The sequence below is a fragment of the Amycolatopsis vastitatis genome, from assembly GCF_002234595.1.
GTDB classification, from domain to species: domain Bacteria; phylum Actinomycetota; class Actinomycetes; order Mycobacteriales; family Pseudonocardiaceae; genus Amycolatopsis; species Amycolatopsis vastitatis.
Window position 1 is genome coordinate 451041 of sequence record NZ_NMUL01000012.1, and the last position, 57068, is coordinate 508108.

The window sequence follows — 57068 nt, forward strand, 5'->3', positions numbered from 1 at the left end:
CGTCATGAAAGAGTCGTTCATGACGTCCGGGCGAGCCTGAGTCAGTCCTCCTCGTGGCCTTCGCGCTCGGCGCGGCGGCCGGCGAGGCCGCCGCGTTCGGCGGCCTCCGTCTCGGTTTCGCCTTCGCGCAGGTCCAGCGCCCAGGCCCGCGACGGGCGGCGGAACAGCAGCACCAGCGCCGCGATCCCGAACAACGCGACCGGCACGCCCCACGCCGGCAGGCCCGACGGGCCGAGCAGGTACCAGCCGAGCCCGATCACGATCAGCGCGATCACCACACCGGGCGAGCGCGCCCAGGTCTGGCCCAGGACCAGCCCGGCCGACGCGGCCAGGAACGCCAGCGCCACCACGATGAACGTGCCCGACTCGGCGAAGACGTTGTTGCCCGGCTGAGCCGGCGAACGCAGGCCGTTCACCAGCACGATCACCCCGAACACCAGCAGCGCGAGCGACGGCACCGCGGTGACGGCGCCGGCCAGCCGGACCTCACGGGGAGCGGGCGAGAGCTTCACTGCGGCGGCCTTCCGGAGAGCGGGTCGAGGTGCTTTGCCAGTGCACAGCGGCCCCGACGGTGTATCCGACCTGGGCGAGTCACCGTGCGTGAGCCAAATCGATCGTATGCCACCCGGTCGGCCGTTTTCCCGGGACCGCCCGGGCGACGAAAATTTCAGTGTCGTCGATGAGCGGGCGGTCGGCCCGGGTGCACTTGTCACGACGAGCGGACACTCGCGCGTGAAGGAGGCCGCCCGGCACAGGGTCTCGAAGGTGCTGTTCCCAGGGTTGCGCCCGTCACCATGCGACGCCGGGAGGTTCTCGGGTCGCCGGAAGTCACTTACTCTGCGGTAATGCGCGCAATCCTCGTCGTGAACCCCCAGGCCACGTCGACCACCGCCGGTGGCAGGGACGTGCTGGCGCACGCGCTCGCCAGCCAGGTCAAGCTCGACGTGGTCGAGACGGACTACCGCGGCCACGCGATGGCCGTCGCGCGCTCGGCCGCGCGGGACGGGATCGACCTGGTCGTGGCGCACGGCGGCGACGGCACGGTCAACGAGGTCGTCAACGGCCTGCTGGCCGACGCCGACGGCGATCCCTCCGAGATCGGGCAGGTCCCCGCGCTGGGCGTTGTGCCCGGAGGCTCGGCCAACGTGTTCGCGCGCGCCCTCGGCATCTCCGCGGACTCCTTCGAGGCCACCCACCAGCTGCTCAACGCGCTGGAGAACGACCGCTCGCGCCGGGTGGGGCTCGGCCTGGCCGACGGGCACTGGTTCACCTTCAACTCCGGCCTCGGCTGGGACGCCGACGTCGTCGGCCGGGTCGCCAAGCGCCGCGGCAAGCAGACCACCGCCGGCCTTTACATGAGGGCCGCCGTCCGCTCCTACTTCCGGCCGCCGCTGGGCAGGCCGGCCCTGACGATCCGCATCCCGGGCGAGGACCCGATCGAGGCGTTGACCGCTTTCGTGTCGAACACCGATCCGTGGAGCTACCTGGGCGAGCGTGCCATCCACCTCAACCCGGGTTGCTCGTTCGAGACGGGATTGGGTTTGTTCGCGCTGAGCGGTCTGCGGTTGCCGACCGTGTTCAAGCATGTACGCCAAGCTTTGGCTACGAAGAGCAACCAGCGCGGGCGGCGTCTCGTTCGTCACGACGACCTGCCGGTGATCCGCATTGACGCAGCTGAACCGGTAAACTTCCAGGTGGACGGCGACCTCGTCGGCCAGCGGACCAGGGTGGAATTCTTCAGCGTCCCGGATGCACTCACGGTGATCGTGTGACGGCGAGACCGCTGATCGCCTGCGGCAAAGTAGCAGGTGCCGTTCGTCGACGGAGAAGCTCCGCTCAGCGCATCAACCTTCCCTTCGGCCGGTTGTTTCGGAGAGAAACCGCAGGTCAGAGGGGTCGCTCGGCCGGGTGACCTGACTCACCGATCTTCCGGAAACCCTTGTCGAAAGCGGTGCTTCGTGAAAGCATTCACAAGCACCCAAGAACACGACCGCCATTGACGACTGTGGCGCGGCCCTCCCGCGCCATATGAAGGAGCTCACGAACATGGACTGGCGCCACGACGCGGCCTGCCGAGACGAGGACCCCGAGCTGTTCTTCCCGGTGGGAACCAGCGGTCCGGCTCTGTCGCAGGTTGCTCAGGCGAAGGCCGTGTGCCACCGCTGCCCCTCCGCTTCCGACTGCTTGGCCTGGGCTCTGGCCAGCGGCCAGGACGCGGGCGTGTGGGGCGGTATGAGCGAGGACGAGCGACGCGCTCTCAAGCGCCGCCGTACGCACATCGGCACGCGTACCAACGCCTGAGTTTCTCGAGAACCACCCGAGCCGAGCAGGAATTTCACCCGGCGGGCATTTGTCGTGCCCACGCCGTCTGGGGTGATACCTACCCGGCTCAAGCTTAACAACCGAGGCGAAACCACCTGGCGACGGGTGCGGCGAAACCTCACCGGGACTTCAAGTCCCCCGCGAAGCGTTGAACGGCCCGGCACCACGCACCTGGTGCCGGGCCTTCATCGTGTCGTCCCCCCAATCACGTGTGTCGACCTCCCAATCACGCGAGTCGACCCCTCAATCACACCGTTGAAGCGCACCAGCGTGATTGAGCAGCCAACTCGCGTGATCAGGGAGACGACACGCGTGATTGAAGGGGCGACACGAGTCAGAGCCGACGAGACAGCGGGATGCGCAGCGCGGCTTCCGTCCCCGTCACGCGGGTCGACGACGTTTCCGACTGCACCTTCCGGAGCGACAGCGAGCCCCGCAGCTCGGACTCCACGAGCGTCCGCACGATCTGCAGCCCCAGCCCGTCCGAACGCTCCAGCGAGAACCCCGACGGCAGGCCACGCCCGTTGTCGCGGACGACGATGTCCAGCCAGCGGGCCGACCGCTCCACGATCAGCTCGACCTTGCCCGACCGGCCCCCGGGGAACGCGTGCTCGATGGCGTTCTGCACCAGCTCGGCCAGCACCATCACCAGCGGTGTCGCGATCTCCGCGACCACGACCCCGAACGAGCCCTTGCGCGACATCCCGACCTGCGACTCCGCCGTGGCGACCTCGCCGACCATCGGCAGCACGTTGTCGAGCAGCTTGTCGAGGTCGACGCGCTCGTCCACCGAGATCGACAGCGCTTCGTGCACCAGCGCGATCGACGTCACGCGGCGCACCGACTCGGCGAGCGCGAGCCGAGCCTCCTCCGACGACGTCCGGCGGGACTGCAGCCGCAGCAGCGCCGCCACCGTCTGCAAGTTGTTCTTCACCCGGTGGTGGATCTCACGGATCGTCGCGTCCTTTGACAGCAACGCGCGGTCCCGCCGCTTCACCTCGGTGACGTCGCGCACCAGCACCAGCGCGCCCGCCGCCTGCCCCGCCGGCCGCAGCGGCAACGCCCGGAACAGCACGACCGCGCCGCGCCGCGAGTCGGCCTCCGTGCGGCTCGACGGCTTCCCGTCGAGGGCCTCGATGATCCGGTGGGACACCTCGGTCGCGTCGAACGGGTCGCGGATCAGCGACCGCGTGAGCGGCGCCAACCGCGTCCCGACCAGGTCGGACTCGTGCCCCATCCGGTGGTAGGCGGAAAGGCCGTTCGGGCTGGCGAACACGACCGTGCCGCTCGAGTCGAGGCGGATCAGCCCGTCCCCGACCCGGGGCGATGTGTGCGTGTCGGTCGCGTTGGTGCCGTTCGGCGGGAACGTGCCGTCGACGATCATCTGGCACAGGTCGCCGGCACTGCCCAGGTACGCGATCTCCAATGGCGAAGGCACCCGCGGCGCGGCCAGGTTCGTTTCGCGGCTCATCACCGCGATGACGTCGTCGTGGAACCGCACCGGGATCGCCTCCCGCCGCATCGGCAGGTCGCGGTACCAGTGCGGGTCCTCCTCGCGGCAGATCCGCACCTCGCGCATGGCCTTCGCCAGCTGCGGGTGCTCCTCCACCGTGAACCGCGTCCCGACGACGTCCTCGGGGTGCGCGGTGGGCGCCGTCGTCGGCCGCGCGTGCGCGACGCAGACGAAGTCGCCGCCGTCCGGTTGCAGGTCCTCGGTCACCGGAACCCAGAGCAGGAAGTCCGCGAAGGACAGGTCGGCCAGCAGCTGCCACTCGGCGACGACGGTCTGGAGGTGGTCGGCCGCCTCCCCGGGGAGGCCGGTGTTGTCGGCGAGCAGTTCGGCGAGCGTGGACACGCACCCCATCCAACCAGAGCGGGCCGTCATGACACACTTGACCAGGAACCTTTGACGACGAGGAGTGAACATGTCGAAGCGCGCCCGCAAGCGTCGCGACCGGAAGAAGAACGGCGCGAACCACGGCAAGAAGCCCAACGCCTGATTCCGGCGTCGGCATGTCGAAGGCCCCCACACACGGTGCGGGGGCCTTCGTCGTGCCAGGGCGCTATTCGGAGCGCTGCTCGAGGGTGATCTCGGTGCGTTCCACGGTGACGCCGCCGCGGGAAGCGACGGTCTGGCGGATCGACGCGCGCAGCCGGCTCTTGAGCTCGGCCGGGGCGTGGTCACCACCGCACTTGCGGGCCAGCAGCTGCTTGAGGTGCTCGTCGATGCCGTACTCCTCGAGGCACGGCGGGCAGTCCTCGATGTGGGAGCGCAACGCGGCGTCGCGCTCCGGGCTGCACTCGCGGTCGAGCAGCAGGTAGATGTCAGCGAGCGCCTCTTCGCAGCGGACCTTGTCGGACGAGCCCTCGCACATGTCGCTCATCGCCCGGCCACCTCTTCCTTGGCACCCCGGATGAAGCCGCGCTCACGCGCGACGTCGGCGAGCAGGTCGCGCAGCTGGGCGCGGCCGCGGTGCAGACGGGACATCACGGTGCCGATGGGCGTGTCCATGATCTCGGCGATCTCCTTGTACGCGAAGCCCTCGACGTCGGCCAGGTAGACGGCCAGCCGGAACTCCTCGGGAAGCTTCTGCAGGGCGGCCTTGACGTCGGTGTCGGGCAGGTTGTCCATCGCCTCGACCTCGGCCGACCGCAGCCCGCTGGAGGTGTGGTTCTCCGCCTTGGCGATCTGCCAGTCGGTGATCTCGTCGGTCGGCGCCTGCACCGGCTGCCGCTGCCGCTTGCGGTAGCCGTTGATGTAGGTGTTGGTCAGGATGCGGTACATCCACGCCTTGAGGTTCGTACCGGCCTTGAAGGACGCGAAGGCGGCGTACGCCTTCAGATAGGTCTCCTGGACCAGGTCCTCGGCATCGGCGGGGTTGCGGGTCATCCGCATCGCGGCCGAGTACAGCTGGTCGAGCAGCGGCATCGCGTCCCGCTCGAAGCGCTCGGCGCGCTCGGCCTCGGTCGCTTCTTCCGGCGCTGAGTTCTCCGTGCTCGGCAAACCGTTCCCTTCCCGCTCGGCGTCGATGCGCGTGCGCGCATACGGCGGACCCGAGTTTACGCGGGGACCGGGCACGCCGCGGTTCGCCGGTGCCTGGGAACTGCGGCGGCTGCGTGAGCGTGTGGTGGCGAGCGTTGTTGTCACGCCCCGTACAACCGATCAGGGGGATCGCGCATTCCCTAGACTTCCGCCATGGCTGGCAAGGGCACCCCCGCGACCGCGGCTCTGACGAAGCAGAAAGTAGCGCACACGCTGCACGCCTACGACCACGACCCGCGGGCCGAGTCGTACGGGCTGGAGGCCGTGGAGGCGCTGGGCCTGGACCGGGCGCGGGTGTTCAAGACGCTGGTGGCGGAGGTGGACGGCCGCCTCACGGTCGGCGTGGTGCCGGTCACGGGCCAGCTGGACCTGAAGGCCCTGGCGGCCGCGGCGGGCGGCAAGAAGGCGAAGATGGCGGACCCGGCGGCGGCCCAGCGGGCGACGGGGTACGTGCTGGGCGGGATTTCGCCGCTGGGCCACCGGAGCCGGCTGCCGGTGGTGATCGACGCGTCCGCGGAGAAGTTCGAGACGGTGTTCTGCTCGGCCGGGCGCCGGGGTCTGGAAGTGGAGCTGGCGCCGGCGGACCTGATCCGGCTGACCGGCGCCGTGGTGGCGCCGATCGCGGCCTGAGCTGCACTCAGGCGAGCGGCCGCAGTACCCGCGACAGCCACTCCGTCGCCGCCCGGGAAACGCTCTCCAGGTCCGCCGACAGCGTGTGGTCCCCGTCGACCATGACGATCTCGTGGTGCGGGCCCGCCGCGGGCCGCCCGAACGGGTCACGCTCCCCCTGCACCACCAGCACCGGGACCTCGACCGCGTCCAGCTCCGGCTGGCGCGTCTTCTCCGGCTTGCCCGGCGGGTGCTCCGGGAACGCCAGGCACAGCACCGCCACCGCCTGCCCGGCCGAGGCCGTCCGGCAGGCCACCCGCGCGCCCGAAGAACGGCCGCCGAACACGAAGGGCAACGAGTCGAAGCGGGCCGACAGGTCCTCCGCCACCGTCAGCCATGCCGCGTCCAGCTGGTTCGCCGGGGCCGGCGCGCGGCGCCCCGCCACCCGGTACGGCTGCTCGACCAGCGCCACGTGCACACCGGCCGCCTGCGCCGCGCGCGTCACCTCCACCAGGTCCTTCGCCCCGAGGCCGCCGCCCGCGCCGTGGCCGAGCATCAGCACCGCGACGCCCTCCTCGGCGCAGTGCAGGTAGACCCGCGCGGGGCCGTACTCCGTGTCGATCGGGATGGCGGTCATGACTTCGGCGCGTCGAACAGCGCGCCCTCCTGCGCCGGGTCGACCCGCTTCAGCAGCTCGGGCCCGTTGTTGCGGACGTTGTTCACCAGGCTCGAAATCGGCCGCAGCTCGAGCGACGCGACGATGTCGTCCGGCGTGGGCACCAGCAGGTCGGTGACGTCCTCGCGGTCCGGGTCCAGCCAGCCGTCCCAGTGCGAGCGGGGCACGATCAGCGGCATCCGGTGGTGGACGTCGGTGAGCTGCCCGGCGGCGTCGGTCGTGATGATCGAAAACGTGATCAGCGGCGCCGCGTTGTCGTCGTCCTTCGGGCGCCAGCTTTCCCAGATCCCGCCGAACGCGATCGACGAATCGTCGGGAGCCGTCATGTAGAACGGCTCCTTCTCCTTGCCCGTGCGGCGCCACTCGAACCAGCCGTCGGCGGGCACCAGGCAGCGTCGGGACGTCAGCGCGCGGCGGAAAGCCGGCTTCTCGGCGGCGGTCTCCGCCCGCGTGTTGATCATCCTCGAGCCGACCGACGGGTCCTTGGCCCAGAACGGCACCAGGCCCCACTTCATCATCCGCAGCGAGCGCTCGGCGGGCTCGTCCTCGAGGACCTGGCCTTCTTCGTCACGCGGGTGCCGCTGCACGACCGTCACGACGTTCTTCGTCGGCGCGACGTTGTGGTCGGCGCGCGCGTGGCCTTCGGTGAGGTCGATCGCGTCGAACTCCTCGATCAGCTTCGCCGGGTCCTTGGTGGCGGCGTAGCGGCCGCACATGGCCAACCTCCTCTGCCCGAATGGTCCGGGACGCCATCGTTACACGCAGGCCAGGGCCGTGGCGAGCGGCGTGGGATCATTCGGGTGGGCACCGGTGCACGAGAGGACGAGGGTTTGGCGCGCAACGACTGGAGCAAGCTGGACGAGTCCGACGTCCGCGTGCGTCCGGGCAAGGGCACCAGGCCTCGCAGCAAGCGCCGTCCCGAGCACGCCGACGCCGTCACCGCCATGGTCATCGGCAAGGACCGCGGCCGCTGGACCTGCGCGGTCGACGCCGATCCGGCCCAGGTGATCACCGCGATGCGGGCCCGCGAAATGGGCCGGACGCCGGTGGTCGTCGGCGACCGGGTCGGCATCGTCGGGGACGTCTCCGGCAAGCCGGACACGCTCGCGCGGATCGTCCGGGTCGACGAGCGCACCAGCTCCCTCCTGCGCACGGCCGACGACACCGACCCGTACGAGCGGCTGGTCGTCGCCAACGCCGAGCGCCTGCTGATCGTCACCGCGCTGGCCGACCCGCCGCCGCGCACCGGCTTCATCGACCGCTGCCTGGTCGCCTGCTACGCGGGCGGCGTCGAGCCGGTGCTGTGCCTGACGAAGGCCGACCTGTCCAGCCCGGACGAGCTCCTGGCCGGGTACGCGGGTCTCGACATCCCGGTGATCGTCAGCCGGTACGACGAACAGCCCGAAGGCCTCGACGAGTTGCTGAAAGACCGCCTGACCGCGCTGGTCGGCCACTCCGGTGTCGGCAAGTCGACATTGGTCAACCGCCTGGTCCCGGACGCCGACCTGGCCGTCGGCGTGGTGAGCGGGGTCGGCAAGGGGCGCCACACGTCCGTCGCGGCGGTGGCACTGCCGCTGCCGGACGGCGGCTGGGTGATCGACACGCCCGGCGTGCGGTCGTTCGGCCTGGCCCACGTCACCGCGGACGACATCGTCGACGCCTTCGAGGAGTTCGCCGCGGCCGCCGAGGAGTGCCCGTCCGGCTGCGGGCACCTGGGGCCGCCGGAAGACCCGGACTGCGCGCTCGACGACGTCGTCACCGAAGGCAAGGCGAGCCCCGAGCGGCTGGCGTCACTGCGGCGGCTGCTGGCTTCTCGCGGGGGCCACGATGTGACTCGCGTCACAGAGACCTGAGACAACCGGGAACCGATCGCCGATCGTCACCGTCACAGCGGTAACCAATCACCCGATAAGGCGATATGCCGAGCGGAAGATCCGACTCTGAGGGGAACTCAATGCGCAAGACCACCCTGGTCGCGGCGGGCGCCGCGCTGGTGCTCACGCTGACCGCGTGCAGCGGCAATTCCGCCACCGGCACCGCACAGCCGGCGGCCGCGGGCGGGCAGTCCCAGGACGGCGGCAGCCGCGGGCTCGCTTCGCCGTTCACCGACGCGATCCAGCTGGCGTCGGCGTCGAAGAAGGGCACCGAGCAGTCCAAGTCGGTCAAGTTCACCATGACGGGCTCCGCCGCCGGCCAGACCCTCAAGGCGAACGGCGCGATGGCCTTCGACGGCGCGCAGACCAGGTTCTCGATGACGGCCACCGCGGCCGGGCAGACCACCGAAATGCGCCTGGTCGACCAGGTCATGTACATCAAGCTGCCCGCCGAAGAGCGGAAGCAGATGGGCACGGACAAGGCGTGGGCCAAGGTCTCGGCCGACGGCTCCGACCCGCTGTCGCAGGCGCTGGGCGGCGCGCTGTCGCAGTCGGCGGAGCAGAGCGACCCGAGCAAGATGCTCGACCAGATCTCCAAGGCGGGCCGGATCGTCTCGTCCGACCAGACCGAGCTGAACGGCCAGAAGGTCAACCACTACAAGGTGGTGATCGACCTCGCCAAGGCCGTCGACCAGATCGCCGCCCAGGTCCCGGCCGCCGCGCGCGAGCAGGTCACCGAGAAGCTCAAGGGCAAGGACATCAAGATTCCGGCCGAGGTGTGGCTGGACGAGGAGAACCTGCCCGTGCAGATGACCATGGACCAGGGCCCGATGATGCAGGCGCTGGGCGCGCCGGCCGGTGACGCGAAGTTCACGATGAAGTACACCGACTGGGGCACCCAGGTCGACGTGGCGGCCCCGCCGGCCGACCAGGTCGTCGACCTCGGCGAGCTGATGAAGAAGGCCGGTCGCTGACCGGGCGACACTGAGTAGCGGCGCCTCCCCCGAACGAGTTCGGGGGAGGCGCTGTGTTTTTGTTGCACCATGCGCAAAGCCGCCGTCGTGCTGCTGCTCGCCCTGCTGGCGGGCGGGTGTTCCGACCCGCCACCACCCCCCGCGTTCGGCGACGCGCGAGAGCTGGCCGACGCCGCCACGGCGGCCACCACGAGCGGCGGCTCGGCGAAGTTCGGCACGGACGTCGCCGTCGGCTCGGTCCGTTCGAAGGGCCAGGGCCAGGCGCGGTTCGGCGCGGGCGGGACCGCCCAGGTGATGACGACCGACTTCATCGGCGAGCCGATGGAGGTGCGGCTGGTGGGCGGGAAGCTGTACGCGAAGGTGCCGGAAGGTTCGCGCGACGAGGTCGGCGCGGGCAAGCCGTGGGTGGTGGTCGCGACGGACGGAAGCGACCCGTTTTCCCAGGTGCTCGGCGGCAGCCTGGCGCAGCTGACCGCACAGAACGACCCGGCGCACACGCTGGGCGAAATCCGGACGGCGGGCACGATCGTCTCGGCGGAGCGCACCGATCTCGGCGGAGTGGCCGCGGAGCACTACCGCGTCGAACTCGACCTGGCTCGCCTGGGCACGGACCTGCCCGCGGGCCTGTCGGCGGAGGAGGCGGGCCGGCTGGGCGGCAAGTTCCCGGTCCAGCTCTGGCTCGACGACGCCCACCGTCCACTGCAGATCGTGCTGGACCTCTCGCCGATCCTGCAGGGCGCCGAAGCCCGGATCACAACCCACTACACGGACTGGGGCGCACCGGTCGACGTCCAGCCACCGCCGCCGGGTGAGGTGGGCTGATCCGGCGGCCTGCGGGCCTCAACGGCCGACGCCCCCACCCTTCCCGGGCAGGGTTCCGGCAAAGTCGCCAAGCGTGACGCCCGCCGTAGTCTCGACCCCGGGGTCGAGACATTTTCACCCCCGGCCTCCGCAGAGCCGGTCCGCCTGTTCGGCTAGGCAGGGGCAGACACTCGGCGGGGCTGCGGCACGTGCGGCGGGCTGGTGCTCGGCTCCGCGGTGCTCGGATGTCGTGAACGACTCGTTCATGACCTCTGACGACAGGAAAGAGTCGTTCATGACGTCGCGGATCCGTCCATAGGCGGACTTTGCCGGAACCCCCGCCCCGGAAACTTCCCCCGCCCTCCCTGGGGGGCGTCCCCAAGTCCAGTCTACCGGCCACCCCCGACGGAAACTCCGGCTCAGCCGCAGTTGTCCACAAGCGCGCTCGCCTGTGGACAACTCAGAGAAGCTCCAGCAGGAACGGCAGTTCCTGAGGCGCGTACCAGGCCAGCTCGTGGTCCTCGGCGTCGCCCAAAGTGAACTCCGCGTCCGGATCGCCGAGGTCCGCCGCGTCGATCACCGCGGCCGCCGCCGCCACCGCGTCCGCCGCCTCGGGGGCGTCCACGTGGATCGCCGCCACCGCCGACAGGGGGATCGGGCCGCCAATGCGGACCACCGGGGCGTCCAGGTCCGGGCGCAATGTCACGCCCGCGACGTCCGCCGAGACCACCACCCGGCGTGGCTCGCCCTTCTCCTCCGCCGCGATCAGGCGCAACGACGCCCGGGCCGCGTCGAGCAGCGCCGCGTACTCCAGCTCCTCGTCCGAACCGCTCACGTACGCCTCGCGCAACGCGGGCGTCAGCGCGAACGCCGTCCCGCTGCGGGCGCGGAACTCCCCCGAAGACTCGAGGTCGCGAAGCATCGCGATGGTCGCAGGCAGATAGACCCTCACCAGTGCGCACCCTTCAGCTCTTCCAGGGACTCTTCGATCATCCCGGCCAGGAGGTCGACGTCAAAAGCGGCCTTGCGGTCGCCGTTGAGTCCGAAGTAGACGCCGCCGTGGTAGGACGTCACCCCGATCGCCAGCGCCTGGGTGCGCATCAGCGGCATCACCGGGAACATCTCGACCAGTCTGGCCTCTCCCGCGTACATCGGCACCTGGGGGCCCGGTGAATTGGTCACCATGACGTTGAAGATGCGCCCGGACAGCGACCCCGCCGCTCGCGCGCCGAGGGAGTGCAGGGTAGCCGGGGCGAACCCGCCGACCTTGAGCAGCCCGCGCGCGGCGACCGGGCGGCCCGAGTCGAGGTGCTCGGCCATCGCGTGCCCGACGTGCTGCAGCCGCAGCACCGGGTTCGGCTCGCCGACCGGCAGGTCCACCAAGTACGCCGCCACCTGGTTGCCGATCAGGGCGGGCGTCGAGTACTCCGCCGTCTCGGCGTCGCGCACCGCCAGCGGCACCAGCGCGCGGACCGTCGTGTTCGGCGTCAGCTGCTCCTCGCGCGAAAGCAGCCATTCGCGCAACGCGCCCGTGACGGCGGCGAGCACGACGTCGTTGACCGTGCCGCCGTGTGCCGCGCGGATCTTCCGGAAGTCCTCCAGCCGCGTGCGCACCACGGAGAACACGCGGCCGCTCGACACCCGGACGTTCAGCGGTCCGGGCGGCGCCGGGCTCACCAGTGTGCGCAGCGCCGACGCGACCCCGCCGACGGTCTCGGCGAACTTCCCCGCCGACGCGACCGCGTCGTTCGCCGCCGACCGGACGTTCTCCACGACCTCGCCCGGCCGCTGCACGCCTTCGCTGATCGCGTCCAGCACCAGCTGGGTGCGGCTCGGCTCGCGGCGCGGCGTCCAGATGTCCTCGAACGGCTCCGGCTCGGCCGGTGTCGGATCGAGGATGAGCTGCCCCAGCTCGATCGTCCCGACACCGTCCACAACGGACTGGTGGGTCTTCGTCACCAGCGCCACGCGGTCGCCCGCCAGTCCCTCGATGAAGTACGCCTCCCAGAGCGGCCGCTCCGGCGACAACCGCCGCGACATCAGCCGCGCGACCAGGTCGAACAGCTGCTCGTCGCTGCCCGGCTGGGGCAGCGCCGAGCGCCGGACGTGGTAGTTCAGGTCGAAGTCGACGTCGTCCACCCACACCGGGCGCGCCAGGTGGCCCGGCACCTCCAGCACGCGCTGCCGGTACCGCGGCAGGAACGCCAGCCGCGCGCCGATCAGGTCGAGCAGCTGCGCGTAGCCGAACCCGGACCGCGGGCGCTCGAAGATCGCCACCCCGCCGACGTGCATCGGCGTCGCGTGGTCCTCGAGGTAGAGGAACGAGGCGTCCAGCGCGGAGAGGCGGTCGGGCATAGGGCGATCCTTACACAGTGAAAGACTGCCCGGTGTGGGTGATGAGTCGACAATCTCGCCGAAGGACCGCTTCCTGACCGTGTACGGCCGGAAGCCGGTGCTGGAGGCGCTGGCGGACGACGGCCTGCGGGTGGACAAGGTGATCCTCGCCGACACCGCCCGCGGCCCCGGCGCGACGGAAATCCAGCGTGCGGCGAAGGCGGCGGGCGTGCCGGTGCAGCGCGCCAGCGCCCACCGCGTCAAGGTCCTCGCCGGCAACGGCAAGCAGGACCAGGGTGTGCTCGCCGACGTCGTCGCACCGCGGATGCGCGCCCTCGAAGCGGCGCTGTCGGATCGTCGGCCGCCGTCGCGCGTGCTGCTGCTGGACGGCATCACCACGCCGGCGAACGTCGGCATGATCCTGCGGACGGCGACCGCCGCGGGACTGGACGGCGTGATCGTGCCACGCCGCGGCGTCGCGGCACTGGACCCGCTGGTGGTCAAGGCCTCGGCCGGGGTGGCGTTCCGCGCCCCGGTGCTGCGCTGCGGCTCGGCGCGGGAGGCCGCCGAGATGCTCGCCGAAGCGGGCTACGGGCTCTACGCGCTGAGCGCGTCGGCGAAGACCACGGTGTTCGACGTCGACCTGCCGCAGCGCGCCGCGTTCGTCCTCGGCGGCGAGACGGCCGGGGTCGGCGGGGAGGTCGGCGAGCTCGTCACCGAGTGGCTGTCGATCCCGATGCCGGGTGAGGTCGAGTCGCTGAACGTCTCGGCCGCCGCCGCGGTGCTGGCGTTCGAGCTGGTCCGCCGCGCGCGCTGACCCCTACTCGGCCGGGAACAGCGCGGCGAGTTCGGTCAAGGTCTCTTCGACCGACTGGTGCCGCACCCCGACCATGCCCGCCTGGACCGCGCCGCGGACGTTCGTCACGGAGTCGTCGACGAACGCGCAGCGCGCGGCGGGCAGGCCGAGGCGGTCGGCCGCGAGCAGGTAGACCGCCGGGTCCGGTTTGGCCACGCCGACCTCGCCGGAGAACACCAGAGCGTCGAAATAGTCGAACATCGTGTTCTTGACCTCGTTCGACGCACCGGGGGCGTTGGACAGCAGCGCGGTGCGGATGCCCCGTTCGCGGGCGGCTGCCAGGTAGTCGTACAACCGGCCGGCGTCGGGATCGGTGAGAACTCCGGCGAAATCGACCAATAGTCCTTTCAGCACCCCGCACACCATAGCCGGGGCGGTGGCGCGGCGTCTCGCACAGCGGAACGACGTCACAGCGGCTTAGCGCATCAGCTTCCGGGAATCCACGGCTTCGGCGGTTCTTCCCCGGATCGTGCGATTCCTGTCTCCTTTTCGGCCGCTTCGCCCCTCTAAGCGGTTGGAGGCGGCGAAATGCCGGGTCCGGGAGGGGAGGAAATGATCGAGGAACACCGCTTGAGAACGCTGTTGCACTACGAGGTGCCTCGCCGGGCGGACCGGCCGGAGACGGTGACATCACGGGAGCACCGCCGCGGCGGGTCACGGTGCCCGGCGCCGAGGCAGCTCGAAGCGAGTGAGGTGGGCCGGCTGCTGAACATGCTGCTGGAGGCGTACGACGGCCGCCGCCCGGCGGCGCAGGTCCGCGCCTTGGTGGCCCCGGAGGTCTACGCGGGCCTCAGCGGGCCACGGCAGGCACGGCCACGGCACCGGACGCAGACGATCCACACGTGCACCCCGGTGCCGGACGTGGTCGAAGCCTGCGCCCGCGTGGAGGCGGACGGCCGGTCGTTCGCGCTGGCGGCCCGCTTCACCCGCACGCCGACGGGCTGGCGGTGCGTGCGCTTCGCGCTGCTGAAGCCGCAACGTCCCGGCCAGCCGAGCCGGCGAGCGGCATGAGGCGCCGCGGCGGGGCCCGGGCTCCGCCTCCGGGCCAGGGTGAATCCGTGGCGCTTCGCTCGGCATCACTGGTGAAGCGGTGCGACGCACCTGACTGAGGCCCGGCGATCCCGCGGCCGAGGAGAACCGCGGTCCCCACCGCGCTCGACAACCCGGGCGACGACTGCGCTCAATTCGCCAAGGCGCCGCGGACCCGCGACTCGAAATGAGTCCGCGCGGTCTCGGCTTCGCGAACCAGCGCGGCACCACCCGTCAAGTCCGCGAACTCGCGGCCCAAGCCTGGCCCGCGTGAACGATCGTTTACCCGCCGATCGGCGGGCCCGTTAACGGTCGCTCACCGCCACCGGCAGGGTCGACAAGCCGCGCAATGTCGTTGTCGGGTTCCACTCCGGGGTGCCCGCCAACGTCAGCCGTGGGCGGCGGCGGGCCAGTTCGCGGAACGCGATCCGGCCCTCCAGCCTCGCCAGCGGGGCGCCCAGACAGAAGTGGATGCCCTGGCCGAACGCCAGGTGGCGGCCCGGTGCCCTGGCCGGGTCGAACAACTCCGGGGCCGGGCCCGTCGCCGGGTCGCGGTTGGCCGCTCCGATCAGGACGATCACCTGGCTGCCCGCCGGGACCGCCACCGAGCCGACAGCCGTGTCGCGCAGGGCCGTGCGTGCCGTCAGCTGGACCGGTGAGTCGTAGCGCAGCACCTCTTCCACCACCTGGGCCGCGTGTTCGCCGTCCGCGCCCAGCGGCTTCAGGCCGTCCGGGTGGCGCGACAGCGCCAGGACACCGTTGCCGATCAGGTTCGTCGTCGTCTCGTGGCCCGCGATCAGCAGCAGCGTGAGCGTCACCAGCAGCTCGCCCTCGCTGAGCACGTCGCCGGCGTCGGACACCGCGACCAGCGCGGACAGCAGGTCCTCCCCCGGTTCGCGCCGTCGGCGCTCCGCCAGTTCGTGGAAGTAGCCGATGAACGACTGCCGCGCCCGGACCGCCGGTTCCACCGTGTCCGGGTGCTGCAAGAACGGTGGATCCAGTGCCCGCGCCATCGCGTGCGACCACTCCGCGAACCGCTCGCGGTCGTCCAGCGGCACGCCCAGCAGCTCGGCGATCACCTCGACCGGCAACGGTTTCGCGAGCGCCGTCATCACGTCGAACTCGGCAGGCGCGCGGTCGATGAGCGATGCGGCGATCTCTTCGATCCGCGGCGCGAGCTGCTCCACCATCCGCGGGGTGAACGCCTTCGCCACCAGCCGCCGCAGCCGCGTGTGGTCGGGCGGGTTCAGCGACAGGAACGCCCGGACCACGCGTCCCGACTCGTCGACCGGCTGGTCCGGGAGCCGGTCCGCCGGATCCAGGTACTCGGGTTCCGGGTGCCCGAAGGCCGGGTCGCGCAGCACCTGCGTGGCCTCGGCGAGGCCGCTGACCGCGAACATCCCCTCGGCCAGTGCCGCGACCGGCAGGCGCTCACGCCACCGCCGGTAGTGCGGGTACGGGTCCGGCCGCCGCTCGGCGCCGAACAGCGCGAAGAACTCCTGTGGATCCGCCGGCGCCGTCATGGCGCCACCCCCATTCACGACACCGGGGCGCGCGAACCAGCCGCGCGCCCCGGATCACGTCCACACGTCAGCGACGCGGGCCCTTCTTGCCCTTCTTGGCGGCGTCACGCTGCGCGGCGCGACGCTCCCGGCGCGACGCCGCACCACCGCCGCCCGAGGCCTGCGCCCCGTCTTCCGAGTGGGACTCGACCTCGCCGTCCTCGCCCGGGCCGGACAGCATCATGCCCGACTGCGGGGCACCGCCGCCGAGGCCCTTGCCGCGCAGCGCGGCCGGGACGGACTCGGTGTCGGTCGCCGGCGGCTGCGGCGGCGCGGGCCGCGCGTGGCGGCCTTCGGCCGCCTGGCCGTTGCCGGACGAGACACCCGTCGGCAGCGCGGCGGCGTCCTCGGCGGGCGGCGCCTCGGCGCGTTCGACCTGCAGGTTGAACAGGAAGCCGACGGCCTCTTCCTTCAGCGAGTCGAGCATCGCGCGGAACATGTCGAAGCCCTCGCGCTGGTACTCGATCAGCGGGTCGCGCTGCGCCAGCGCCCGCATGCCGATGCCCTGCTTGAGGTAGTCCATCTCGTAGAGGTGCTCGCGCCACTTGCGGTCGAGGACCGTCAGCATCACCTGGTGCTCCAGGGTCCGCATGCCCTCCGGGCCGACGAGCGCGTTGATCTCCGCTTCGCGCTTGTCGTAGGCGTTGCGGGCGTCCTGGACCAGCGCCTCGCGCAGGGTGCTCTCGTCGAGGTCGCCGTCCTCCAGGAGGTCGTCCCACTCGATGCTGACCGGGTAGAGCTGCTTCAGCGCCGTCCACAGCTTCTCGTGGTCCCAGTCTTCGGCGTAGCCGTTGGCGGTCGCACCGTCCACATAGGCGTTGACGACGTCGACGAGCATGCCCTCGATCTGGTCGCGCAGGTTCTCGCCGGCCAGCACGCGGTGGCGCTCGGCGTAGATCACCTTGCGCTGCTCGTTCATGACCTCGTCGTACTTGAGGACGTCCTTGCGCTGCTCCATGTTGATCTGCTCGACCTGGGTCTGCGCGCTCTTGATGGCCTTGGAGACCATCTTGTGCTCGATCGGCACGTCGTCGGGCAGCCGCATGGTCGTCATGACGCGCTCGACCATCGTCGCGTTGAAGCGGCGCATGAGCTCGTCACCGAGCGACAGGTAGAAGCGGGACTCGCCCGGGTCGCCCTGACGGCCGGACCGGCCGCGGAGCTGGTTGTCGATGCGGCGCGACTCGTGCCGCTCGGTGCCCAGCACGTAGAGCCCGCCCGCCTCGCGGACCTCTTCGGCCTCGGCCTTCGACTCCGCCTTGACCTGCTCGAGGACCTCGGGCCACGCGGCCTCGTACTCCTCGGAGTGCTCGACCGGGTCCAGGCCCCGCTCGCGCAGCACGTGGTCGGCGATGAGGTCGGGGTTGCCGCCCAGCACGATGTCGGTACCACGGCCGGCCATGTTCGTGGCGACCGTGACGGCGCCCTTCTGGCCGGCGCGCGCGACGATCAGCGCCTCCCGGTCGTGGTGCTTCGCGTTCAGCACCTCGTGCGGCACGCTCAGCTTCACCAGCAGCTTCGACAGCCGCTCGGACTTCTCGACGCTCGTCGTGCCGACCAGGACCGGCTGGCCCTTCTCGTGCCGCTCGGCGATGTCCTCGGCGACCGCCTCGTACTTCGCGTCTTCGGTCTTGTAGATCAGGTCCGGCTGGTCGGCGCGGACCATCGGCCGGTTCGTCGGGATCGGCACCACACCCAGCTTGTAGGTCTGGTGGAACTCGGCGGCCTCGGTCTCGGCGGTACCGGTCATGCCGGACAGCTTGCCGTAGAGGCGGAAGTAGTTCTGGAGCGTGATCGTCGCCAGGGTCTGGTTCTCGGCCTTGATCTCGACCTTTTCCTTGGCCTCGATCGCCTGGTGCATGCCCTCGTTGTAGCGGCGGCCGACCAGGATGCGGCCGGTGAACTCGTCGACGATCATGACTTCGCCGTTGCGGACGATGTAGTCCTTGTCGCGGTGGAAGAGCTCCTGCACCTTCAGCGCGTTGTTCAGGTAGCCGACCAGCGGCGTGTTCGCGGCCTCGTACAGGTTGTCGATGCCGAGCTGGTCCTCGACGAACCGGACGCCCTTCTCGGTGACGGCCACCGTGCGCTTCCGTACGTCGACCTCGTAGTGGTACTTCGAGTTGATCAGGTTCGTCTTCTCGACGCGCTCGCGCGACCCCATGTTCGTGGTGTCGATGCCCTGCATCAGCGGCGCGAGCCGGGCGAACTCGACGTACCAGCGCGACGACTGGTCGGCCGGGCCGGAGATGATCAGCGGCGTCCGGGCCTCGTCGATGAGGATCGAGTCCACCTCGTCGACGATGGCGAAGTTGTGCCCGCGCTGCACGCAGTCGTCGAGGCTCCACGCCATGTTGTCGCGCAGGTAGTCGAAGCCGAACTCGTTGTTCGTCCCGTAGGTGATGTCGGCGTTGTACTGGGCGCGCCGGACGTCCGGCTGCTGCTCCGCGAGGATGACGCCGACCTCGAGGCCGAGGAAGCGGTGGATGCGGCCCATCCACTCCGAGTCGCGCTTGGCCAGGTAGTCGTTCGTGGTGACGACGTGGACGCCCTTGCCGGGGATCGCGTTCAGGTAGGCCGGGAGGACGCACGTCAGCGTCTTGCCCTCACCGGTCTTCATCTCGGCGACCTGGCCGAGGTGCAGGGCCGCGCCGCCCATCAGCTGCACGTCGAAGTGACGCTGGCCGAGGACGCGCTTGGCGGCCTCGCGGACGACCGCGAAGGCCTCCGGCAGCAGTTCGTCGAGCGATTCGTCGTCGGCATGCCGCTTGCGGAACTCATCGGTCTTGGCCCGCAGCTCGGCGTCGGTCAGGTCCTTGACGTCGTCTTCGAGGGTGTTGATGTGATCGGCGATGTTGCGCAGCCGCTTCACCATCTTGCCCTCACCCGCGCGGAGCAGGCGGTTCAGCACCATCCGGTCGACCTCACTAGCTGATCATGAGCGCGCCCAGGCCGGTCCCGGGCAGGTTCTCCCGCGGCGGCAGCCGTGTTCGGCGCCACCGTCCCACCCCATCGTAGGGAACGGTGGCCGTCGTGTGCACACGCCGTACGTCCCGACATGCGGATGGCCCGCACGCGAGCACGTGCGGGCCACCCGGCAAGGCCTCCTTAGACCGGCTCAGCCGAGCCGGATCACGCCGTAGTCGAAGCCTTTCCGCCGGTAGACCACGCTGGGCCGGCCCGCTTCCGAGTCGTTGAAGAGGTAGAAATCGTGGCCGACAAGCTCCATCTCGTAGAGAGCCTGGTCCACCGTCATGGGCTCCGCGGTGTGCTGCTTCTCGCGAACCACGCGGCCGGGCTGGTGACCCAGGTCGTCGTCGGCCCAGCTCTGCTGCTGAGGCAGGTGGAATTCTTCGGCACTCGCGAAGCCGTTCGGCTGCGGCTCGGCTTCGGGTGCGTCCAACACCGCGGTACGCGCGGCGGGACTGGCTGCGGCCGGGGATCCACCACCCGGCAGTGCCGAGGTCGCTTCGGCGACCGATTCCGGGCGGCTGCGGCCGTAGTGCACGCGCCGCCGGTCGTGTGTCCTCCGCAGCCGGTTTTCCAGCTTGGTGACTGCGGAATCGAGCGCTGCGTAGAAGTCGGCGGCACACGCTTCGGCGCGTACGGCCGGGCCCCTCCCCTTTCCGGTGATTTCGACGCGTTGGCAGCTCTTGGCCTGGCGCCGGTTGGGTTCGTGGAACAGTTCCACGTCGTACCGGATGACTTTCCTGTCGTAGCGCTCGAGGCGGGCCAGCTTTTCGCTGACAAGCGCCCGATAGTGGTCGGGCACCTCCACGTTGCGGCCCTTAACGACGATGTCCATACACGACCTCCCTCGCTGAGATGACTGCGAGCTGTTGTGTTTTCACACGGCGCCGGTATTGCGGGGACGTGAGCCCGGATCGCGGGCTGAGAAGGAACTCGGAAACGGTGGACGACGTCTCGTTCCGGTGACCGAGCGCGGACTCAGCGCACCTCCGGCGCCAGGGACATGGGCTCGTCACCTCCCTGCCTGCGGGGATTGCTGATTGCGGTGCACGTTAGCTTCCTCACGCCCGTTACAACAGCCCCCGAGCCGGGGGATGTCAGGGGATGAGACTCCGTCACCCCGCGCAGTGATCGCGGGCTGGGCACCGGAAAACACCCGCTGGTCGGACGCGCCGCGGTTGTCGCGCTTTCACACGGACGGCGCATCGCTGCCGACTGGTGGACGCCGAGGGTGACGGCCCCATCCGCCGCAGCCGCCACTCCGGTGGAGTGGTGCGGCGGCCGAGTGATCGTGATCGACACCCTCATGCCCGGACAACGGGCACCGGCCCGTTCGCGTTCCCGCCCGATGTCACTCGTGTAGGTGACAGGCGGGTCACCCGGGCGCGAGGAAGTGCCGGAGTCGTGGCTCCTTCCTGGGCTCGACCTGCGGGAGTTCTCGTTGTTCGGGGTTTCCGGGCGGGGTTGGGCAGTGTCCGTGGAGGGGTTTGGCGGAACCGGTACCACGCCGCTCGAAACCCGCCCGGCTGTGCCCTTCGGTTCGGACGGAGTCTTGGTTACGCGGGTGCGCCGAGCCTCGGTTGGGGGCAGGCGATCGGCTCGCCCGCGCCCCGCAAGCGGAGACCGCCTGACAACGGCCCGCCACGGAGCGCTACCACACGTCCGAGGACGGCCTGGCGTACGGCCGAGCCTCGACTGACAAGGAGGCCGGTCAGGATCCGCCGCCCATCGCCCACGGCGACTCGGCCTGCACGCACCGCCAGGCGCAACGGCGAGCGAGCCCGCCGACCGCCACCGATCCGTCCGCGCGGCACGCGAACCCGGTCCGCCCGGAATGCGCAGACGCCATCGCACGACCCGCCTCACCTTCCGTGGCTCAGGCTGCACGCCTCCCGCGAAGGTGCCACGGTGGTGACCATGGAACTGCCGGACGTGAGAGGCCGGGAAGCCGGCCTGCTCAGGAGCGGCCCGCGAACAGCGGGGTCGCACGCTCGGTTCACCCCGCGACGAGCAGCGTCAGGACGGCGGAGACCGTAAACCCCTCGGCCGCGAGCGCTTTCGCGCACGCCGCGGCCGTGGCGCCGGTGGTGACCACGTCATCCAGCACCACGATCGGGTATCCCGGCGGGGGACGGCCCGCTTCGCGGAACCGTAGCCGCCCGGCGAGGTTGGCCACGCGTTGCTCGCGACCCAGGCCGACCGCGTCGCGGGCGTCGCCGGCCAGCTCCAGTGCCGGAGCCACCGCGACTTCGATGCCGCGAGCGGCCAGGACGCTTGCCGCCTCGTTCGCCAGGCGCTCGACGTGCGGGCCGCCGCGGACCCTTGCCGCCGAGGGGCGGCTGGGGGCCGGGACGAGGCACATCGCCCGGGCCGGGCGCATCGTGCGCGCCGCTCGAGCCGGGCTCTGCGGCCGTAGCGGATGCGCAGGTTCAAGGCCAGCCCTGTCCGGAGCAGCGGAAGCCCTCCGCAGCGACACCGATCGCGCAGGATCGAGGCCGCCCGCCTTCCCGAGAACAGCGGAAGCCCTCCGCAGCGACAGTGATCGCACAGGATCGAGCCCACCCGTCCCGCCCGAAGCCGACACCGGAGGACCAGTTCCCCTCAACGGCAGCACGACCAGCGCCTCCGCCAAGGCCCGGCCCAGCGGCTCCGCCAGATCACGACGGCCGCGTTCCTTGTACGCGATCAGCAACCGCCGGGCCACGCCCCGGTAGCGGGCCAGCGCGAAGACTCGCACCAGCCCCGTCGTCGGCGCGCGGATCACCTCGGCGGCCGAGCCCCACGCGCCCGCGCATCGGGCACAGCAAGGCTCGCCGCGGGCTCCGCAGGCGGCGCAGCGGCTGGGGATCAGGAGGTCGAGCAGTTTCTTCAGCACACGGACAGTGTCCCGACCGGCACCGACAGTTTCGAACGCCCGGACGTCACCTGACCGAGTGAAAGAAGAGCCTCAGCCCGGATAAAACGGATCCGCGTCCTTCATCGTGTGGGGATGGGGCCGCCAGACCTCGCCCAGCACCGAAGCGATCCACAGCCCGTTCGCGTCCGCCACCACGATCGGGCGGCCGGAGGCCACCGTCACGCCGTGGACCGGGGACGTCAGGTTGGAGCTGTTGAACGCGTCCAGCCGCTGGCCGTCCATCGTGACCCGGACCACCGGCTGCGACGGCGAATTCGTCACCACGACCAGGTTGTCCTGGGCGTCCCAGTCGACGTCGAGGACGTCTTCGAGGTCGCGCGGCTGGAGGTGGCGTGGCTCGCGCAGGGACACCGAGTCGCCGCTGCCGACCACCGACGCCACCCACAGCTGTCCCTTGATCACCGCGGCGACACGGGCGCCGTCGCGGGCGAACCGCAGCTCCGTGATGCCGCCCTGCTGGACCAGGTCCGTCGCGTTGACTCCGAGCGGCGTCCACTGGCCGGTCGGGCCCACCACCATCCGGCCCACCGAGACCTGGTCGACGACTGTCCACACCTCCCCCGTGCCGGAGCGCCACGTCGGACGGCTCAGCGTGCTGCCGCCGAGCTCGACCGGCGGCAGCTCGTGCCCGAGGTCCCCGATCCGCAGCCGCACCGCGCCGCCGCCGATGCGCTCCACCACCGCGAGACGCTTGCCGTCGAGCGACTGGGCAGCGCTCACGACGTCGTACCCGCCGTTGCCCGCCGGGCCGGGGACGGGGTTGCCGTCGCCGAGCGAACGGATCCGGCCGTCGACCGTCGCCAGCCCCAGCTGCTCGAAGCCCGGCGACACCGACACGCTGTACGAAGGCAGCTCGTTCGCCCGCCAGTCCGGGTGGTTCGGCACGAGCGGGGCACCGTCGGCGAGGATCCGGATCCGCGCGTTCGTGACGTACTGCAGTGACAGGACGATCTGCGCGGCCATCAGCTTCCGGACGTCGTCGGTCACCCCCGTCACCCCGGTCAGCGGCACCACCAGCGTCCCGTCGTCCAGGTTCTTGACGTTCGTGTCGATCTCGACCGGCTCGCCGAGCAGGTTCTTCACCGCACCCGCCAGGCTCGGCGACGGCCCGCTGACCAGCAGATCCATCACCTTCCCCGGCAGCCCGGACTGCGGTTTCGCGACCACGTAGCGCCGATCGGGGACGAACGTGCCCGCGTCCGAGTAGAAGCTCACCGGCACCGGTGTGTAGTTCTCGCTGAAGTCGGACTCGGTCGCGTACAGGTCAGGGGGCGGGTCGACGATCCGCCACTGCCCGGTCGCCTGCTTGCGCACCTTCAGCTGGAGCAGCGCCTGGTCGGCGCCGGGCACGAAGGCGCTGTTCTGGTCCAGCGTGCCGAGTTCGACCCCGCGCACGTTGACGACCTGGGTGTTCGGGTCCGGCTTCGGGCTGGTGTCGTAAACCGTGCCGAAGGTGTTCTGGATGATCGTCAGGCTGCGGCTCGGCCGCCAGTTCACCCGGCTCTGCTCGTCCATGTAGGCGCGGGCGGCCGCGTAGTTCTGCCCCGGCTTGAGCGTCGCGCCGACGAACGCGCGGACCAGGCTGAGCGGGTCGATGTTCGGCGGCGGATCCGGCACCACGTCACCCGAGCCCGGCCCCTGGCGCTCGCCCGGGACCACCTGGGGCTGGGACTCCAGCGGCACGTTCGCGCAACCGGCGAGCAGCAGCACGCACAACACCGAAAGCAGGAGGTGCGGCAGCCGCGACCCTCGAAAGACGTGTCGTTTCACTGACCGATTCCCTCACGTTCGGCGAAGATCGCCTCCGGCGCCGGCGTGACGTCGATGACCCCGAGCGGCAGCTCGGGCGCCAGACGGTCCGGCGGCGGCAGGGTCAGCGGCGAGTCGCCGGGGGGCACGTCCTGCTGGCGCGGCAGCACCAGCCGGAAGCAGGCGCCGTGGCCGGGCTCGCCCCACGCGTCGAGCTCGCCGCCGTGCAGGCGCGCGTCCTCCTGGCTGATCGCCAGGCCGAGCCCGGTGCCGCCGGTGCGCCGGTTGCGGGACGGGTCGGCACGCCAGAACCGGTTGAACACCAGGTCCGCCTCGCCGAGCCGCAGGCCGACGCCGTGGTCGCGGACCGTGATGGCGACGGCGGTTTCGTTCGCCCCGACGGTGAGCACCACCGGTTTGCCCTCGCTGTGGTCGACGGCGTTGGCGAGCAGGTTGCGCAGGATCCGCTCGACGCGCCGGGCGTCGACCTCGGCGACCACCTCTTCGTCGGGCAGCACGAGCTGGACCGAGCTGCCCGCGTTGCCGGCGATGACCCGCACCTGCTCGACCGCGCGGGTGGCGATCGGGCGGACGTCGATGAACTCCGCGGCCAGCTCCTCGACACCGGCGTCGAGCCTGCTGATCTCCAGCAGGTCGCCGAGCAGCGCTTCGAACCGGTCGAGCTCGTCGACCAGCAGCTCGGTCGAGCGCGCGAGCCCGGCCGGGAACTGCTCGCGGGACGCGTGCAGCACGTCCGCGGCCATCCGGACGGTGGTCAGCGGGGTTCGCAGCTCGTGCGAGACGTCGGAGGTGAACCGGCGCTGCAGCCCGCCGAACTCCTCGAGCTGGCGGATCTGGCGCTGGATGCTGGCGGCCATTTCGTTGTAGGACACGGCGAGCTTCGCCAGGTCGTCCTCGCCGAGCACGGCGAGACGCTGGTCGAGGTCGCCGCCGGCGAACTGCTCGGCCGCCGCGGCCGCCTGCCGGACCGGCCGGACCACCTGGCGCGTCACCAGGTTCGTGATGCCTGCCAGCAGGAGCAGCAGCACGAGCCCGCCGACGAGCAGCGTGTTCTGCACGGTCGAGACCGTGTTCTGCTCGGTCGTCAGCGGGAACAGCAGGTACAGCTGCAGCGGGGTGGCGACGGTGTTGAGCGGCGTGCCGACGATCAGGTAGGTCGTGCGGCCGCCGTCCGCGTCGGTGACGGTGTGTTCGACGCGGCTCATTTCGTTGGCTTCGACGAACTGCCGCAGCCGCGGGGGCACGTTCTCGAACGGCCCGGCGGACGTGGGCTCCGCGCCGGACTGGTCGTGGCCGCCGCTGGCGAGCACCGGGACGAACGTGCCCGCCGCCGAGCCCGCCGCGTCCTGGCTGGTCGGCGTGATCGCGATCTTCTTCAGCGCGTTCTGGAGCCGGTTGGCCAGCGCGTCGGCCGTCTCGCCGCCGAGGCCGACCAGCTCACCGGCCGCTGTGTCCGCGGCCGCGCGGGTCTGCGCGATCGCCGCGTCCCGCTTGGTGTCCAGCAGCCGTTCGGTGATCTGATTCTGCAGCACCATCCCCAGCACGAAGACCACGGCCGAGGACAGGGCGAGTGTCGACACGGTGACGCGGAACTGCAGCGAGTGCTTCCACAGCTCGTTGAACGCCACCGCGCGACGGCGCGCGAAAACGACGACACGCCTGACCAGGCGTGCCGTCGAGCGCGCGGACGCGGGGAGCCGTCTGACGGTCTCCGCTGTCATCGGGTGATCACGGCGGGCCGGCCTTGTACCCGACACCGCGAACGGTCAACACCACCTCGGGGTGTTCCGGGTCCTTCTCCACCTTGGAACGCAGCCGCTGGACGTGCACGTTCACCAGCCGGGTGTCGGCCGCGTGCCGGTAGCCCCACACCTGCTCGAGCAGCACCTCGCGGGTGAACACCTGGCGCGGCTTGCGGGCCAGCGCCACCAGCAGGTCGAACTCCAGCGGGGTCAGCGGGATGGCCTTGCCCTCGCGCGTGACCTCGTGGCCCGGCACGTCGATCGCCAGGTCGCCGATGGTGAGCGACTCCGCGGGCTCGGCCTCGGTGCGGCGCATCCGGGCCCGGACCCGCGCGACCAGCTCCTTCGGCTTGAACGGCTTGACGACGTAGTCGTCCGCGCCGGACTCCAGGCCGAGGACGATGTCGACGGTGTCGCTCTTCGCGGTGAGCATGACGATCGGCACCCCGGACTCGGCGCGGATCGCCTTGCAGACGTCGATCCCGTTCATCCCGGGCAGCATGAGGTCGAGGAGGACGAGGTCGGGCTTCAGCTCACGCAGCGCGGGCAGCGCGCGTGAGCCGTCGGCGACCACCGCCGTGTCGAACCCCTCCCCACGGAGCACGATGGTGAGCATCTCCGCGAGGGCGGGGTCGTCATCGACGACGAGAACACGTGCCTTCATGTCCACATATTCGCACTAGTTCGGACACGCGCACGCACGACCCGCGTGTTTGACCACCAGAAAGATCAAGATCGCGACGCTTCCCTGCTCCATCCGGGTGTCGTACCCGCAGCCTTGGACGGTCCATGAGGGGCACCCCGATGGCTTCGAAAGCCGTGCGGTGCCCCTCATGGACCTGCGAGGGAAGGTCAGGGAACGGCCGGGACGAGCGCGTCGACGTACACGACGCCGTCCGTGACGACCACGCGGTGCGTCCGCACGGGGTTCTTCGCCGGCAGGCAGGTGGGCGCGCCGGTGCGCAGGTCGAACTGCGCGGCGTGCAGCGGGCATTCGACGAAGCAGCCTTCGAGCCAGCCGTCGGCGAGCGAAGCGTCCTGGTGCGTGCAGGTGTCGTCGACGGCGTAGAAGCCGTCTTCGGTGTGGAACACCGCGATCGGCACGGGGCCGTCGAGGCGGAGGGCTTCGCCTTCGGGCAGGTCGGCGACGGCGCAGGCACGGATCATCAGGACCTCCGGGAACGACTGACGAGATGCCGGGACGGTTCGTGAAAGTTGCGCATTGCGCGACTCTGCGCTTCCTGCGCAACAATCCGGGTTCGGTGGCGTCCTCGTCAAGAGATTCGCCCACTCAGCCGATAGCAACCCCCCGAAACGGATACTGTTGCGCCATGCGGAACCAGGACTCGGGCAACGCAACTCAGAGCCAGGTGCAATCGGTCGACCGGGCGATCAGCGTGCTGGAGCTGCTCGCCCGCCACGGCGAAACCGGCATCACCGAGATCGCGGGCGAGCTGGGCGTCCACAAGTCGACGGCGTCGCGCCTGCTCAGCGTCCTGGAGTCCCGGGGGCTGGTCGAGCAGCTCGGCGAACGCGGGAAGTACGCGATCGGGTTCGGCGTCGTCCGGCTCGCCGGCGCCGCGACCGGCCGCATGGACCTCGCGAAACTGGGCCGCGCCAGCTGCCAGTCGCTCGCCGAGGAGCTGGGCGAGACGGTGAACATCGCCATCGCCGACGACGGCGTCGCCATCAACATCAGCCAGGCCCGCGGCTCGGCGGCGATCACCACGCAGAACTGGACCGGCCAGCGCACGCCGCTGCACGCGACGTCCAGCGGCAAGATCCTCCTGGCGTACATGGGCGAAACCGAGCGCAAGCGGGTCCTCAAGCGGAAGCTGGAGCAGTACACCCCGCGCACGACGGTCGAGCCGGAAGAGCTGATGACCGAACTGGAACGGGTGCTCGAGGACGGCTACGCGGCCTGCTACGAGGAACTCGAACTAGGCATGCACGCGGTCGCCGTGCCGATCCACGGCCCCAGCGGGGACGTCGTCGCGGCGATGAGCGCTTCCGGGCCGTCGTACCGGCTTTCGAAGCAACGGGTGAAGCAGATCGTGAAGCCGATGACCGAAGCGGCGGACGATCTTTCCGCACAGCTGGGCTACTTCCGCGACTAGGGTCCACTATGGACTCTCGAGCCGGGTCAGCCCAGGAGTGACGTCGCCAGCCCTTCGAGGTCCACGCCCGCGACGCCGTCCAGGACGTGCCACGGCGCCAGCCAGCCCGAGGCGGCCAGCTCGTCGTACACCGCCGCGCACCGCCGCTGGAGGCCGTCGTCGGTTTCGAAGGCGTCGCGCTCCCGGCCGGCCTCGGCCTCCGCACGGCGTTCGGCGCGCTCGGCCGCGACGGCGGGCGCGACACGCAACAGCAGGTGCGCGTCCGGGCGGGGCAGGCCGAAGCGGTCGACCTCCAGCTCCCACACCCACTTCACGACTTCGCCCGCCGCGTCCTGCCGCAGGCGCGCGGCCGCGTACGCGGCGTTCGACGCGACATAGCGGTCGAGCAGGACGACGTCGTGGGCCTCCCGCAGCCCGCGGATCTCGTCCGCGGCGCCGCTGCGGTCGAGGGCGTAGAGCATCGCCATGCCGTACACGGAGTCGGCGAGGTCGCCGTGCCCGCGGTGCAGCGCTTCGCGGACAAGGTCGGCGTGCACGCTCTTGCCGTAGCGCGGGAACGCCAGCGAAGCCACGCTCGCGCCCTTCGCGCGCAGTTCCGCCGTCAGCCCGTCGGCCAGCGTGCGCTTGCCCGCGCCGTCGAGCCCTTCGATGACCACCAGTCGACCCACGGAGGTCATTATCGGTGGTGGACCGGCGGGCCCGGTGGAAGGGATCGGCACCGGGCCCGCCGGTTCGTCTCAGGCGGTGTGCCGCCGCAGGTGGAAGACGTAACCGGCGCCGCTGACCGCCAGCACGCCGACGAGGATCAGCAGCGGCACCCAGCCCGTGTCGTGGCCGGCCGGCGCCGGGCCGCCGTCGCCGCGGGGCATCACCTGTGAGGCGGCGTCGTAGCCGCCGGCCTCGCCTTCGCGGGCGTAGCCCGAGCCGGGGAGCTTGTCCGCGTACCGCGTCTCGACGGTTCGCCGGTAGTCGGCGACGGTGACCGCGGCCCTCTTCTCCGACAGCGGCGTGACGCGGCCGTCGCGCACCGCGTACCAGGCGTCGACCTGGGGTTCGTGCAGCAGCTGGGCGCCCGCGGGCAGCTGACGCGCGAACGCCGTCTCGACGTCGCCCGAGGCGATGTTGCCGACCTGCCAGGCGCCGTCGGGGCCGCGGACCGACCACAGCGTCGCGGTCCGGCCGTCGGAGGCCCGCACGGGGATCGCGAAGTAGGCGAACTCGCCGGGCGCCGCGTCCGGCTTGCCCGCGACGAAGTCCGGCGAGAGCTCGTAAACCGGGAAGGCGTCCGCCGCGATCTGCACCGAAACGGGCCCCTGGGCGCCCGGCGCCTGCGCGAAGAACCGGACGAGGACGTCCTGGACCCCGGCGGCCGCGTCGTGCGCGGCCACGGCGTCGGCGCTGCTGATGCCGGCGGCCTGGGCCGCGCCTGACACCGGGGCCGTCATCAGCAGCGCCGCGCCGGTCAGCACGGCGAGCACCAGCACCCGCCTGCTCATCGGGCGATCCCGGTGAGCGTGTGCGTCCAGGTGAAGGCCGGGTTCTGCGCGTAGTACCCGTAGGTCGACCAGTTGTAGCGCTTGGCCGGCCCCGGGTCGCTCCAGAAGACCCAGTCGCCGCTGGTGTCGTAGCCGTGGAGGACGTGCACGTGACCGCCGCCCGCGCGCCAGCCGACGCGGGTCGCCACCGGCCGGTTCGCCGCGGTCTCCGTCCGGATCGCCGCGAAGGAGACGCGCCGGTCCAGGTAGCGGCCCGGCGAGGCGAAGCCCAGCTGGGCGAAGGCGCGTTGCTCGTCGGCGAGGGTGCCGGTCAGGTTCGCGCAGTCCTGGCCGGTCTCGCCGTGCGCGAGCTGGCAGAACCGCGTCTGGCTGACGACCGCGCCGTGGTAGGCGGCGATGGTGTTGCCCGCACCGGCCCAGCACCACTGGTTCTTCTGCTGGAGCTGCAGCACGATCCGGTCCTGGTACGTCGAAGGCACTCCGGGCGCGGCTACGGCGGTGGCCGGCGCGACCAGGCACAACATCAGGCTCACGGCCAGCACGGCGTGAACCGGGCTCGACTTCACCAGCACGAACGGCCTCCTGCTGAGGAGTGGGCGAACCAGCGGTGGTCACAACGGTGAACAACGCGGTCACCCGGAGCAAGAACGCCATCCGGACGAACGGACCGTTCCGGGTCGTTGCCGGAACGCGGAACAGTCGGCCTTACGTGGCCAACCACCCTGAACGGGGGTCGGCACGTCCACCCTACGCTGCTAACGTGAACGTTCCGCGGTGTTCACGCCCAGCGCACACACTGGTCGGGTGAAGGGACGAGCGGTGGTACAAGACGGGAACCTCCCACTGATCATCGATGGCGCCCGCACGACCCGGGCATCGGTCGCCGAGCTGCCGAAAGAGCTGACCGAGGCGCTCCGCACCGGCGAGTTCCACCACGCCCTGCGGCTCGCGATCGCCTACCGCGGCCTCTCGCTGGCCAGGCTCCGCGCCCACCTCGCGCTGCGCGGCGTCCAAATCGGACAGTCGACGCTGAGTTACTGGCAGCGCGGGCTGCGCCAGCCCGAGGTGCCGAAGGCGCTGCCGGCGGTCCGGGCCCTGGAATCGGTCCTCCAGCTGCCCGCGGACGCCCTGGTCGTGCTGATCGGGCCGCGGCTGGTCCGGCGCGGCCACCAGCCGGCGGCGTCGTTCCACGACCTGCGCTCCGGTGACATGGGGTCGATCGTGGAGGACCTGCTGGCCGAGCTCGGCGCGTACCCGTCGTCGAACCACTACAACGCCGACCTCGAGCTGCTGTCGGTGCACGACACGATCACGTTCGACGCCGAACACCGCCAGGTCAGCCTGCGCACGCGGCTGGTGACGCGCGCCCGGCGGCACGGACCCGACCGGTACCTGACGGTGTACAACGGCGACCCGGGCTGCCGCATCGACGACGTCGAGCTGATCACGGACGAGGGCTGCCGCATCGGCCGGATGCGCCGCAACCCCGACGCCGACACGATGGCGACCGAGCTGCTGTTCGACCGAAAGCTCGCCGAGGGCGACATCCACGTGTTCTGCTACGAGGTCCGCGACGATTCGGGGTCGGCGTCGCCGGGCTACTACCGGATGCTGCGGGACCGTTGCGCGAGCTACCTGGTCCAGCTGCGGTTCGACCGCAACGCGCTGCCGGCGCGGTGCACGCGTCAGGTCCGCGCCCGCGACGACGCCCTGCCGGTGGTCGCGGAGGAGCTGGCGTGCGACATGGGCGGGGTGAGCAGCGCGTTCTTCAGCGACGCCGGGCCGGGCCTGGCCGGGGTCGCGGTGGAGTGGAACTGACCACCGTGTCGTCCCTCCAGTCACGCGTGTCGACCCTCCGATCACCCGTGTCGACTGGCTGATCACGGCCGATCCGGCGACTCTCGATCCGGAACGGTCGACACGCGTGATTCAGAGGTCGACACACGTGATTGAAGGGTCGACACGGCTGCTCAGTGGCCGCGGTGCTTGGCTCGTGACTTTGCTTTGGCCAGCGTCCGGCGACGGGTCGCCTCGGCCGCGGCCCGGCGTTTGCGGGCCGCTTTGTTCTCGGCCGCTCGCTCGGTGACCGCGTCGCGCAGCGCGCGCTGGGCGGCTGTGCCGATGCCCTCGTCTTCCTGGGCTTTCTTCGCCAGCTTCGCGAGGCGCTTGGCGTTGAGGCGGGCGGTCGGCCGCCGGTCCGCGGCGACCGGCGGGGCTTTGCGCGCTTCGTCGGCCAGTCGCACGAAGTCGCGGCCGGCGGCGAAAGCGGCCAGCTCGGCGTTGTTCGGCTCGCTGCCGAAAACGTGGCGCGCGGCCCGGACCAGGCCGTCTTCGTGGATTTCGTAGACGCCGACCCAGAACCGGCCGTCGTGGTACAGCGTGAACACCCCGCTCATCGGGAAACCTCCAGGCGTGACGGATCAGCCTGGCGTCACCGGTTTCCCTTGACGGGACAACGGGCCCTGAGCGAGCCGCCCGGACTACCTACCGGGCCGTGAGGTTCGTGAAGCCAAGAACGGGGTGAGTTTACGCGGGGAGGCCGCCGATGCCGATCTCGTTTCCCTCGGGGTCGCGGTAGAGCATCTTCCGCACGCCGTTGTCGTAGATCTCCTGGTCCGCGGGCTCGATGCCCCGCTCGGAAATCGCCGCGACGCGCTCGTCCAGGTCGCGGACGAACAGGACGTGCATGGCGTGGCCGGTGGCCCGCTCCGGCCGGTGCTCGACGAACACCGCGCCGTGTTCGGTGACCTCCCACAACGCCTCGGTCTCGCCGACGACGAACGTCGGCGGCGACCCGAAGAGCTTCTCGTACCAGGCCAGCGCCCGGTCGTAGTCGAGCACGGCGATGCCCGCCATCAGATCGACCATCACAACTCCTCGAACTCGAAAGGGCCGCCCCGAACAGTTCGGAGCGGCCCTGACCAGCAAGAACTCAGTACCGGTAGTGCTCCGGCTTGAACGGCCCTTCGACGTCGACGTCGATGTACTCGGCCTGCTCCTTGGTCAGCTTCGTCAGCTCACCGCCGAGCGCCTCCAGGTGAATGCGGGCCACCTTCTCGTCCAGCTTCTTCGGGAGGCGGAAGACCTCCTTGTCGTACTCCTCGTACTTGGTGAACAGCTCGATCTGCGCGATCACCTGGTTCGAGAAGCTGTTCGACATCACGAACGACGGGTGCCCGGTCGCGTTGCCCAGGTTGAGCAGCCGTCCCTCGGACAGCACGAGGATGCTCTTGCCGTCCGGGAAGACCCACTCGTCGACCTGCGGCTTGATGTTGATCCGGCGGATGCCTGGGTACCGCGCGAGGCCCGCCATGTCGAGCTCGTTGTCGAAGTGGCCGATGTTGCCCAGGATCGCCTGGTGCTTCATCTTCGCCATGTGCTCCACCAGCACGACGTCCTTGTTGCCGGTGGTGGTGATCACGAGGTCGGCCTCGGGCAGCACGCTCTCGAGCTTGCGGACCGCGTAGCCGTCCATCGCCGCCTGCAGCGCGCAGATCGGGTCGACCTCCGTGACGATCACGCGCGCGCCCTGGCCGCGCAGCGACTCCGCCGCGCCCTTGCCGACGTCGCCGTAGCCGCAGACGACCGCGACCTTGCCGCCGATCAGCACGTCGGTGCCGCGGTTGATGCCGTCGATCAGGGAGTGGCGGATGCCGTAGCGGTTGTCGAACTTCGACTTCGTCACCGCGTCGTTGACGTTGATCGCCGGGAACAGCAGCTCGCCCGCCGCCGCCAGCTGGTAGAGCCGCAGGACGCCGGTCGTGGTCTCCTCGGTGACGCCGCGGATGCCCTCGCCGATCTTCGTCCACTTGCCGGTGTCGGCCGCCACCGACGTGCGCAGCAGCTCCAGGAACACGCGGAACTCGTCCGAGGTGTTCTCGTCCGGGGCCGGGACGACGCCCGCCTTCTCGAACTCGGTGCCCTTGTGCACCAGCATCGTGGCGTCACCGCCGTCGTCGAGGATCATGTTGGGACCCTCTCCGTCCCAGGTGAGCATCCGCTCGGTGCACCACCAGTACTCCTCGAGCGACTCGCCCTTCCAGGCGAAGACCGGGACGCCCTTGGGCTCCTCGGGCGTGCCGTGCGGGCCGACGACGACCGCCGCGGCCGCGTGGTCCTGCGTCGAGAAGATGTTGCAGGACGCCCAGCGCACCTCGGCACCCAGCGCGACCAGCGTCTCGATCAGCACCGCGGTCTGCACGGTCATGTGCAGCGAGCCCGAGACGCGCGCCCCGCGCAGCGGGTAGACCTCCGCGTATTCACGGCGCAGCGCCATCAGTCCCGGCATCTCGTGCTCGGCGAGGCGGATCTCCTTACGGCCGAACTCGGCGGCCTCGAGGTCGGCGACGGCGAATTCGATGCCGTTGCGGGTCTCGTGCCGCTTGGCAACGCTTTCGGGGGTCATAGTGGCGATTCCTCCAAGACTCGATGACACCCGAACACTACCGTTGTCCGCTCGACTGTCCCTAGAAGTGATAGGAGGCCCTTACCGTGCCCATGCCCGGCCCCGACACCCGCGTCGTGGAAATCCGCGTCGCCGGTCTCGTGGGCACCAGCGGGGAAACGCTGCTCGACGCGGTTTCGACCGTCGACGTCGCCGGCGACGGCCTGGGCCGCGTGGTCCGCCCGGCCGACCGGCTGCGGAGGCCGGCGCCCGGACCGGTGCTGCCGGCGCTGGGCCGATCGCTCCCGCGGACGCTCGAAGGCTACCTCTGGCACGGCATGACGTCCGGCGGCGCCGCGAAGGCCACCTGGGCCCTCCTGTTTCCGTTCTCCCTGGCCAACGTCGCGTTCTGGATGCTGCCGCCCGTGCCGCCGGACCGCCGTCTCGCGCGCGTCCTCGGCGCCGTCTGCCGCGGACTGCTGCGCGTCGCCGCCCTGCTGCTGACGATGCTGCTGATGGGCCAACTCGCGGCGATCGCGCTCGACCTGTTCGCCGCGCAGTGCCTCGCGCCGGGGTCGGGCTGCCTGCCCGTGATCCCCGACGCGGTCCGGTCGGTCCCCGCGCGGATCGCCGTCGGCGTGCTGCCGCTGCTGGCCGTGATCTTCGTGCTGCACAGGATTTCGTCGGCGACCTGGGCGGTGCACGCCGACGGCGACCTGACCGGCGGGCCGCTGCGGATGCGGGCGGACCCGGAAACGCCGGCGTTGCGCTGCCTGCACACCGTCGCGGCGCTGGCGTCGGTCGCGTTGCTGCTGCTGGGCGGCCCGTTCCGCGTGCCGGGCGGCACCTTCGACCTGGTCGTGTGGATCGTCACGCTGGCCGTGGTGCTCGCCACCGTCGTCGCGGCCGCGATCGGCGTCGACACCGGCCGGTTCGCCCGTCCCGGCGTGCTCGCGTTCGCCGGCCTGCTGGTCGTCGTGGCCGCCGTGCGGCTGGTGCTTTCAAACGGGCCGGGAGCCGGCCCGCTGCCGGGGACGAACGGCGTCGTCGAAGGCCTCGGCGCGGCGCTGGTCGGCGTCACGGTCCTGTTCGCGCTGTTCCTGGCCCCGGCCGCGCTGCTGGCCCGGCCCGGCTGGAAGCACAAGCCGCGGCGGCTGCGGCCGTGGATGGGCGGCTGGGCGGCCGCGCCGGTGCTCGCGCTGGCCGGCCTGCTCGGCGGCGGGTTCGGCGCCGGGCTCGCGGAAGCCGTCCGGCGGCTTTCCGGCGCGGGCAGCCTGCGCGTGCCCGACACGTACCTGCTGGTCACGGTGCTGTGGGGAGCCGGGCTGGCACTGGCCGCGGTGCTCGGCGTGCTGGGCTTCGCGGTCGCCGTCCCGCTGCGGCGGCTCCGGCGGGGCATCCCCGAGATCGTCGAGCTGATGGAGCTCGACGAGCAGCAGGAGGCCAAGGCCGCGGCGGCCTGGGCACGGTCGGCGTGGGAACGGCGGCACCTGCACCACCTCGCGCTGGCGGTGGCGTCGGCGATGTCCGCGGGCGGCGCGGCCCTGCTGGTGCTGCGGTTCGGGTTCGGGCTGGTGCCCGGCTGGTTCGGCCCGCTGTCCGCGATCGGGGTGGTCGCGCTCGGCGCGCTGGCCGCCGGTCTGCTGCGCGTCGTCTACACCGCCGCGCGGACCCCGCAGCGCAGCCGTCACCTCGGCGCGCTGGCCGACCTGGTCTGCTTCTGGCCGCGGGCCGCGCACCCGACGGTCCCGCCGTGTTACGCGCTGAAAGTCGTCCCGGAACTGGCCGCGCGGGCGCGCGAGCACCTCGCCGAGCCGGGGACGCGGGTGGTGCTCTCCGGCTACAACCTCGGCAGCCTGCTCACGGTCATGGCCGCCGCGCGGCTGGCGGCCGAACTGCCGGAGGCGGACCTCGAGCGCGTCGGCGTGCTCACCGCGGGCTCACCCCTGCAGTGGGGCTACCAGCGCGCGTTCCCGGCGTTGCTGCCGCAGGAGTCGCTGGAACGGCTCTTCGCCGACCTCGACGGCCGGTGGCGCGCCCTGTGCCGCGGGACCGACATCTTCGGCGGCGGCGTGACGACCTGGCGGCATTCGGTCGCCGACCGGCGGCTGCACGGCGTCGGGTTCCTGCCGGACGGCGGCTGCGGCCCGGTGTCGGCGACCGCCGACGAGAACGGCGTCCTGATCCTCGGCGGCGACCACTGGCTGCCGGACCCGCTGCGCGGGCCGACCGGGCGGCACCGCTGGGCGCCGGGGGTGCTCAAGCACCAGGACTACGTGGTCGACGCGGAATGGGACCACGCCGTAGCGATGGCCGCCGGCCTCGGCAAGCCGTCCTGCGGCGAGCAGGGTTCGCTGTTCGGGGACTTCCCCCCGAAACGGTGAAGGCCCCTCGCGCGCGGAGCGAGGGGCCTTCAGCCGGTCACAGCGTTATTCGGAAGCCTTGCGGCGGAACTTCAGCAGCGCGAGCAGGCCGCCACCGGCGACGAGCAGCAGGCCCGCGACCCAGATCAGCCAGCTGTTGTCGAAACCGGTGTTGGCCAGGCCGCCACCTGTGCCCGACTCGTTGCCCGCCGGGGCGACGGCCGGAGCGGTGGTCTTGGTCGGCGAGACCGAGGTCTCCGACACCGGGGCGCTCGGCTTCGTGGTCGCCGGCGTCGACGTCTTGGTCGGCGGGGTGGTGGTCTCCGGCGGGGTGTCCTTCTTGACGCCGCAGGCGAACCAGTGGCTGATCGCCGGGACGTTCTTGAAGTCCCGGCCGACCATCGGCGCGTGCAGCTTCTCCCACGGCGGCGTGGCGGACAGGCCCTTCTTGCCCGGCACGTAGGTGTTGTACTCGTTGCCGCCCTTGACCACGATCGCGCCGACCGTGACGCCCTTGGCGACACCGGTGACCGTGAGGAACTGGTCCTTCGAGGTGCCACCGGTGACCTCGAGCTGGTCGCTCACGTCGATGGCCTTGCCGAGACCGATGTCCGAACACTTGGTGGCATTGCCCACCGTGCCGGTCGCGCGGTCGTCGCCCGGCACGCACGCGAACGCGGCACCGGCGGTTCCCATCAGAGCGGCGGTGGTGAGCGCCATGACCGCCACGGCGCCGCGGAAGGTACGTTTGCGCATTGAGTGTCTCCTGTACCGAACGGGGGAGGAACGGCAAAACGGGGGGTCGTGTTGCCACCGCCCGTAGGAATCACGCGGCTGTAATTCACCCGTCAGTGGCACACGAAGGATCGAAAGGTATCGCACGTCACCCGACCGCTTACACGGGGTCCCCCATTGCGCACGAATCGCAAGATCCTTTTGATCAAGCCGTAACCTCGCACCACGCAACCAAACGCAAAAAGCCCTGCCGACCTGGGCATCCAGGAGGGCAGGGCTTTTCTCGCGCAAGTCAGGCTTCGGGCGCCTCGACGGGTTCCCCGGCCTGCCGCCTGCCCAGCATGGAATGGCGGCGGCTGTACCCGAAGTAGATCACCACGCCCACCACCATCCAGGCGACGAACCGCAGCCAGGTCAGCACGGTCAGGTTCAGCATCAGCCACAGGCAGGCGAGGATCGCCAGGATCGGGATCAGCGGCACCAGCGGCACCTTGAACGCCCGGGGCAGCTCCGGCCGCGTCCGCCGCAGCACCAGCACGCCGGCCGAGACGAGCACGAACGCGAAGAGCGTGCCGACGTTGACCATTTCTTCGAGCTTGTCCGCCGGGAAGAAGCCGGCGGCGAGCGCGACCAGGCCGCCGACGATGACCGTCGCGCCCTTCGGCGTGCCGTGCTCGCCGGTCTTCGCCAGCCCGCGCGGCATCAGGCCGTCGCGCGACATCGCGAAGATGATCCGGACCTGGCCGAGCATCAGCACCATGACGACGGTGGTCAGGCCGGCCAGCGCGCCGAAGGAGATGATGTTGGCCGCCCAGTCGACGCCGTTCGCGGCGAACGCCGTGGCGAGGGTCTTGTGGCTGCCGTCGCCCGCCGAGGTGGCCAGGTTCTTGTACGACGTCATGCCGACGACCACCAGCGACACCGCGACGTAGAGCACGGTGACGATCACCAGCGAGCCGATGATGCCGCGCGGCACGGCCTTCTGCGGGTTCTTCGTCTCCTCGGCGGTGGTCGCGACGATGTCGAAGCCGATGAACGCGAAGAACACCAGCGAGGCGCCGGCCAGCAGGCCGAAGACGCCGAACGAGCTGCTCGCGCCGCCCGCGATCAGCGAGAACAGCGACTGGTCGACTCCCGTCTGACCGGCCCCGCCCGTCTCGCCCGGCGGGATGTACGGCGAGTAGTTGGCGCCCTTGATGTAGAAGAAGCCGAGGATGATCACGAACAGCACGACGGCGACCTTGATCCCGGTGATCACCATCGACACCCGCGACGACAGCTTCGTGCCGAGGACCAGCAGCGTCGTCAGGACCGCCACGACGAGCAGCGCGCCCCAGTCGACGGTCACGCCGCCGACGTCGAACGTCGACTTGGTGCCCTTGCCGAACAGGGAGCCGAGCACCGTCTCGAGGTACACCGACCAGCCCTTGGACACCGCCGCCGCGCCGACGGCGAGCTCGAGGATCAGGTCCCAGCCGATGATCCACGCCATGAACTCGCCGAAGGTGGCGTAGGAGAACGTGTATGCGCTGCCCGCGACCGGCACGGTCGAGGCGAATTCCGCGTAGCACAACGCGGCCAGCGCGCAAGCGATCGCGGCGAACACGAACGCCAGCGAGACCGACGGGCCGGCGTAGTCGCCCGCGGTGCGCGCGGTCAGCGTGAAGATGCCGGCACCGATGACGACCGCGACCCCGAAGACCGTGAGGTCCCAAGCGCCGAGGTTCCGCCGGAGCTTGGTGCCCGGCTCATCGGTGTCCGCAATGGACTGTTCGATGGTTTTAGTCCGCCACAATCCCGTTCCGGGCACCGTTGACCTCCTGCGGCTGGCCTGGCTGTATCGCAGTAAGTCACCCTAACGGGTCATCCCCGTGACGGCTCACCGAAAATCACGAAGTGGATCTTCGGCTAGCGCGCGAGGCTCCGGTCGAGGTCCGGCTCGAGGTAGATCAGCTTGGCGACCGGCACCTTGGCGCGGACGCGGGCCTCGGCGTCGTCGATGGCCGTGGCCAGCTCGGCCGTGTCGAGCCCCGGCACCATCGCCAGCTTCGCCGCGACGAGCAGCTCGTCCGGGCCCAGGTACTGGGTGCGGATGTGGATGACGCGCTCGACCTTGCCCGCGGCGAGCTCGTCGACGATCGTCGCGAGCACCGGCTCGTTGGCGCCTTCGCCGATGAGCAGGCTCTTCATCTCGACGATGAGGATGATCGCGATGACGCCGAGCAGCACGCCGATGGCGAGGGTGCCGACGCCGTCCCAGACCGGGTCGCCGGTGACGACCGCCAGCCCGACGCCCAGCAGCGCGAAAACGAGGCCCAGCAGCGCGCCGGCGTCCTCCAGCAGCACCACGGGCAGTTCGGGCTCCTTGGACTGCCGGATGAAGCCCCACCAGCTCGCGTCACCCTTGATCTTCTTCGACTCGGTGATCGCGGTGAAGAAGCTGTAGCCCTCCAGGCACAGGGCGAGCACCAGGATGATCACCGCGACGATCGGCGACTCCAGCGGCTCGGGGTGGCCGATCTTGTGGATGCCTTCGTAGATGGCGAAGGCCGAGCCCAGCGTGAAGAGCATGAGCGCGACGACGAACGAGTAGAAGTACCGGTCCCGGCCGTAGCCGAAGGGGTGCTCCTGGTCCGCCTCCCGCCGCGACGTCTTCTGGCCGAGCAGCAGCAGGCCCTGGTTGGAGGTGTCGGCCAGCGAGTGCACCGACTCGGCCAGCATCGACGACGACCCGGTGACGAGGAAGCCGGCGAACTTCGCCGCCGCGATCCCGGCGTTGGCCGCGAGTGCCGCGATGATCGCCTTGGTTCCGCCTCCAGCTGACACGACCGCTCCCCTGGTAGGTCCTGAATGTCCGGGTGGAGCCTAATGGGAGCGCGCACCGGGGACCGTCCCGACCGGGCTAACCGCGGCCACCGGTTTTGTCGTACCCCTTCGCTACCGTGGCGTTTCCAGTCGACCACTCCGGAGAAGGTGACATGGCGCACTTCGGCGTGCTCGGGCCGCTCGCCGTCGAGAGCCCGCCCGGGCGGTGGCTCGCGCTGCGCGGGGACCGCCAGCGGACCCTGCTGGCGGTGCTGCTGCTCCACGCCAACCAGCCGGTCCACGTGGACGTGCTGGTCGAGGCGCTGTGGCCGGGCGGCCCGCCGAAGTCGCACGCCTCCAACCTGCACACCTACCTCTCGCGGCTGCGGGAGAGGATCGACGGCCTCCGGATCGAGCACGGGCCGCTCGGCTACCGGCTGCGGGTCGAGCCGGACGAGCTGGACCTGCTCGTGTTCCGGTCCGCCGTCGCCGAAGCGCGGCAGGCCGGGGACGCCGTCGAGGCGGCGTGGCACTACCGGCGGGCGCTCGCGCAGTGGCGAGGGCCCGTGCTGGCCGGGTTGCCCGTCCCCCGGCTCGACGCCGACGTCGCGCGACTGGAGTCCGAGCGGCTGGCCGTGTTCGAGGACTGCGTCGACGCCGAACTCGCCGCCGGGCGGCACGGGGAGCTGATCGGGGAACTGCGAGCCGTGCTCGGTGAGCACCCGCTGCGCGAACGGCCGGCCGCACAGCTGATGACAGCGTTGCACCGGGCCGGGCGGCAGGGTGACGCGCTGGAGGTCTACCGGCTGCTGCGGGCCACGCTGGTCGACGAGCTCGGCGTCGAGCCCGGCGCGGAAGCCCGCCGGGTGCACGCCGCCGTCCTGCGCGGTGAAGACCCCGTGCCGCGGCTGCTCCCACCCGTCTGGCCGGTGTGCCAGCTGCCGCCGGACATCGGGGACTTCACCGGCCGCGACGCCGAGCTGGCGGAGCTGACCGGCGTTCTCGGCGGCGGCGACGGCGTCCCGGTCGCGGTGCTCAGCGGCGAGCCGGGCGCGGGCAAGAGCACCCTCGCCGTGCGTGCCGCGCACCGGCTGCGGGCGCGGTTCCCGGACGGCCAGCTGTACGTGCCGCTGGCGGACCGCGACATCGGCGACGTGCTGGCCGACCTCCTGCGCGCGCTGGGCGTCCCCGGCCCGGCGGTCCCGGACGACGTGCGGGCCCGCGCGGCGGTGTTCCGCGGGCGCCTCACCGACCGGCGGGTCCTGGTGGTGCTCGACGACGCCGTCGATCCCGAGCACGTCCGCACGCTGCTGCCCGGCACCCCGGGCTGCGCGGTGCTCGTGACGAGCCGTCGCCGGTTGAGCGGGCTCGCCGGCGCGCACCGGCTGGCCCTCGGGCCGTTGTCGGGCGCCGACGCGACCGAGCTGCTGACCCGGCTCGCCGGGGCGCGGGCGTCCCAGGAGGGCGCGGACGCCGAGCGGATCGTCTCGGCGTGCGCGCGGGTGCCGCTGGCCCTGCGGATCGCGGGCAGCAGGCTGGCCATCCGCCCGCACCTGCGGCTCGCCGAGCTGGCCGACCGGCTCGAAGACGAGGTCCGCCGCCTCGACGAGCTGACCGTGAGCGACCTGGCCGTCCGGAGCAGCATCGCGCTGAGCTACGAAGGCCTGCGGCCACCCGCGCGGCGCGCGTTCCGGCTGCTCGGCCGGTGCCGCCTGGCCGACCTGCCGGCCTGGGCGGTCACGACGCTGGTCGGCGCTCCGGACGCCGACGAAGCGGTCGAAGAGCTCGTCGAGGCCAGTCTGCTGGAGGCGCGCGGAGCCGACCGGACCGGCGAGGGCCGGTACCGGATGCACGACCTCGTCCGGCTGTACGCCGCGGAAGGCCCGCCGGAAGAAGGCGGCGCCGAGACAGTGCTCGCCGCGACCTTCGCGCTCGCCGACGCGGCCGCGGCCCGCCTGCCGCGCACGGTGCCGATGCCGGCCATGGCCCACGAGCCGTTCGCGCAGCCGTTGCCGGACGCGCTGGTGGCCCGGCTGCTCGGACGTCCGGACGAGTGGTTCGCGGCCGAGCGCGCGAACCTCGTGCGGCTCATCGGGTCGCTGGGCACGCGGGAAGCGTTGCTGCTGCTGGACAAGCTCAGCGTGTACTTGTACCTGCACGGGCTTTACGCCGACCTGCGCACGGCCTACGAGACCGTGCTGGCGGCAGCGGACGACCGGCGGCAGGCCGTGCTCGCCGAGGCGCACCTGGCACTGCTGCGGCACGCGCGCGGGCAGTACGAGGAGGCCGCCGCTTCGTATCGCGAATGCGCGAAGGAGCTGGAAGCCCACGGTGACCACCGCACCCACGCGTGGGTTTCGGCGAACCTGGCGCACTGCCTGATCGGGCTGGGCCGCGCCGAAGAAGCACTGCAGACCGCGGCCGACGCCCGCGAACTGTTCACTGTGGACGGTCAACCGGAGGCGCTCCTGGTCCGGGCCGCGGAGTCGGCGGCGCTGCTCCGGCTCGGCCGGGTCGCCGAAGCGCGGGACGTCGACCGGGCCGCGTGCGCGTCGGCGCGGGAAACCGGCGACCCGCGGCAGATCGGCACGGCGCTGCACGAGTTCGCGTGGTCGTCGCTGCTCACGGGCGACCACGCGGAAGCGGCGGCGGCCATCGCGGAGTCGGTCGACCTGCTGCGCGACACGGTGGCGCGCTCGGCGCTGGCGAAGTCGTTGCGCACGCTGGGCGCGATTTCGGCGGCGACGGGATCCCGTGACCGTGCGACGGCCGCGTTCGAGGAGGCCCGCGGCATCGCCAGGGAGCTGGACGAACGCCCGCGCGAACTCTCCTGCACCCGAGCGATCGCGGCGAGCTGGATCGGCGAAGGCCGGGCGGCGCAAGCGATCCCGGTGCTCCGCGCCTGCCTCGACGAATTCCGCGAAATGGGCGGCAAGGCCGCGACCGGCCTCACCTGGTTCGTCCTCCACCGGGCCTGTGCGGCCATCGGCGACGAGGCTTCGGCGTCGGAAGCGGCCGCCGAGGCCGCACGCCTGACCGACCCGCGTGACGCCAGTGCGGCCGCCGTCCGGCGCGTCCTGCTCGCCCTCACCGAGCCGGCCTGACGAGGTGGTGCCGCCCCCTCGCGGCACCACCTCACGCCCACGGACGCCGGGCGAACCCGACCGGCGCCACCCCCAGGGAACCGGCGACGCGCACCAGCGCACCAGGGTCATCCCCTCGGGTGTAGATCGTGGCGGAAGCCACCACACGGAACGCACACAGAAGCTCCGGCGCACGCACCCAGAGGGTCGGTTCGCGTACCTCCACGGTCGGTTCGCGTACCTGCACGGTCGGTTCACGAGCCGACACTCCAGGCACGTCAGCCGACCGCCTGGGTACGCGAGCCGCGCTGGGACGTCAGTTTTCGCAGGTGCCCGCGGTGGCGCGGAACAGTTGGGAGCGGGCGCCGCCCAGGGCGCGGATCTTCACCGGCGGGTCCGCCGCCGGCAGCCACACCGACTGGCCGCGGCGCAGCTCGACCTGCTCGCCGTCGTCCGCCGTCACCAGCAGCGAGCCGGCCGTGCACAGCAGGATCTGCGGGCCCACGCTGTCCACGGAAATCTCGTCGTCCTGGCCCTCGGCCCACTCGACCCGCGACAGCTCGAACTCCGGCGCGTCCGTGTGGTACACGGCCATCCGGCCGCCGACGTCACCGCACTGCACCGGCATCTCGCCACACGCGAAGTCCACCACCCGCAGCAGCTCCGGCACGTCCACGTGCTTCGGCGTCAGGCCGCACCGCAGGATGTTGTCCGAGTTCGCCAGGATCTCCACGGCGGTGCCGTGCAGGTACAGGTGCAGGTTGCCGGCCGGCAGGTAGATCGCCTCGCCCGCGCGCAGCGTCAGGCGGTTCAGCAGCAACGCCGCCAGCACACCGGCGTCGCGCGGGTGCGCCTCGCCCAGCTCCAGGATCGTCCGGCACTCGCCGGCGAACTCGCCGTGCTCCTGGACGTGCCGGACGCAGGCGTCCAGCACCTCCGGCAACAGGGCGTCCAGCGACGGCTGCGGCAGCGTGATCCACGTCGTGAACAGCGCGCGCAGCCCGGCCGGGTCCAGCTGGGCCTCCAGCAGCCCCGTGTACTTCGCCAGCCCGGGCGTCTCGATCGCCTTGAGCAGCTTCACCGTGCGGTCCGGCGCCCGGAACCCCGCCAGCGCGTGGAACTCCGTCAGCGCGCAGACCAGCTCGGGCTTCGCCGTCGGGTCCGGGTAGTTGCGGTTCGGCGCGTCCCTCGGGATGCCCAGCTGCTCTTCGCGGGCGTGCCCCTCCGCGGCCTGCGCCGCCGACGGGTGCGCCTGCATCGACAGCGGCTCCTCCGCCGCGAGGATCTTCAGCAGGAACGGGAGCCGCCCACCCCACCGCGTCGCGCACTTCTCGCCGAGCTGGGTCACCGGGTCGGCGTCGACCAGCTCCAGCAGGCTCCGCTCGGTGCCGTCCGGGCCGATGACGTGGGAAGGGTCGCCCGGGTGGGCGCCCATCCACAGCTCGGCCTCGGGGTGCGGCGCGGGTACCGGACGGCCCAGCAGCTCGGGGATCGCCGTCCGCGATCCCCAGGCGTAGGGCCGCACCGCGTTGCGCAGCAGCTCCACTGTCACCTCAACTCCACTCCTTCGGCACCGGCCGCGGCCGGTGCTCGGCGGGTCTCACGCCGTCGCGGGCGCGAAGCGGCCCGCGCCGCCGATGCTGCCCGCCGCCAGCCCGAGATAGACCGCCGCCAGTTCGAACCGCAGCGCCAGCACCGCGGCCCGCACGATTTCGTCGGCCTCGATCTCCTCGGCCGGGGCGATGACGTCCGCACCCGGCAGCAGATCCTCGGCCTGGTAGCGCGCCGCGTCCGTGGCCGGACCGGTCCGCACCGAGAGGAGCAGCACCCGGGTGGGGATGTCACCAGAGGGATCGTCCGGATCGGCGAAGATGTCACGCTCCGCGCCACCTGACTGCGCCGCCCGCCGCAATGCGGGGCGCGCCAGCGCCTGACGATAGTCCTCGACGTCGCACACCGTGGCCGCGTGGGCGGCGAAAGCGTGCGCAGCGTGTTCGCCGACGGCGACCGCGACCGGGTCCAGCCCCCACAGCAGCGGGACGCGGTCGGCCACCCGCAGCGCGAGCGCCTTGGCCGGGTTCGCGAACGATTCCCGGGCCAGGTAGTCCTTCTCGGCTTCGAGGTCCAGCTGGTCGGCCAGTACCTGGACGTCGGAGATCAGCAGCCCCAGCGCGTTCGCGGTGAGCAGCCCGGCGGCCAGGCCGCGCGGGAACGCCAGCTCCGGCGGCACCGGGACGCGCGGCGCCAGCAGCAGGCCCTTGCCCGCCACGGCGGCGGCCACGGGCCCCTCGGACGGCGCCGACAGCACCACCGAAGCGCCGTAGCGCGCGGCACGCTCCAAAGACGCGGCGAGTTCGCGATCGCCGGGGTCGTCGGTGTGCGCGAAGACGACGTCGAGCGCGCCGATCCAGCTCGGCACCACCTCGGCGACGACCACCGGAACCGGGCACGACGGCGCCAGCAGGGCGGCCAGCAGCCGCGTGAGCGTGCGGCTCACCCCCGGCCGGTCGATGAGCACGACGGCACGCGGGCGGCCCATGTCGAGCCGCTCGGACAGCTCCAGCTCGGCGGCGAGCTCGGCGGTCGCCCGGACCTGGGCGCCGGCCATCGCGGCGGCACGGAGCAACCCCGCGCTGTCGGCCTCGGCCAGCCGCGCGGGGTCGTCGAGCAGCGTGTCGTCAAGCACTGTCGGCATCGGAGTTTCCGTGGTCCCCCGGCAAGGTCGCCTCGTCGAGGAGCAGCACCGGGATCCCGTCACGGACCGGGTACACGCGACCACATTCGGTGCAGGTCAAGGCGTCGGCCTCGGGGTCGTCCGGCGCGCCCGGCCGAAGCGGGGCGTGATCGGGCGACGGGCACGCCAAGATCTCGAGGAGCTGGGCGTCGAGCGTGATGGCCATGGTTCCTCCATACCACGCAGAGAGGTGTGATGAAGGGCACCTTCAGGACACAGTTGCGCCCTTCATCGCGGACGGTCAGTTGCGGATGATCGCGAGTACTTCGTCCACCAGCCCCTGCACGGCTTCGGTGTTCGCGGCCTCGACGTTCAGCCGCAGCAGCGGTTCGGTGTTCGACGGACGCAGGTTGAACCAGGCGCCACCCGGCAGCTGCACGGTGAGGCCGTCCAGCTCGTCGATCTCGACGCCGGAGCGGGCGCCGAAGGCGTCCTTGACGGCCATCATCTTCGCGACCTGGTCATCCACCGTCGAGTTGATCTCGCCCGAAGCCGCGTAGCGCGAGTACGCGCTGGTCAGGTCGGAGAGCGGGCCGGTCTGCTCGCCGAGGGCGGCGAGCACGTGCAGCGCCGCCAGCATGCCGGTGTCGGCGCGCCAGAAGTCGCGGAAGTAGTAGTGCGCGGAGTGCTCGCCGCCGAAGATGGCGCCGGTGCGGGCCATCTCGGCCTTGATGAACGAGTGCCCGACGCGGGTGCGGACCGGCTTGCCGCCGTGCTCGGCGACGATCTCCGGCACGCCCTTGGACGTGATCAGGTTGTGGATGATCGTGCCACCGGGGTCCTTCGCCAGCTCGCGGACGGCGACCAGCGCGGTGATCGCGCTCGGCGAAACCGGCTCGCCGCGCTCGTCGACGATGAAGCAGCGGTCGGCGTCGCCGTCGAAGGCGACACCGGCGTCCGCGCCGACCTCGCGCACCTTCGCCTGCAGGTCGACGATGTTCGCCGGGTCGAGCGGGTTGGCCTCGTGGTTCGGGAAGCTGCCGTCGAGCTCGAAGTACATCGGCAAGACCTCGATCGGGAGCCCGGCGAAGACGGTCGGAACCGTGTGGCCGCCCATGCCGTTGCCCGCGTCGACGACGATCTTCAGCGGACGGCTGCCGGACAGGTCGACGAGGTTGCGCAGGTAGGCCGCGTAGTCGGTGAGGACGTCCCGCTCGGTGACCGAGCCGCGCTGGCCCTCGAACCCGGGCACGCCCTGCTCGACGGTGTCGCGGATCTCGGCGAGCCCGGTGTCCTGGCCGACCGGGGACGCGCCGGCGCGGCACAGCTTGATGCCGTTGTACTTGGCCGGGTTGTGGCTGGCGGTGAACATCGCGCCCGGCATGTTCAGCGAACCCGACGCGAAGTACAGCTGGTCGGTGCTGGCCAGCCCGATGCTCACGACGTCGAGGCCCTGCGAGGTGACGCCCTCGGCGAACGCGGTCGCCAGGCCCGGCGAGGAGTCGCGCATGTCGTGGCCGATCACCACCGACGGCGCCTCCGGCTTGATGAGCAGGGCGAACGCGGCGCCGAAGTCGCGGACGAGATCCGCGTCGAGCTGCTCGCCGACCACGCCGCGAATGTCGTAGGCCTTAACGATGCTCGAAAGGTCTGGCACGCCGTCTCCCGCGAATAGTCGTCCTGGCGCCCGCTGCGCCGCGCGGAAAGCCTACCGGCGGTGTGAGTGGGTTACGCGTTCAGGCGCGGCCCGGCAGCACCCGCAGGTGGCCGCGGCGCCCGGACGGGCCCTCCGGCTCGGGTGCGGGCGCGGGTTTGCCGGGGCGGCCGGCCTCGCGCACGGCCTCGGCCAGCGCCGTCAGCTCGTCGGCCGACGGGTCCGGCGCGGCGAAGGCGCCTTCGTGCCGGACGACTTCCCACCCCTTGGGGACGGTCAGCCGCAGCGCGTGGGCTTCGCAGAGGTCGTACGAGTGCGGCTCGGAGGCGGTGGCCAGCGGGCCGACGACGGCGGTCGAGTCACTGTAGGCATACGTCAGCGTGGCCACAGCTGGCTCGAGACAGCCAGTACGCGAACACTTCCGTACGCTCCGCACGAATCGAAACGATAGCGCGTCGCCGCAAGGTCGGAGGAGCGACACGCGCTGCGACCCGCCGACCGCATAGACTTCGGGGCGTGGCGACGGCTCGTGACTACCGACAGCGGCGGCGCTCGCGACGGGACCGGCACGGCCGGGGCCTGCGCGGGACGCTGTACCCGGCGACCCTGCCCGCCGCCGCGAGCCGCGCGGAACGGTTCGACGCCCTGGTGCTCGACGCGCTGGAGCCGATCGAAGCCCGCTGGCGGCACGAGCTGACGAAGCTCGACGTGGCGGTCGACGACGTGCCGGAGGTCCGCGAGAACGGCCACTCCCCGGCGGACGGCGTCCTGCACGACGGCGCGGTGCCGTTGTCGCGGCTGGTGCCGGCGGGCGTCGACCGCACGGGCCTGCCGACGCGGGCCCGGATCGTGCTCTACCGGCGGCCGCTGGAGGCGCGGGCGAAGGACCCGTCGGAGCTGGCCGAGCTGGTGCACGACGTGCTGGTGGAGCAGGTGGCGGGCTACCTCGGCGTGGAGCCGGACGTCATCGAAGGCGAGTAGCGCGCCGCCCGGCTGAGGGCGCGCTCCGAAGCCCGCAGCAGCCCACAACCCGCGCGCGTGGGGGGAACCCCCGGTTCTTACGCTACCGGCCGGCACCGACAGTTTCGGAGCGCCGCCGGGCCGGGACCGCCGTGAGCAGCGTGAACAGCACCGCCGCCAGCTGGGCGAGCAGCAGCAGGTTCCGTTCCGTGCCCGGGTACTCGACCGTCACCTCCGACGACGTCGGTGGTACCGACACCGCCACCTGGTGGCCCCACGCCGGCACGATCGGCACGCTCTTGCCGCCCACCGAGGCCTTCCAGCCGGCTTCCTGCTCCGCGGCCAGCACCAGCAGTCGCCCGGTGGGGCCGTCCGACACGCGCACCCGGACGTCCGGCAGGCTCGCCCGCACCGGTGCCACGCCCGGCGCGTTGCCGGGCGCGCCGCCGCCGGTGACCGCCGCCTTCGCCTGCTCGGGCGAGATCAAGATCACCTGACCGGCCGGCGGCAGCAGGCGAAGCACGCCGCGGCCGTCCGACGTCGGAGCGGCCACCGAAACCATGTCCTTCGCGAGCGGCAGGTACAGGTGCGGGTCGACGCCCGGCGGCAGCACCACGTACTGCACGCCGGCCACGGCGGCCGACGCGAACCCGCGCTGGACGGCCGCCGCGTCACCCTGGCCGAGGTCCCGGCGCCAGGAAGCCAGCCGGGCCGACGTGCCGGGCGTCGGGGCCAGCTCGTCGTCGCCGTAGTGGGGCAGGCGGCCGCCGATCTGGCGGGTCGCGTCGGGCGCCAGGTCGAGCACCGACCGGCCGGACGCCGTCAGCTCGGCCGCCACCTCCGGCGCGAGCGAAGGCCGGTCGCCGGCGCGAAGCGGTCCCTGGGAGCCGACGACCACCGCGCCGGCCGCCAGCCCGAGGAACACCACGACCCCGGCGACCGCGAACACCTTCGGCAGCCACGTCGCCGGGATCCCGGCCGAACCGCCACGCTGCCACGAACCCAGCACGACCCACAGCAGTCCCGCGCCGACGATCAGCAGCGGCACGCCCGCGTAGCCGTGCGCCGCGGGGCCGCCCTGCATCGGTGTCGCGGTCACCAGCCGCACCAGGACCAGCCCGCCCGCGCCCAGCGCGGCCAGCGCGAGCCCGCCCACGGCGAGTTTCGTCGGCCGCACGACCAGCGCGACCAGCGCCGCGGCGATCACGGCCACCCCGATCGGCCAGGCGCCCGGCCCGCCGGGGTCGAGCCCGGCCAGATCGGTGCCGGAAACCGCCAAAGCCGCGCCACCGAGGCCCTGCACCAGCAGTTCCGGGTGCCGCAGCAGCACGGTCGGCCACGGCAGCAGCAGCGCGAGCGGCAGCAGCACCACGATCCCGACCGACGCGATCCGCCGCGCGAGCCCGGTCGGCGCGGGCAGCACCACGAACCCGATCAGCAGCCCGGCCAGCGCGAGCCCGTGCGCCAGCGGGGAGAACGCCCCGAGCAGCGCCACCCCGAAGGCCGACAGCGCGGACAGGTGCAGCCAGCGCGTGTCCGCGTGCACGAGCAGCCCGGCGATGCCCGCGGCCACCAGCGGCAGCACGACGTGCACCACGACGACGTCGAGGCGGCCCTGGGCCACCCCAGCGGTCGCGGCCGGCAGCAGCGCGTAGGTCGCGGCGACGACGGCGCGTACCCAGCGACGCACGCGAAGCCGCCGCGTCGCCGCGTACGCACTCAGCGCGGCAAGGGGGATGTCGCCGAGGAGCAGCACGGCGACCAGCGCCGCCGGGCCGCCGATCGGGGCGAACACCGCGCCGAGCGTGCCGAGCACCGGCAGGGTCGCCGACGCGGGGGCGCCGGTGCCGCCCGCGATCGCGTGCCACGGCGTGAGGTAGGACGACCAGATCTCCCCCAGCCCGCCGACGGGGAGCAGCTTGCCGCCGAAGACGTCGAGGCCGAGCCGGGCCCGGTTGACGACCAGCCCGAGCGCGGTCATCACGACGAGCAGCACCACCGGCGGCGCGAAGATCGTGGCCGCGAGCACGCGACGGCGGTTCACCTCGACGAAGACGAGTTCGGGCTCCGGGGCCGCTTCGGGCTCTCCGGGCGTGTCTTCGGCGGCTGGTTCCGGTGCCGCGGTTTCCGGCAGCGCGACGGCCACGAGCGTGCCCGGCCGGCGCAGGCCGGACCCGCGTGAGCTGACCCCGCGCAGGGCGCCCGCGGGCAGCGCGTCGGGGCCGACCGGACGGTTCTCGCGGGCGTCGAGCGCCTCCGGCGTCACCCACGCCGACTCGGTTTCGACGGTCTCGGGCACGCGGCCGAGCGCGAAGTCGTTCTCGACGCCGCGGCGCACCAGGCCGACGACGCCCGCGCGGACGGCGTTGCGCAGCCGCGTCCAGCGTCCGGTGAAGAGCCCGCGAACCGTGCCCGGCCGCGGATTCCGCCGCCGGTGGGTCCGCGCGGCGCGCAATCCGCCGCGTCCACTGAGGAGGTACGCGACGGCGGCGAACTCGGCCCGCGCTTCCCCGGTGCGGCGCAGCAGGACGAAGGCCAGCGCGCGCAGCACCGCGAGGAGGGGGAGCCGGATCATGCCCAGCCAGAAGGAAAACGGCGAGCAGTTCACCAGGAACACCCGCAGCCCGTGGGCGCGGTTCGCCGCGGACAGGGGCCCGGCGACCGCGTCCGCGGTCCGCCGTCCGGTGGTGACGGCACGCGCGTGCCGCACCCGCGCGGCCGGTACGGACAGGACGATGCCGCCGGCGGCGTTCGCGCGCCAGCCGAAGTCGAGATCTTCGCGCAGCAGCGGGAAATCCGGGTCGAAGCCGCCGAGGGCGTCCCAGGCGTCGCGGCGCACGAGCGAGCCCGCGCTGGGCACGGCCAGCACCTCCACCGGGTCCTCGCCGGTCGCGGCGACCTGCTGGCGGTGTCCCGACGCGTCGGTGGAGAGGCCGGCTTCGACGATCAGGCGCGGATCGGTCCAGTCGAGCCCGAGCGCGCCGAGCACGGTCGCCGACGGCGTCTTGGTGGCGACGTCCAGCAGTTCCGCGAGGCAGTCCGGTTCGGGCGCGCAGTCGTCGTGAAGCAGCCACAGCCACGAACCGGGGTCGTCGCCCCACCGCTCGGTGGCGTGCTCGACGGCTTCGGCGACCGCAGCGGCGAAGCCGGTATCACTCGAAAGCGTGACAACACCGGAAAGCACGGGCGCCGGACCGGGGCCGGGATCCTCGGCCGCTTCGGCGAGCAGCCGCGGGGTCGCGTCGGTGGAACCGGTGTCCACGGCGAGGACGTGCCGGGGCCGGACAGTGCTGCGGCGCAACGCTGAAAGCGCCAGCGGCAGCCAGTTTTCGCCGTTGTGACAGACCACAATGGCCAGAACGGGGGCGGTGCGCAGGACGGGCGGCGCGGCGGTGCGGGGCAACGAACGCTCCTGATCAGGCGGCAGTCGGTGCGGCCACCCTACGGGCCCAGCCCGTCACCCGATGGTGAACCCAAGCAGAATCGCCGGTGACGCGCACATCACCGGCGATCCTCGCTAGACGACACGTTTCTTCAGCTTGCGACGCTCCCGCTCGGACAGACCGCCCCAGATGCCGAAGCGCTCGTCGTGGGCCAGCGCGTACTCAAGGCACTCGTCCTTGACCTCGCAGCCCAGGCAGATCCGCTTGGCTTCGCGGGTGGAGCCGCCCTTCTCGGGGAAGAACGCCTCCGGGTCCGTCTGCGCGCACAGGGCGCGTTCCTGCCAATCCTGCTCTTCCTCGGTGGCATCGATGAGCTCGGTGAGATCTCCCAGAGCCTGCTCCGGGATCTCGCCCCAACTCATGACGTGCCCCCATTCCTTCCCATCGGCTTCCAACCGCACGTCCGCCTCCTCGCTCCCTAGCACTCCCCAGGCTGGCGGTGGTGAAACGACACTCGCCGTCCCCTCTCGGCGGCGAATGACATCACTGTGATTACACCCGTGTAGTGCGGTCAGGTCAAGCGGAGTAGCGAGTTCGGGGGACGTCCGTGCCCGATCGCGCAAGGGGACACGCCGGTAACTTCACACCCGGCATACGGAAGACTGGAGCACGTGCAGAAGTCAGCAGTGCGCCCCAGCCCGGTCTTCCTCGGCATCCTCGCGCTCACCGCCGCCGGCGGCGTCATGGCCGCGTTCGGTTACGTCAATCCGTTCTTCGTCCGAGATCACGACACACTGGCCGTGGCCGGTGTCGTGATCTTCGTCGCCGCCGGCTGGGTGGCGTCACTGTCGCTGCACGAGTTCGGCCACGCGATGGTGGCCTACCGCGGCGGCGACTACAGCGTCGCCCACAAGGGTTACCTGAATCTCGATGTCCGGAAGTACACCGACCCCGTCCTGTCGATCATCCTGCCGCTGATCTTCCTGTTCATCGGCGGCATCCCGCTGCCGGGCGGCGCGGTCTGGATCAACCGTGGCGCGCTGCGCTCGCGCGGGACGTCGTCGTGGGTGTCGCTGGCCGGGCCGCTGAGCAACCTCGCGGTCGGCGCGGCGCTGTGCCTGGTGGTCGCGCTGGTCCCGATGGCGCACGGCCTCGTGATCGCGATGTCCTTCCTCGCGCTGCTGCAGGTCGTGACGTTCATCCTCAACATCCTGCCGATCCCGGGCCTCGACGGCTGGGGCGCGATCGAGCCGTACCTGCCGCCACAGGCGCGGGCGTTCGGCGCGCAGGTGCGCCCGTGGGCGCCGATCATCCTGTTCGCGATCCTGTGGCTGTTCCCGCCGGCGAACGCCGCGCTGTGGGACGGCGCCGGGTGGATTTTCGACCAGCTGGGCGGCTATCCCGATGCCCCGCAGGGGTTCTTCCTCTTCCAGTTCTGGAAGTGAGGTTTGGACCGGGCGCCGCGCGGGAAGATCAGGTGCGGCGCTCGGTCAGCCAGACGTGCGCGCGTTTCCAGACCTTCCGCAACCCCGACCGCTCACCGAAGTAGTCCCCCGCCGCCCCGACCACCGGCAGCATGCCGATCGCACGATGCACGATGTTGCCGTGCGGCCGCTTCTCCAGTTCTCCGGTGATCGCCAGGAGTCCGCGGCCGAGCCGCCAGAGCGTCCGCGCCGCCGCTTTGACCGTCGCCTTGCCGTGCTTCTTCTCCGACGCCGTCAGCTCTTCGGTCAGCTTCGCCGCTTCGTTCGCCTCCGCGGCTTCGTCGTGCTCCGCGTGCCTGCCGGCCGCGAGGTCGGGGTCGATGTCGCGTTCGAAGAGCACCCACGCGATGAGCCGCACCCGCGTGCCGGTGTCGGTGACGCCGTACTCGCCGGCGATCGCGCACAGCAGCAGGCCCTGCGACGCCGTCCCCAGCGCGTCCTGCACCGGCAGGCGGTCGGCGAGCGCGCCGCCCAGGCCGGGGATGGACGTCAGCAGCGCCGTGAACCGGCCGACGCGGTTCATCCACCAGCTCGAGCGGTCGTAGCCGGTCATCCGCGCCCACGCCGCCGTGCCGGGGACCTTCACCGACGTGACGCCGTGGATCAGCTTCGCCTTCAGCCCGGACTCGACGCCGGCCAGGTCGGTCTCCGCCCGCGCCTGCAACCCGAACGGATCGGCTTCGCGCAGCGCGTCGAGCATCGGCCCGCACGCCCGCACGAACGGCCGCAGCACGGCCACGACCTGCCGGTCGGAGATCGCCTCAGCCACGTCCCGGTCCCCTTCCCGCCGTCCGGCCCAGCCCACCGCCGAGCACCATGGCGCCCGGCAGCGCGCTCGCGCCGAGCAGCAGCAGGGCCCGCCAGTCCTGGATCAGCACCAGGTCACCGCCCGGGCCGAGCAAGCCGACGCCGAACACGACGAGCACCCACACCGCCAGGGGTACCCACGAAAGCCCGGGCCGCACCAGCTTGGCCGTCGTCGACACCAGCCACGGCGTGGTGACCGCGCCGACGAGGACCGTCACCGGCACCGGGACCACCCCGATCCGCAGCGGCAGGAAGAACAGCTCCAGCACGGCCAGCAGCACCGTGTCGAAGACGAGCAGCGCGAGCAGCAGTCCCTGTTCGAGCCTCAGCCGCTCCTCCACGGTCACAGCCCGCCGAAGAGGTCGTCCGACGCGCCCTCGGCGAGGCCGTGGGCCAGCACGAAGCAGTCCTTCGCCAGGATCGGCTGGGCGATCGCGTTCGTCAGCGCGAAGTACGGGACGGCTCCGTCGGCCACGGCGAGCTGCGTCGCGTGCGCGCGCAGTGCGGCCAGCTTCGCCGGCAGGTACGCGGCGACGTCCAGCACCGTCGTGATCTCTTCGTCCGGCGTGGTCGGCAGCTCGTCGTCTTCCGGCACGTCGAACGCCGGGGCGCCGGCCCGCAGCGCGGCCAGCCCGGCGCGCACCGCGCTCCTCGACGTCACCGTGTGGAACACCCGCTCGACCGACTGCGCCCGCGGCGCCGCGGCCATCGTGATCTCGTGGGCGCGGATGTGGTCGGGGTGGCCGTAGCCGCCGAACGCGTCGTAGGTGACGACGACCTGGGGCCGGAACTCGTCGAGCAGCTCGGCGAGCTGCCCGGCCTGCTCCTCGGCGGAACCGGCGGTGAAGGCACGCGGGTGCGACGCCGACGGCGTGCCCGCCATGCCCGAGTCCCGCCAGCGGCCGGTTCCGCCCAGATAACGGTGCCGCGAGACCCCCAGCGCGGCGCACGCGGCCCTCAGCTCGGTGACGCGGTATCCGCCCAGCTGGTCGGCGGCGTGCGCCCGCAGTCCCTCCAGTTCGGACAGCCCGGGCATGACCTCGCCCTCTTCACCCAGCGTGCACGTCACCACGACCACCTCGGCACCCTCGGCGGCGTATCGTGCGATCGAGGCGCCGGTGGTGATGCTTTCGTCGTCGGGATGGGCGTGGACGAACAGCAGCCTGCGGGATACCGGGGAGATCACGGGTTGAGCGTAATTCCCGTGCTCCGACCTTCGTCGGGGACACCCTCGGTTATCCTCGCGCGAGTCGCGACCGCCGCGTCGTGACCGTCTGTACCCCCACGAAGGGCATCTGGTGAGCACTGAAGCAACTTCGGCGAACGTCGCCGGTGTGTCGGGATCCGTCCTGTCCATCTCCGACCTGAGCGTGTCGTTCCAGACCGAGGACGGCGTCGTGAACGCCGTCAAGGGCATCGGGTTCGACGTCAAGCCCGGCGAGATCGTCGCCGTGGTCGGGGAGTCCGGGTCCGGCAAGTCCGTGACGTCGATGTCGGTGCTGGGCCTGCTGCCCAAGACCAGCAAGATCGCGGGCGAGCTGCGCCTCGGCGAGCGCAACCTGGCGGATCTCAAAGAGAAGGACATGCAGAAGATCCGCGGCAACCAGGTCGCGATGATCTTCCAGGAGCCGATGACGGCGCTGAACCCGGTCTACACGGTCGGCTGGCAGCTGCGCGAGGCCCTGCGTTCGCACCTCGAGATCTCCAAGGACGCCGCCGACAAGCGCGCCGTCGAGCTGCTCGACATGGTCGGCATCCCGAGCCCGGAGCTGCGGTTCAAGCAGTACCCGCACCAGCTCTCGGGCGGTCTGCGCCAGCGCGTCGTCATCGCCATGGCGATCGCCTGCGACCCGAAGGTCATCATCGCCGACGAGCCGACCACCGCGCTCGACGTCACCGTCCAGGCGGAGATCCTGGGCCTGCTGCGCAAGCTGCGGGACACCCTCGACACCGCGATCGTGCTGATCACCCACGACATGGGCGTCGTCGCCGACATGGCCGACCGCGTCATCGTGATGTACCAGGGCGAGATCGTCGAAGAGGCGCCGGTGCGCGAGCTGTTCGCGTCGCCGAAGGAGGACTACACCCGGCGGCTGCTCGCCGCGGTGCCGGTGCTCGGCCAGCGCCCCGAAGGCCGCCGGCTGCTCGACGACGCCGGCATCGACGCGGACAGCACCGAGGCGGCCCGGATCGCCGAGGAGATCCGGCTGGCCGACGCCGAGCTGGAGGCCGTGATCGAGGAGGCCGCCCCGGCCCTGGAGATCAAGAACCTGGTGCTCGAGTACCCCGGCCGCCGCGGACAGGGCAAGAACCGCGCGGTGGACGACGTCTCGATCACCATCGCCAAGGGCGAGATCGTCGGCCTGGTGGGCGAGTCGGGGTCGGGCAAGTCGACGGTCGGCCGCTGCGCCGTCGGCCTGCTGCGCGCGACTCAGGGCACGATCGCGATCGCGGGCAAGGACATCACGACGATGTCGGCGAAGGAGATCCGGCCGCTCCGCCGGTTCTTCTCGATCGTGTTCCAGGACCCGGCGTCGACGCTCGACCCGAAGATGACGATCGGCGAGTCGATCGCCGAGCCGATGGTGCTGCACAAGGTGCTCTCCGGCAAGGCGCTGTCGGCGCGCGTGCGGTCGCTGCTCGACAAGGTCGAGCTGGGCGGGCACTACATGAACCGCTACCCGCACGAGCTGTCGGGCGGCCAGCGCCAGCGCGTGGCGATCGCCCGCGCGCTCTCGCTCGACCCGGCGCTGCTCATCGCGGACGAGCCGACGTCGGCGCTGGACGTGTCCGTGCAGGCCCGCGTCCTGGACCTGTTCCTGGACCTGCAGCAGTCGCTGCAGTTCGCGTGCCTGTTCATCAGCCACGACCTGGCGGTGGTCGATCTGCTCGCCGACCGCGTCGCGGTGATGCAGCACGGCAAGCTGGTCGAGGTCGGCACGCGTGACCAGGTGCTGCACTCGCCGCAGCAGGAGTACACGAAGCGCCTGCTGTCGGCGGCTCCGGTCGCGGACCCGATCCTGCAGGCCGAGCGCCGCGCGGCCTGGGAGGCCGGCAAGCTGGCTCCCGTCGCCGACTGAGGCTGCTTGACGTCGAAAGGCCCGTAACCGAGTGGGGTGCGGGCCTTTCGCGTCCCGGGGCCGATACGCCCCAATGTGGCGTTGGTTGCGTCCAACGCACCGAACGCCACATTGGGTGCGTCGGACGCACCGAACGCCACATTGGGGCGCATGGGAGCGGTGTCAGCCCACGCGGATGCGGGGGTCCAGGATGCCGTACAGCAGGTCGGCGACGAGGTTCGCGATCACCACGCTCGCCGCGATGACCACCAGCCAGCCCATCAGGACCTGGGGGTCGTTCTTGTTGACCGCTTCGACCAGAAGCGTGCCCATGCCGTGCCAGTTGAACACCGTCTCCGTGATGATCGCGCCGGTCACCGTGGCGCCGAAGTTGACCGAGAACAGCGTCATCACCGGGATCAGCGCGTTGCGGAACGCGTGGCGCCAGATCACGCGGCTGTTCGAGACGCCCTTGGCGCGCGCTGTGCGGACGTAGTCGGCACCCAGGACCTCCAGCATCGACGCCCGCTGGAACCGGCTGTAGGCGGCGAACGTGATCGCCATGATCGACAGCGTCGGCAGCAG

The 57068-nt window shown here is 71.4% G+C and carries 53 protein-coding genes (1 of these 53 only partly in view); 16 read left to right on the forward strand and 37 right to left on the reverse strand.

Annotated features, from left to right (window positions below; all coding sequences use genetic code 11):
- Positions 1–41 precede the first annotated feature (41 nt).
- Positions 42–512, reverse strand: coding sequence for a hypothetical protein (locus CF165_RS16385; protein WP_093948357.1), 471 nt, complete (start codon positions 510–512; stop codon positions 42–44).
- 333 nt (positions 513–845) lie between these two features.
- Here CF165_RS16385 and CF165_RS16390 point away from each other — a divergent pair, with 333 nt between their 5' ends.
- Together CF165_RS16390 and CF165_RS16395 are read left to right on the forward strand one after the other, a co-directional pair.
- Positions 846–1772, forward strand: coding sequence for a diacylglycerol/lipid kinase family protein (locus CF165_RS16390; RefSeq protein ID WP_093948358.1), 927 nt, complete (start codon positions 846–848; stop codon positions 1770–1772).
- 274 nt (positions 1773–2046) lie between these two features.
- The gene (locus CF165_RS16395; RefSeq protein WP_043777259.1) at positions 2047–2301 is read left to right on the forward strand and encodes a WhiB family transcriptional regulator; all 255 of its coding nucleotides are present in this window, start codon (positions 2047–2049) and stop codon (positions 2299–2301) included.
- A 355-nt stretch (positions 2302–2656) separates the two neighbouring features.
- Here CF165_RS16395 and CF165_RS16400 read toward each other — a convergent pair whose 3' ends face one another.
- Positions 2657–4177, reverse strand: coding sequence for a sensor histidine kinase (locus CF165_RS16400; protein ID WP_093948359.1), 1521 nt, complete (start codon positions 4175–4177; stop codon positions 2657–2659).
- Between the two features lie 70 nt (positions 4178–4247).
- On the opposite strand from CF165_RS16400, the gene CF165_RS54085 reads away from it, so the two are divergent.
- A complete protein-coding gene (locus tag CF165_RS54085) occupies positions 4248–4322 on the forward strand; it encodes a 50S ribosomal protein bL37 (RefSeq protein WP_098515123.1) in 75 nt (24 codons plus the stop codon).
- 63 nt (positions 4323–4385) lie between these two features.
- On the opposite strand, the gene rsrA is transcribed toward CF165_RS54085, so the two are convergent.
- Positions 4386–4706 carry a mycothiol system anti-sigma-R factor gene (gene rsrA, locus CF165_RS16405; RefSeq protein WP_093948360.1) on the reverse strand — a complete coding sequence of 107 codons (321 nt, stop codon included), beginning with the start codon at positions 4704–4706 and terminating at the stop codon, positions 4386–4388.
- A complete protein-coding gene (locus tag CF165_RS16410) occupies positions 4703–5326 on the reverse strand; it encodes a sigma-70 family RNA polymerase sigma factor (protein WP_093948361.1) in 624 nt (207 codons plus the stop codon). Before CF165_RS16410 ends, rsrA begins: the two co-directional genes overlap by 4 nt.
- Before the next feature lie 192 nt (positions 5327–5518).
- Here CF165_RS16410 and ybaK point away from each other — a divergent pair, with 192 nt between their 5' ends.
- Positions 5519–5995 (forward strand): Cys-tRNA(Pro) deacylase, encoded by a 477-nt coding sequence (gene ybaK, locus CF165_RS16415; protein WP_093948362.1) that lies wholly within the window; start codon positions 5519–5521, stop codon positions 5993–5995.
- A gap of 7 nt (positions 5996–6002) precedes the next feature.
- On the opposite strand, the gene CF165_RS16420 is transcribed toward ybaK, so the two are convergent.
- The gene (locus CF165_RS16420) at positions 6003–6611 is read right to left on the reverse strand and encodes an alpha/beta hydrolase family protein (protein WP_093948363.1); all 609 of its coding nucleotides are present in this window, start codon (positions 6609–6611) and stop codon (positions 6003–6005) included.
- Positions 6608–7366 (reverse strand): SOS response-associated peptidase, encoded by a 759-nt coding sequence (locus CF165_RS16425; protein ID WP_093948364.1) that lies wholly within the window; start codon positions 7364–7366, stop codon positions 6608–6610. Before CF165_RS16425 ends, CF165_RS16420 begins: the two co-directional genes overlap by 4 nt.
- Before the next feature lie 114 nt (positions 7367–7480).
- Here CF165_RS16425 and rsgA point away from each other — a divergent pair, with 114 nt between their 5' ends.
- The 3 genes from rsgA (at position 7481) to CF165_RS16440 (ending at position 10320) form a co-directional block, all read left to right on the forward strand.
- Entirely contained in the window at positions 7481–8503 is a 1023-nt protein-coding gene (rsgA, locus tag CF165_RS16430; protein ID WP_093948365.1) for a ribosome small subunit-dependent GTPase A, read from the forward strand.
- Between the two features lie 101 nt (positions 8504–8604).
- On the forward strand, positions 8605–9498 hold the full coding sequence (locus CF165_RS16435; RefSeq protein ID WP_093948366.1) for an SCO4651 family lipoprotein: 894 nt from the start codon (positions 8605–8607) through the stop codon (positions 9496–9498).
- Positions 9499–9567: 69 nt separating this feature from the next.
- Positions 9568–10320, forward strand: coding sequence for an SCO4651 family lipoprotein (locus tag CF165_RS16440; RefSeq protein WP_093948367.1), 753 nt, complete (start codon positions 9568–9570; stop codon positions 10318–10320).
- A 439-nt stretch (positions 10321–10759) separates the two neighbouring features.
- Here the strand turns inward: CF165_RS16440 and CF165_RS16445 are convergent, their stop codons facing one another.
- Both CF165_RS16445 and CF165_RS16450 read right to left on the reverse strand, forming a co-directional pair.
- Positions 10760–11251 (reverse strand): DUF6912 family protein, encoded by a 492-nt coding sequence (locus CF165_RS16445; RefSeq protein ID WP_093948368.1) that lies wholly within the window; start codon positions 11249–11251, stop codon positions 10760–10762.
- Entirely contained in the window at positions 11248–12654 is a 1407-nt protein-coding gene (locus tag CF165_RS16450) for a WS/DGAT/MGAT family O-acyltransferase (protein ID WP_093948369.1), read from the reverse strand. Before CF165_RS16450 ends, CF165_RS16445 begins: the two co-directional genes overlap by 4 nt.
- A gap of 34 nt (positions 12655–12688) precedes the next feature.
- Between CF165_RS16450 and CF165_RS16455 the strand changes: the two genes are divergently transcribed.
- On the forward strand, positions 12689–13450 hold the full coding sequence (locus CF165_RS16455; RefSeq protein WP_093948370.1) for a TrmH family RNA methyltransferase: 762 nt from the start codon (positions 12689–12691) through the stop codon (positions 13448–13450).
- Positions 13451–13453: 3 nt separating this feature from the next.
- Here CF165_RS16455 and CF165_RS16460 read toward each other — a convergent pair whose 3' ends face one another.
- Positions 13454–13828 (reverse strand): HAD-IA family hydrolase, encoded by a 375-nt coding sequence (locus tag CF165_RS16460; protein ID WP_093948371.1) that lies wholly within the window; start codon positions 13826–13828, stop codon positions 13454–13456.
- Positions 13829–14059: 231 nt separating this feature from the next.
- Here CF165_RS16460 and CF165_RS16465 point away from each other — a divergent pair, with 231 nt between their 5' ends.
- On the forward strand, positions 14060–14500 hold the full coding sequence (locus CF165_RS16465; RefSeq protein ID WP_240521632.1) for an Rv3235 family protein: 441 nt from the start codon (positions 14060–14062) through the stop codon (positions 14498–14500).
- Between the two features lie 323 nt (positions 14501–14823).
- Here CF165_RS16465 and CF165_RS16470 read toward each other — a convergent pair whose 3' ends face one another.
- The 8 genes from CF165_RS16470 to CF165_RS16505 all read right to left on the reverse strand — a co-directional run bounded on the left by CF165_RS16470 (position 14824) and on the right by CF165_RS16505 (position 26646).
- Positions 14824–16041, reverse strand: coding sequence for a cytochrome P450 (locus tag CF165_RS16470; protein ID WP_093948373.1), 1218 nt, complete (start codon positions 16039–16041; stop codon positions 14824–14826).
- A gap of 67 nt (positions 16042–16108) precedes the next feature.
- The gene (secA, locus tag CF165_RS16475) at positions 16109–18994 is read right to left on the reverse strand and encodes a preprotein translocase subunit SecA (protein WP_093948374.1); all 2886 of its coding nucleotides are present in this window, start codon (positions 18992–18994) and stop codon (positions 16109–16111) included.
- A 204-nt stretch (positions 18995–19198) separates the two neighbouring features.
- Positions 19199–19885, reverse strand: coding sequence for a ribosome hibernation-promoting factor, HPF/YfiA family (hpf, locus tag CF165_RS16480; protein ID WP_093948375.1), 687 nt, complete (start codon positions 19883–19885; stop codon positions 19199–19201).
- 1161 nt (positions 19886–21046) lie between these two features.
- The gene (locus CF165_RS16485; protein WP_093948376.1) at positions 21047–21925 is read right to left on the reverse strand and encodes a ComF family protein; all 879 of its coding nucleotides are present in this window, start codon (positions 21923–21925) and stop codon (positions 21047–21049) included.
- 72 nt (positions 21926–21997) lie between these two features.
- Positions 21998–23737 carry an LpqB family beta-propeller domain-containing protein gene (locus CF165_RS16490; protein ID WP_240521633.1) on the reverse strand — a complete coding sequence of 580 codons (1740 nt, stop codon included), beginning with the start codon at positions 23735–23737 and terminating at the stop codon, positions 21998–22000.
- Positions 23734–25458 carry an MtrAB system histidine kinase MtrB gene (mtrB, locus tag CF165_RS16495; protein ID WP_093948377.1) on the reverse strand — a complete coding sequence of 575 codons (1725 nt, stop codon included), beginning with the start codon at positions 25456–25458 and terminating at the stop codon, positions 23734–23736. The genes CF165_RS16490 and mtrB overlap by 4 nt, the downstream gene beginning before the upstream one ends.
- A 7-nt stretch (positions 25459–25465) precedes the next feature.
- Positions 25466–26143: an MtrAB system response regulator MtrA gene (gene mtrA / locus CF165_RS16500; RefSeq protein WP_005150760.1), complete on the reverse strand. Its 678-nt coding sequence runs from the start codon at positions 26141–26143 to the stop codon at positions 25466–25468.
- A gap of 188 nt (positions 26144–26331) precedes the next feature.
- On the reverse strand, positions 26332–26646 hold the full coding sequence (locus CF165_RS16505) for a bifunctional 3-phenylpropionate/cinnamic acid dioxygenase ferredoxin subunit (RefSeq protein WP_093948378.1): 315 nt from the start codon (positions 26644–26646) through the stop codon (positions 26332–26334).
- Between the two features lie 164 nt (positions 26647–26810).
- Here CF165_RS16505 and CF165_RS16510 point away from each other — a divergent pair, with 164 nt between their 5' ends.
- Positions 26811–27596, forward strand: a complete 786-nt coding sequence (locus tag CF165_RS16510; protein WP_093948379.1) for an IclR family transcriptional regulator — start codon at positions 26811–26813, stop codon at positions 27594–27596.
- Between the two features lie 26 nt (positions 27597–27622).
- Here CF165_RS16510 and CF165_RS16515 read toward each other — a convergent pair whose 3' ends face one another.
- The 3 genes from CF165_RS16515 to CF165_RS16525 are packed head-to-tail and all read right to left on the reverse strand — an operon-like array spanning position 27623 to position 29664.
- Positions 27623–28273, reverse strand: a complete 651-nt coding sequence (locus CF165_RS16515) for a dTMP kinase (protein ID WP_093948380.1) — start codon at positions 28271–28273, stop codon at positions 27623–27625.
- 60 nt (positions 28274–28333) lie between these two features.
- The gene (locus CF165_RS16520; protein ID WP_093948381.1) at positions 28334–29092 is read right to left on the reverse strand and encodes a hypothetical protein; all 759 of its coding nucleotides are present in this window, start codon (positions 29090–29092) and stop codon (positions 28334–28336) included.
- Positions 29089–29664 carry a papain-like cysteine protease family protein gene (locus tag CF165_RS16525; protein ID WP_093948382.1) on the reverse strand — a complete coding sequence of 192 codons (576 nt, stop codon included), beginning with the start codon at positions 29662–29664 and terminating at the stop codon, positions 29089–29091. The genes CF165_RS16520 and CF165_RS16525 overlap by 4 nt, the downstream gene beginning before the upstream one ends.
- A 247-nt stretch (positions 29665–29911) precedes the next feature.
- On the opposite strand from CF165_RS16525, the gene CF165_RS16530 reads away from it, so the two are divergent.
- Positions 29912–30910 (forward strand): hypothetical protein, encoded by a 999-nt coding sequence (locus CF165_RS16530; RefSeq protein ID WP_020641155.1) that lies wholly within the window; start codon positions 29912–29914, stop codon positions 30908–30910.
- Between the two features lie 152 nt (positions 30911–31062).
- Here CF165_RS16530 and CF165_RS16535 read toward each other — a convergent pair whose 3' ends face one another.
- The 3 genes from CF165_RS16535 to ahcY all read right to left on the reverse strand — a co-directional run bounded on the left by CF165_RS16535 (position 31063) and on the right by ahcY (position 33497).
- Positions 31063–31488 (reverse strand): YjdF family protein, encoded by a 426-nt coding sequence (locus tag CF165_RS16535; protein WP_093948383.1) that lies wholly within the window; start codon positions 31486–31488, stop codon positions 31063–31065.
- A 130-nt stretch (positions 31489–31618) separates the two neighbouring features.
- Entirely contained in the window at positions 31619–31960 is a 342-nt protein-coding gene (locus CF165_RS16540; protein ID WP_205660870.1) for a VOC family protein, read from the reverse strand.
- Positions 31961–32024: 64 nt separating this feature from the next.
- Positions 32025–33497, reverse strand: a complete 1473-nt coding sequence (ahcY, locus tag CF165_RS16545; RefSeq protein WP_093948385.1) for an adenosylhomocysteinase — start codon at positions 33495–33497, stop codon at positions 32025–32027.
- A gap of 92 nt (positions 33498–33589) precedes the next feature.
- Between ahcY and CF165_RS16550 the strand changes: the two genes are divergently transcribed.
- Positions 33590–35860: a hypothetical protein gene (locus tag CF165_RS16550; RefSeq protein ID WP_093948386.1), complete on the forward strand. Its 2271-nt coding sequence runs from the start codon at positions 33590–33592 to the stop codon at positions 35858–35860.
- Positions 35861–35905: 45 nt separating this feature from the next.
- Here the strand turns inward: CF165_RS16550 and CF165_RS16555 are convergent, their stop codons facing one another.
- The 3 genes from CF165_RS16555 to CF165_RS16565 form a co-directional block, all read right to left on the reverse strand.
- Complete coding sequence (locus tag CF165_RS16555) at positions 35906–36595, reverse strand: LPXTG cell wall anchor domain-containing protein (protein WP_093948387.1); 690 nt, start codon at positions 36593–36595, stop codon at positions 35906–35908.
- Between the two features lie 271 nt (positions 36596–36866).
- On the reverse strand, positions 36867–38384 hold the full coding sequence (locus CF165_RS16560; RefSeq protein WP_093948388.1) for an amino acid permease: 1518 nt from the start codon (positions 38382–38384) through the stop codon (positions 36867–36869).
- Positions 38385–38482: 98 nt separating this feature from the next.
- Positions 38483–39400 carry a cation diffusion facilitator family transporter gene (locus CF165_RS16565; RefSeq protein WP_093948389.1) on the reverse strand — a complete coding sequence of 306 codons (918 nt, stop codon included), beginning with the start codon at positions 39398–39400 and terminating at the stop codon, positions 38483–38485.
- A gap of 152 nt (positions 39401–39552) precedes the next feature.
- Here CF165_RS16565 and CF165_RS16570 point away from each other — a divergent pair, with 152 nt between their 5' ends.
- The gene (locus CF165_RS16570; protein WP_093948390.1) at positions 39553–42483 is read left to right on the forward strand and encodes an AfsR/SARP family transcriptional regulator; all 2931 of its coding nucleotides are present in this window, start codon (positions 39553–39555) and stop codon (positions 42481–42483) included.
- A 295-nt stretch (positions 42484–42778) separates the two neighbouring features.
- On the opposite strand, the gene manA is transcribed toward CF165_RS16570, so the two are convergent.
- The 5 genes from manA to CF165_RS16595 form a co-directional block, all read right to left on the reverse strand.
- Positions 42779–44008: a mannose-6-phosphate isomerase, class I gene (gene manA, locus CF165_RS16575; protein ID WP_093948391.1), complete on the reverse strand. Its 1230-nt coding sequence runs from the start codon at positions 44006–44008 to the stop codon at positions 42779–42781.
- Between the two features lie 54 nt (positions 44009–44062).
- Positions 44063–45157 carry a hypothetical protein gene (locus tag CF165_RS16580; protein WP_167441454.1) on the reverse strand — a complete coding sequence of 365 codons (1095 nt, stop codon included), beginning with the start codon at positions 45155–45157 and terminating at the stop codon, positions 44063–44065.
- On the reverse strand, positions 45141–45362 hold the full coding sequence (locus CF165_RS16585) for a Trm112 family protein (RefSeq protein ID WP_072476466.1): 222 nt from the start codon (positions 45360–45362) through the stop codon (positions 45141–45143). The genes CF165_RS16580 and CF165_RS16585 overlap by 17 nt, the downstream gene beginning before the upstream one ends.
- 75 nt (positions 45363–45437) lie before the next feature.
- Positions 45438–46793, reverse strand: coding sequence for a phosphomannomutase/phosphoglucomutase (locus tag CF165_RS16590; RefSeq protein ID WP_093948393.1), 1356 nt, complete (start codon positions 46791–46793; stop codon positions 45438–45440).
- Between the two features lie 79 nt (positions 46794–46872).
- Positions 46873–47226, reverse strand: a complete 354-nt coding sequence (locus CF165_RS16595; RefSeq protein ID WP_026468546.1) for a DUF3499 domain-containing protein — start codon at positions 47224–47226, stop codon at positions 46873–46875.
- An 80-nt stretch (positions 47227–47306) separates the two neighbouring features.
- Here CF165_RS16595 and CF165_RS16600 point away from each other — a divergent pair, with 80 nt between their 5' ends.
- Complete coding sequence (locus CF165_RS16600; RefSeq protein ID WP_004559274.1) at positions 47307–47771, forward strand: metallopeptidase family protein; 465 nt, start codon at positions 47307–47309, stop codon at positions 47769–47771.
- A gap of 82 nt (positions 47772–47853) precedes the next feature.
- Here the strand turns inward: CF165_RS16600 and CF165_RS16605 are convergent, their stop codons facing one another.
- Both CF165_RS16605 and CF165_RS16610 read right to left on the reverse strand, forming a co-directional pair.
- Positions 47854–51153: a glycosyltransferase family 2 protein gene (locus CF165_RS16605; protein WP_093948394.1), complete on the reverse strand. Its 3300-nt coding sequence runs from the start codon at positions 51151–51153 to the stop codon at positions 47854–47856.
- A 114-nt stretch (positions 51154–51267) separates the two neighbouring features.
- On the reverse strand, positions 51268–51555 hold the full coding sequence (locus CF165_RS16610) for a WhiB family transcriptional regulator (protein ID WP_167441477.1): 288 nt from the start codon (positions 51553–51555) through the stop codon (positions 51268–51270).
- 264 nt (positions 51556–51819) lie between these two features.
- On the opposite strand from CF165_RS16610, the gene CF165_RS16615 reads away from it, so the two are divergent.
- Positions 51820–52578 (forward strand): site-2 protease family protein, encoded by a 759-nt coding sequence (locus CF165_RS16615; RefSeq protein ID WP_093948395.1) that lies wholly within the window; start codon positions 51820–51822, stop codon positions 52576–52578.
- 28 nt (positions 52579–52606) lie between these two features.
- Here the strand turns inward: CF165_RS16615 and CF165_RS16620 are convergent, their stop codons facing one another.
- Genes CF165_RS16620 through mshB form a run of 3 tightly spaced genes read right to left on the reverse strand, consistent with a single transcriptional unit; the run spans position 52607 to position 54610 of the window.
- Complete coding sequence (locus CF165_RS16620; protein WP_093948496.1) at positions 52607–53386, reverse strand: hypothetical protein; 780 nt, start codon at positions 53384–53386, stop codon at positions 52607–52609.
- Positions 53379–53771 (reverse strand): hypothetical protein, encoded by a 393-nt coding sequence (locus CF165_RS16625; protein ID WP_093948396.1) that lies wholly within the window; start codon positions 53769–53771, stop codon positions 53379–53381. Before CF165_RS16625 ends, CF165_RS16620 begins: the two co-directional genes overlap by 8 nt.
- On the reverse strand, positions 53768–54610 hold the full coding sequence (mshB, locus tag CF165_RS16630) for an N-acetyl-1-D-myo-inositol-2-amino-2-deoxy-alpha-D-glucopyranoside deacetylase (RefSeq protein WP_093948397.1): 843 nt from the start codon (positions 54608–54610) through the stop codon (positions 53768–53770). Before mshB ends, CF165_RS16625 begins: the two co-directional genes overlap by 4 nt.
- Positions 54611–54722: 112 nt before the next feature.
- On the opposite strand from mshB, the gene CF165_RS16635 reads away from it, so the two are divergent.
- Positions 54723–56504, forward strand: coding sequence for an ABC transporter ATP-binding protein (locus CF165_RS16635; RefSeq protein WP_167441455.1), 1782 nt, complete (start codon positions 54723–54725; stop codon positions 56502–56504).
- A gap of 162 nt (positions 56505–56666) precedes the next feature.
- Here the strand turns inward: CF165_RS16635 and CF165_RS16640 are convergent, their stop codons facing one another.
- Positions 56667–57068: the final stretch of an ABC transporter permease gene (locus tag CF165_RS16640; protein WP_093948398.1), read on the reverse strand. Its footprint extends 615 nt past the window's final position; 402 of the gene's 1017 nt are visible here — the last part of the coding sequence; its start codon lies beyond the right edge, outside the window; the stop codon is at positions 56667–56669.

Bases quoted from the DNA above. Each gene is read 5' to 3' on its own strand.
- ahcY (WP_093948385.1), bottom strand. From the start codon at position 33,497: ATGACCCCCGAAAGCGTTGCCAAGCGGCACGAGACCCGCAACGGCATC.
- CF165_RS16425 (WP_093948364.1), bottom strand. From the start codon at position 7,366: ATGTGCGGCCGCTACGCCGCCACCAAGGACCCGGCGAAGCTGATCGAG.
- mtrB (WP_093948377.1), bottom strand. From the start codon at position 25,458: ATGACAGCGGAGACCGTCAGACGGCTCCCCGCGTCCGCGCGCTCGACG.
- CF165_RS16505 (WP_093948378.1), bottom strand. From the start codon at position 26,646: ATGATCCGTGCCTGCGCCGTCGCCGACCTGCCCGAAGGCGAAGCCCTC.
- CF165_RS16390 (WP_093948358.1), top strand. From the start codon at position 846: ATGCGCGCAATCCTCGTCGTGAACCCCCAGGCCACGTCGACCACCGCC.
- CF165_RS16550 (WP_093948386.1), top strand. From the start codon at position 33,590: ATGCCCGGCCCCGACACCCGCGTCGTGGAAATCCGCGTCGCCGGTCTC.
- CF165_RS16610 (WP_167441477.1), bottom strand. From the start codon at position 51,555: ATGAGTTGGGGCGAGATCCCGGAGCAGGCTCTGGGAGATCTCACCGAG.
- secA (WP_093948374.1), bottom strand. From the start codon at position 18,994: ATGGTGCTGAACCGCCTGCTCCGCGCGGGTGAGGGCAAGATGGTGAAG.
- CF165_RS16540 (WP_205660870.1), bottom strand. From the start codon at position 31,960: ATGGTCGATCTGATGGCGGGCATCGCCGTGCTCGACTACGACCGGGCG.
- CF165_RS16420 (WP_093948363.1), bottom strand. From the start codon at position 6,611: ATGACCGCCATCCCGATCGACACGGAGTACGGCCCCGCGCGGGTCTAC.
- CF165_RS16435 (WP_093948366.1), top strand. From the start codon at position 8,605: ATGCGCAAGACCACCCTGGTCGCGGCGGGCGCCGCGCTGGTGCTCACG.
- CF165_RS16510 (WP_093948379.1), top strand. From the start codon at position 26,811: ATGCGGAACCAGGACTCGGGCAACGCAACTCAGAGCCAGGTGCAATCG.
- CF165_RS16515 (WP_093948380.1), bottom strand. From the start codon at position 28,273: ATGACCTCCGTGGGTCGACTGGTGGTCATCGAAGGGCTCGACGGCGCG.
- CF165_RS16520 (WP_093948381.1), bottom strand. From the start codon at position 29,092: ATGAGCAGGCGGGTGCTGGTGCTCGCCGTGCTGACCGGCGCGGCGCTG.
- CF165_RS16440 (WP_093948367.1), top strand. From the start codon at position 9,568: ATGCGCAAAGCCGCCGTCGTGCTGCTGCTCGCCCTGCTGGCGGGCGGG.
- ybaK (WP_093948362.1), top strand. From the start codon at position 5,519: ATGGCTGGCAAGGGCACCCCCGCGACCGCGGCTCTGACGAAGCAGAAA.
- CF165_RS16570 (WP_093948390.1), top strand. From the start codon at position 39,553: ATGGCGCACTTCGGCGTGCTCGGGCCGCTCGCCGTCGAGAGCCCGCCC.
- CF165_RS16470 (WP_093948373.1), bottom strand. From the start codon at position 16,041: ATGACGGCGCCGGCGGATCCACAGGAGTTCTTCGCGCTGTTCGGCGCC.
- CF165_RS16580 (WP_167441454.1), bottom strand. From the start codon at position 45,157: ATGCCGACAGTGCTTGACGACACGCTGCTCGACGACCCCGCGCGGCTG.
- mtrA (WP_005150760.1), bottom strand. From the start codon at position 26,143: ATGAAGGCACGTGTTCTCGTCGTCGATGACGACCCCGCCCTCGCGGAG.
- CF165_RS16555 (WP_093948387.1), bottom strand. From the start codon at position 36,595: ATGCGCAAACGTACCTTCCGCGGCGCCGTGGCGGTCATGGCGCTCACC.
- CF165_RS16395 (WP_043777259.1), top strand. From the start codon at position 2,047: ATGGACTGGCGCCACGACGCGGCCTGCCGAGACGAGGACCCCGAGCTG.
- CF165_RS16585 (WP_072476466.1), bottom strand. From the start codon at position 45,362: ATGGCCATCACGCTCGACGCCCAGCTCCTCGAGATCTTGGCGTGCCCG.
- rsrA (WP_093948360.1), bottom strand. From the start codon at position 4,706: ATGAGCGACATGTGCGAGGGCTCGTCCGACAAGGTCCGCTGCGAAGAG.
- CF165_RS16535 (WP_093948383.1), bottom strand. From the start codon at position 31,488: ATGAGCGGGGTGTTCACGCTGTACCACGACGGCCGGTTCTGGGTCGGC.
- CF165_RS16450 (WP_093948369.1), bottom strand. From the start codon at position 12,654: ATGCCCGACCGCCTCTCCGCGCTGGACGCCTCGTTCCTCTACCTCGAG.
- hpf (WP_093948375.1), bottom strand. From the start codon at position 19,885: ATGGACATCGTCGTTAAGGGCCGCAACGTGGAGGTGCCCGACCACTAT.